38 protein-coding genes (2 of these 38 running past the window's edge) are annotated in these 57,671 nt (G+C 52.9%); 22 read left to right on the top strand and 16 right to left on the bottom strand.

Annotation, left to right across the window (positions count from 1 at the left end; translation table 11 throughout):
* Positions 1 to 623 carry the 5' portion of an ABC transporter ATP-binding protein gene (locus CGL_RS03635; RefSeq protein WP_011013851.1) on the bottom strand. Its footprint begins 376 nt before the window's first position, so the window shows 623 of its 999 coding nt (coding positions 1-623); the start codon lies at positions 621 to 623; its stop codon lies beyond the left edge, outside the window.
* Positions 624 to 709: 86 nt separating this feature from the next.
* Between CGL_RS03635 and CGL_RS03640 the strand changes: the two genes are divergently transcribed.
* Positions 710 to 1,042 (top strand): DUF2127 domain-containing protein, encoded by a 333-nt coding sequence (locus tag CGL_RS03640; protein WP_011265612.1) that lies wholly within the window; start codon positions 710 to 712, stop codon positions 1,040 to 1,042.
* A gap of 437 nt (positions 1,043 to 1,479) precedes the next feature.
* Here CGL_RS03640 and CGL_RS03645 read toward each other — a convergent pair whose 3' ends face one another.
* The 9 genes from CGL_RS03645 to lcpA all read right to left on the bottom strand — a co-directional run bounded on the left by CGL_RS03645 (position 1,480) and on the right by lcpA (position 31,308).
* The gene (locus CGL_RS03645) at positions 1,480 to 6,282 is read right to left on the bottom strand and encodes a DEAD/DEAH box helicase (protein WP_011013853.1); all 4,803 of its coding nucleotides are present in this window, start codon (positions 6,280 to 6,282) and stop codon (positions 1,480 to 1,482) included.
* Positions 6,283 to 6,290: 8 nt separating this feature from the next.
* Positions 6,291 to 9,992 (bottom strand): hypothetical protein, encoded by a 3,702-nt coding sequence (locus tag CGL_RS03650; RefSeq protein ID WP_011013854.1) that lies wholly within the window; start codon positions 9,990 to 9,992, stop codon positions 6,291 to 6,293.
* Positions 9,993 to 10,223: 231 nt separating this feature from the next.
* Positions 10,224 to 10,877: a TIGR03089 family protein gene (locus CGL_RS03655; protein WP_011013855.1), complete on the bottom strand. Its 654-nt coding sequence runs from the start codon at positions 10,875 to 10,877 to the stop codon at positions 10,224 to 10,226.
* Between the two features lie 80 nt (positions 10,878 to 10,957).
* Positions 10,958 to 13,393, bottom strand: coding sequence for a DUF262 domain-containing protein (locus tag CGL_RS03660; RefSeq protein ID WP_011013856.1), 2,436 nt, complete (start codon positions 13,391 to 13,393; stop codon positions 10,958 to 10,960).
* A gap of 106 nt (positions 13,394 to 13,499) precedes the next feature.
* Positions 13,500 to 15,800, bottom strand: a complete 2,301-nt coding sequence (locus tag CGL_RS03665; protein ID WP_011013857.1) for a 3'-5' exonuclease — start codon at positions 15,798 to 15,800, stop codon at positions 13,500 to 13,502.
* A 30-nt stretch (positions 15,801 to 15,830) separates the two neighbouring features.
* Positions 15,831 to 22,133, bottom strand: a complete 6,303-nt coding sequence (locus CGL_RS03670; protein ID WP_011013858.1) for a DEAD/DEAH box helicase — start codon at positions 22,131 to 22,133, stop codon at positions 15,831 to 15,833.
* 7 nt (positions 22,134 to 22,140) lie between these two features.
* A complete protein-coding gene (locus tag CGL_RS03675; RefSeq protein ID WP_011013859.1) occupies positions 22,141 to 26,739 on the bottom strand; it encodes an Eco57I restriction-modification methylase domain-containing protein in 4,599 nt (1,532 codons plus the stop codon).
* 4 nt (positions 26,740 to 26,743) lie between these two features.
* The gene (locus tag CGL_RS03680) at positions 26,744 to 29,632 is read right to left on the bottom strand and encodes a DEAD/DEAH box helicase (protein ID WP_011013860.1); all 2,889 of its coding nucleotides are present in this window, start codon (positions 29,630 to 29,632) and stop codon (positions 26,744 to 26,746) included.
* Between the two features lie 119 nt (positions 29,633 to 29,751).
* On the bottom strand, positions 29,752 to 31,308 hold the full coding sequence (lcpA, locus tag CGL_RS03685; RefSeq protein WP_011013861.1) for a cell wall biosynthesis protein LcpA: 1,557 nt from the start codon (positions 31,306 to 31,308) through the stop codon (positions 29,752 to 29,754).
* 302 nt (positions 31,309 to 31,610) lie between these two features.
* Here lcpA and CGL_RS03690 point away from each other — a divergent pair, with 302 nt between their 5' ends.
* The 3 genes from CGL_RS03690 (at position 31,611) to CGL_RS03700 (ending at position 34,475) form a co-directional block, all read left to right on the top strand.
* The gene (locus tag CGL_RS03690) at positions 31,611 to 32,510 is read left to right on the top strand and encodes a glycosyltransferase family 2 protein (protein WP_020948530.1); all 900 of its coding nucleotides are present in this window, start codon (positions 31,611 to 31,613) and stop codon (positions 32,508 to 32,510) included.
* A 172-nt stretch (positions 32,511 to 32,682) separates the two neighbouring features.
* Positions 32,683 to 33,771, top strand: a complete 1,089-nt coding sequence (locus CGL_RS03695) for a sugar phosphate nucleotidyltransferase (protein WP_011013863.1) — start codon at positions 32,683 to 32,685, stop codon at positions 33,769 to 33,771.
* A gap of 389 nt (positions 33,772 to 34,160) precedes the next feature.
* Positions 34,161 to 34,475, top strand: coding sequence for a WhiB family transcriptional regulator (locus tag CGL_RS03700; protein WP_003858209.1), 315 nt, complete (start codon positions 34,161 to 34,163; stop codon positions 34,473 to 34,475).
* A 280-nt stretch (positions 34,476 to 34,755) separates the two neighbouring features.
* Here the strand turns inward: CGL_RS03700 and CGL_RS03705 are convergent, their stop codons facing one another.
* Positions 34,756 to 35,214, bottom strand: a complete 459-nt coding sequence (locus CGL_RS03705; RefSeq protein ID WP_003863577.1) for a metallopeptidase family protein — start codon at positions 35,212 to 35,214, stop codon at positions 34,756 to 34,758.
* Between the two features lie 94 nt (positions 35,215 to 35,308).
* On the opposite strand from CGL_RS03705, the gene CGL_RS03710 reads away from it, so the two are divergent.
* From CGL_RS03710 to manA, 4 genes are all read left to right on the top strand, one after another.
* Positions 35,309 to 35,701: a DUF3499 domain-containing protein gene (locus CGL_RS03710; RefSeq protein WP_003863575.1), complete on the top strand. Its 393-nt coding sequence runs from the start codon at positions 35,309 to 35,311 to the stop codon at positions 35,699 to 35,701.
* 79 nt (positions 35,702 to 35,780) lie between these two features.
* Positions 35,781 to 37,157 carry a phosphomannomutase/phosphoglucomutase gene (locus CGL_RS03715; protein ID WP_003863574.1) on the top strand — a complete coding sequence of 459 codons (1,377 nt, stop codon included), beginning with the start codon at positions 35,781 to 35,783 and terminating at the stop codon, positions 37,155 to 37,157.
* Between the two features lie 74 nt (positions 37,158 to 37,231).
* Positions 37,232 to 38,239: a hypothetical protein gene (locus CGL_RS03720; RefSeq protein WP_003863573.1), complete on the top strand. Its 1,008-nt coding sequence runs from the start codon at positions 37,232 to 37,234 to the stop codon at positions 38,237 to 38,239.
* Complete coding sequence (gene manA / locus CGL_RS03725; RefSeq protein ID WP_011013865.1) at positions 38,240 to 39,424, top strand: mannose-6-phosphate isomerase, class I; 1,185 nt, start codon at positions 38,240 to 38,242, stop codon at positions 39,422 to 39,424. It abuts the gene before it with no gap.
* 339 nt (positions 39,425 to 39,763) lie between these two features.
* Here the strand turns inward: manA and CGL_RS03735 are convergent, their stop codons facing one another.
* On the bottom strand, positions 39,764 to 40,549 hold the full coding sequence (locus tag CGL_RS03735) for a hypothetical protein (RefSeq protein ID WP_011013866.1): 786 nt from the start codon (positions 40,547 to 40,549) through the stop codon (positions 39,764 to 39,766).
* A 243-nt stretch (positions 40,550 to 40,792) separates the two neighbouring features.
* Here CGL_RS03735 and CGL_RS03740 point away from each other — a divergent pair, with 243 nt between their 5' ends.
* The 9 genes from CGL_RS03740 (at position 40,793) to secA (ending at position 51,384) form a co-directional block, all read left to right on the top strand.
* Positions 40,793 to 41,146: a hypothetical protein gene (locus CGL_RS03740; RefSeq protein WP_003858196.1), complete on the top strand. Its 354-nt coding sequence runs from the start codon at positions 40,793 to 40,795 to the stop codon at positions 41,144 to 41,146.
* 110 nt (positions 41,147 to 41,256) lie between these two features.
* A complete protein-coding gene (ahcY, locus tag CGL_RS03745; protein ID WP_003858195.1) occupies positions 41,257 to 42,693 on the top strand; it encodes an adenosylhomocysteinase in 1,437 nt (478 codons plus the stop codon).
* Positions 42,693 to 43,304, top strand: coding sequence for a dTMP kinase (locus CGL_RS03750; RefSeq protein ID WP_003858194.1), 612 nt, complete (start codon positions 42,693 to 42,695; stop codon positions 43,302 to 43,304). Before ahcY ends, CGL_RS03750 begins: the two co-directional genes overlap by 1 nt.
* 24 nt (positions 43,305 to 43,328) lie before the next feature.
* The gene (gene mtrA, locus CGL_RS03755) at positions 43,329 to 44,009 is read left to right on the top strand and encodes a two-component system response regulator MtrA (RefSeq protein WP_011013867.1); all 681 of its coding nucleotides are present in this window, start codon (positions 43,329 to 43,331) and stop codon (positions 44,007 to 44,009) included.
* A gap of 63 nt (positions 44,010 to 44,072) precedes the next feature.
* Complete coding sequence (gene mtrB, locus CGL_RS03760) at positions 44,073 to 45,608, top strand: two-component system sensor histidine kinase MtrB (RefSeq protein ID WP_179300924.1); 1,536 nt, start codon at positions 44,073 to 44,075, stop codon at positions 45,606 to 45,608.
* Positions 45,605 to 47,311 carry an MtrAB system accessory lipoprotein LpqB gene (gene lpqB, locus CGL_RS03765; RefSeq protein WP_011013869.1) on the top strand — a complete coding sequence of 569 codons (1,707 nt, stop codon included), beginning with the start codon at positions 45,605 to 45,607 and terminating at the stop codon, positions 47,309 to 47,311. Before mtrB ends, lpqB begins: the two co-directional genes overlap by 4 nt.
* A gap of 95 nt (positions 47,312 to 47,406) precedes the next feature.
* Complete coding sequence (locus CGL_RS03770; protein WP_227747753.1) at positions 47,407 to 47,901, top strand: ComF family protein; 495 nt, start codon at positions 47,407 to 47,409, stop codon at positions 47,899 to 47,901.
* A gap of 143 nt (positions 47,902 to 48,044) precedes the next feature.
* Positions 48,045 to 48,710: a ribosome hibernation-promoting factor, HPF/YfiA family gene (gene hpf / locus CGL_RS03775; protein WP_003858182.1), complete on the top strand. Its 666-nt coding sequence runs from the start codon at positions 48,045 to 48,047 to the stop codon at positions 48,708 to 48,710.
* A 136-nt stretch (positions 48,711 to 48,846) separates the two neighbouring features.
* Entirely contained in the window at positions 48,847 to 51,384 is a 2,538-nt protein-coding gene (gene secA, locus CGL_RS03780; protein ID WP_011013871.1) for a preprotein translocase subunit SecA, read from the top strand.
* Here the strand turns inward: secA and CGL_RS03785 are convergent.
* Positions 51,381 to 51,764 (bottom strand): Rv3235 family protein, encoded by a 384-nt coding sequence (locus CGL_RS03785; protein WP_003858177.1) that lies wholly within the window; start codon positions 51,762 to 51,764, stop codon positions 51,381 to 51,383. The two genes, secA and CGL_RS03785, sit on opposite strands and share 4 nt — an antisense overlap.
* A gap of 116 nt (positions 51,765 to 51,880) precedes the next feature.
* Here CGL_RS03785 and CGL_RS03790 point away from each other — a divergent pair, with 116 nt between their 5' ends.
* The gene (locus CGL_RS03790) at positions 51,881 to 52,291 is read left to right on the top strand and encodes an HAD-IA family hydrolase (RefSeq protein WP_003863558.1); all 411 of its coding nucleotides are present in this window, start codon (positions 51,881 to 51,883) and stop codon (positions 52,289 to 52,291) included.
* A 2-nt stretch (positions 52,292 to 52,293) separates the two neighbouring features.
* Positions 52,294 to 52,800 (top strand): DUF6912 family protein, encoded by a 507-nt coding sequence (locus tag CGL_RS03795; protein ID WP_003858173.1) that lies wholly within the window; start codon positions 52,294 to 52,296, stop codon positions 52,798 to 52,800.
* 1 nt (position 52,801) lies between these two features.
* On the opposite strand, the gene rsgA is transcribed toward CGL_RS03795, so the two are convergent.
* Complete coding sequence (gene rsgA, locus CGL_RS03800) at positions 52,802 to 53,809, bottom strand: ribosome small subunit-dependent GTPase A (RefSeq protein ID WP_370684771.1); 1,008 nt, start codon at positions 53,807 to 53,809, stop codon at positions 52,802 to 52,804.
* Positions 53,784 to 55,076: a 3-phosphoshikimate 1-carboxyvinyltransferase gene (gene aroA / locus CGL_RS03805; RefSeq protein ID WP_011013873.1), complete on the bottom strand. Its 1,293-nt coding sequence runs from the start codon at positions 55,074 to 55,076 to the stop codon at positions 53,784 to 53,786. Before aroA ends, rsgA begins: the two co-directional genes overlap by 26 nt.
* Before the next feature lie 10 nt (positions 55,077 to 55,086).
* Between aroA and CGL_RS03810 the strand changes: the two genes are divergently transcribed.
* On the top strand, positions 55,087 to 55,728 hold the full coding sequence (locus CGL_RS03810) for an SOS response-associated peptidase (RefSeq protein WP_011265617.1): 642 nt from the start codon (positions 55,087 to 55,089) through the stop codon (positions 55,726 to 55,728).
* Here the strand turns inward: CGL_RS03810 and CGL_RS03815 are convergent.
* Positions 55,725 to 56,837: an HNH endonuclease signature motif containing protein gene (locus CGL_RS03815; RefSeq protein ID WP_006283678.1), complete on the bottom strand. Its 1,113-nt coding sequence runs from the start codon at positions 56,835 to 56,837 to the stop codon at positions 55,725 to 55,727. The genes CGL_RS03810 and CGL_RS03815 overlap by 4 nt on opposite strands.
* Positions 56,838 to 57,004: 167 nt before the next feature.
* On the opposite strand from CGL_RS03815, the gene CGL_RS03820 reads away from it, so the two are divergent.
* Together CGL_RS03820 and rsrA are read left to right on the top strand one after the other, a co-directional pair.
* Positions 57,005 to 57,625, top strand: coding sequence for a sigma-70 family RNA polymerase sigma factor (locus CGL_RS03820; RefSeq protein WP_003858163.1), 621 nt, complete (start codon positions 57,005 to 57,007; stop codon positions 57,623 to 57,625).
* Positions 57,626 to 57,627: 2 nt separating this feature from the next.
* Positions 57,628 to 57,671 carry the 5' portion of a mycothiol system anti-sigma-R factor gene (gene rsrA / locus CGL_RS03825; protein WP_003858161.1) on the top strand. 226 nt of this gene lie beyond the right edge of the window, so 44 of the gene's 270 nt are visible here — the first part of the coding sequence; its start codon is at positions 57,628 to 57,630; its stop codon lies beyond the right edge, outside the window.

Consider the following 57,671-nt stretch of genomic DNA (forward strand, 5'->3'; position numbering starts at 1 on the left):
ACCGCAACCCGATCGCCCATCGTCATTGCCTCAACCTGATCGTGGGTGACATACACCGTGGTGGTGCCCAGGCGACGCTGCAAAGCAGCGACCTCCGCGCGGGTTTGCACGCGCAATTTCGCATCCAGGTTGGACAGCGGCTCATCCATGAGGAACACCTTCGGATCACGCACCAACGCGCGACCCATCGCCACACGCTGACGCTGACCACCCGATAAATCCTTAGGCTTGCGATCCAAAAACTCCGTCAACCCAAGAATTTCCGCAGCCTCATTGACCTTCGCATCGATCTGCGCCTGCGGCAGCTTAGCCAACTTCAGCGCAAAACCCATATTCTTCGCCACCGTCATGTGAGGGTACAGAGCATAATTCTGGAACACCATCGCGATATCGCGATCCGCCGGCTCCTGACCAGTGACATCCTTGCCATCAATTTTGATCACACCCGACTCCACGCCCTCAAGCCCCGCCAAAGCACGCAGCGTAGTGGATTTACCACAACCCGAAGGGCCGACGAGCACCAAAAACTCGCCATCAGCGATATCTAAATCAAGCTCATGAACTGTTGCGCGCTCCGCGCCGGGGTACCGGATTGTGACCTTGTCGAATGTGACCGTTGCCATGTTCTACTAAATTACCAGCACCAGTACACATTGTGGGTTTAGCGGGTCTAAATTGGGACCGCTGTTCAAGGTCAGGAGCAGAACGCATGGCTACTGCCAAAGTTCGCGATCGGTGGCAACAACTCTTTTGGGGCGGCATCAAGCTCAAAGGACTCAACGGCTTATTTGAGCTCATCGGCGGAGTGCTCCTCCTTCTTGTCGATCCCGAAAGCCTTCACCACTGGACCGTTCTGCTCACCCAAAACGAACTGAATGAAGATCCCGACAATGGCATCGCCACGTTCCTTGGGCACAGCAGTGAATCACTCACCAGCCACGCTACGTTGTTCAGCGCTAGATATCTACTGACGCACGGCCTTGCGAAAGTGGTACTCCTGGTCGCAGTCCTGAAAACAAACTGTGGGCATACCCGTGGATGATTGCTGCTGGCTTTCATCGCGTATCAGCTGTACCAAATCGCACTTCACGCCAGCGCCGGAATGATCGCGCCGACAATTTTCCACAGTATCGGTGTAACTCGGGAAAAACTCCACCACGTATGGATCTGCAATGTCGACGGCGTAGTTGGTGTCTCCTGTTTGATTCGTATTGATATTGAGAATCTGATCCATCACCAGCTCAACGGGAGCACCAGAACGATCACGTTTTCTCGTGGTTGTTCATCTACGCTTTCACTGCTCCATGAGACAAGCGATGCGCCAAGGGCAAGAGTTGCTCCGATTAAGGCTAAAGTGCGTCGTGTATTTATGCGTCCAATTCGAATTTTATTGGGGTTGGGATCTTCGCGATGATACTGAAAGCACCCCAGCCTTAGTCGGTCCCACAGCTGCTTTTAGCTGTGGGTAGCTGGTGTTATCTACTCAGATTTTGGCATCGCAACCGCCATATGGTGAAGCAAGTCCAATGCAATATCGCGCCTTAAATCGAGATGGAAACGCTGGTTAGAAAATGATCGCAAACAGGCATAACACGAAGTATCGATGCCACAAGAACAGGTTTCGACCCTTCTAATTGCCGCTTCGAGTACTTGAGGGAAGTTTTCTCGAACTTTTCGGGTAATACCAGCTCCACCAGGAACAGTATCGAACAACACCATCGTTGGCCTGTTGTCGTGTTTCGCCATGGTGCCGTTTAGATCATCACGATTGATTTCTAAACATTCAGCAGCTGCCTCGATGATGGCGTACATTCCAGAGCGCCACCCTTCGAAGTCAAGATTTGTATAAGAAGGAACGGCAACTGTCGCGATGTCAGTTTGGTAGGTGTGACCCAAAGAGTGGGGTTCTAAGTAGTAGGTGCCACACTGCTGCTTAGTTCTGGGGTTTCGATGGCTTTTAGGGATTTCGGCGCCATTGGGAGTGCCGAATCCGCATGTTTGGCAATACCAAAATCCATTCTTGTTAGGACCTGTTTCAAGCGCTCCCATCTCCGTCCGACTCCAAGAAGAAGTAAGTACTTGCGCAGTTGCTGTCCCATCTGAATTTGAGAACTCTTCACTGTCATCTTTGACACCGAACTGCTTTACAAATTCAAGTCGATTAGAGGATCGGACCGGGGGAGCAGTGCCCACTTCAGTTGGATTTGGGTCTGCAACGAAACCAAAACGAGGGATAAGGAACTTGTTCTCTTTACCCAGCGATATTGGTGCAGAGCACTGAGAACAGACATCTTCAGATGTAAATCCAAAACGAGAGGTTTCAGTATGTTTACACTCAGTACACGTTGTCCAATAAAAAGTTTCCACCTTTTTACCGGCTAGGTGTCGAATGCCAGCGGATTTCCACAATTTTCCGCCTGCTACTAACTCCGCACCAGGAGCATAGTCGGTAATCGCTAGCTGAAGATCTCGTGACAAGCTCACCTTATTTCCAGCTTCACTGAAGTTTGTTTGAAGATCTACTGTATCGACAGGGAAGCTGTACTTGGGCAGCATGTTCTTCTTGGCCAAGTATCCCAAAAGATCTTGGTCCATCAGAGTTGTGATTGTGCGTTTGAAGGCATCTGCCTTTTTGCCTTGTTCACTGCCCAGCGCTCGCCCTTGCATCTTTTTAAGCGTTTGGAAATCTTCGGAGATCTCCTGACGAGTTGTATCGAAAATTTCAAGGAATTGTTTAACCCAACCTTGATTTTCAATATCCAGATCCTCATGCAGGGACTCAGGGAATACGCGACGGAGGGCTTCAGTGATGTAATTAGGAACAGGGGAGAGAAACTCTTCGAGGATCTCCGTTGCCTCTTGCTCTGCGACAGCAGGCCTAAGGTATGGAGCTGCATCAGTGCCAAGGAAGAACTCTCCGGCCTTTTTCCAGAACCGATTTTGGGCAGCCTGCTCTCGGAAAAATGCGGCGAGAGCGATTGAATAGGTGTGACGACGGGCGATTCGGGCATTGTTAATGTGCAAAAATGGCACTGTCATTTCGCCATCAATCATCTGGGTTGGGTTCTTAAATACAGCCAAGTCATGAGAAGATCGCTTAGCAAAGGTAAGCACAAAAGCTGCTGAACCTGATCGGCGTCCCGCACGTCCCGCACGTTGCACATAGTTAGCCGTACGTGGCGGTACGTTGCGCATCATTACTGACTGCAGATCACCAACGTCAACTCCAAGCTCAAACGTAGTAGAACAGCTTAGGACATTGATTTTTCCTTCGATGAATTCTTTCTGAACCTCTGCAGCCTCCGTTGGCGTCCATTGAGCAGTGTGCTCTTTGGCTGAAAGCGGAAGAATTTCAAGCGATGTTGCCAACTTCCGATAATGATTGTTGGCATACTCCGGTAAAGAAGTATCGATTTCTTTTAGCTTGCCTTTACAGAACCCATGTGGACACAGCCCGAGAACATTAAATGGCGTTGTATTTCTACAAGTGTCACATTCATACCAGGAATGTTGTTTTCCAGGGCTTACTTGCAGTGAGTTGTAGTTAAGTGTGTAGCCTTCGGCCTTTTCGCCTGGGACCTTCAAAATTTCGGAATTAGTGTAGTCATTCCATAGGTGATGGAGAAGCGTCGTAATATTTTCACCTTCGTCACCTGCTTGTCCGATGCGGTTCAAGACTTTTGTAATGAAGTCCTTGCGATTGTTGGTTCCTCGTTGCGGAATCCATGAGTAGAGGCGTCGTGTTGATTTTCTTCCACCATCTTTGGTGAAAAAGTGCTGCCCACGACGAGGGCCAAAGCGTTCATCCTCAAGATTGACGTAGTCAGGGCAATTGATTGCGCCCTTGTGACGGAATTCTTGAGCGAAGAGATTAAAAAAGGCGTCGGCGGCATCCGGATCCCCAAACATCTCGCCAAGTGGTTTTCTGAAACTGAGTTGCGACAAAGCCTCAGGGGTCAGTTCAATTTTGGCTAGTCCAAGCCCTTCAGTCGAACTACGTCGGACTGTCGAAGCAAGATCTGCGAATACCCAGTTACCTGTCTGTTCTAGTGTTTCGCGTGGGTTCAAGTTGTTAGCGAGGACTCGATTGTTTTTCGCCACTTCACTTGCGCGGGAAATCCATCGTTCAATGGATGCGCCTTCAGTAAATTCTTCATCCCGCAGGGTCTCAATGAGGATTCTTCGCTCTAGCAACCTGGTGTAACTTGCTTGCAAATATGGTGCTGCGTAAGCGGCAGCCTGGCGGGAGTCAGAAAACGTGAGTAGTTTGCGTCCAGCACCGATCTTGCGTGATGTATCTTGATCAGCTGATTCTGGCAACAGTTGGAACAATGATGTGGTGAGGACAGAAGGTGCAGCATTTGAATCGGTTCGGAGTCGTCGAATCAGGTTCTTTTCTCGGCCACCGCATCGAGTGCATGTTAATTGGCTACCATTCCGGGGTTCCAAGATCTTTACATCAATAAACTGGTCATGATGTGATGAGCATCCGGAGCAGAGAAGAGAGTTCTTTCCGTTTAGTTTTCCGCAGGCCGTACATAATTTTTGTAGCTCAAGGACTTTGACGTTCTCGTCAGCATCAGTTTCTAGGTCATCTTCGTCGATGTCTGCTGTTTCGAAATCATCGGTGAGGACTACCCATTTGAGCTGTTGTTCGTCGAAATTTGAGGAATTCTCTGGAGGCACAAGGAAACCAGAATCATTATGGGCGCTGATATGAACGGTTCCACATTTGATGCAAGCACCCATTTCATACATTGGTCGAGCTGTGTCGCCTAATGTCACTTGCCGGTCCAAGGACACGATTGGCTTTCCTTGCTCTGTATACCCAAGAAAAGCGCCTTCAACTGCGCGGACAAACATGTGATAACGCGCGGACAGAGCTGGTACTCCATCATGGGATAGAACGCCACTGCCTAAATTCACCAGCATATGTGTGCGGTGCATTGATGCTTTATCAGTAACATTTGGCCAAAGACCCTTGCCGATGTCTTCAACTCGAGTGCTTGATTGCTGGGATAGTTCGCGGAGTTTTACGATGTGTTCTTCTTTGGAGAGCTCTTCGTATTGATCTCCACCGCGCTCTTGTAGTGCTTGGAAAAGACCATCACTTTCTAAAGGCTGGTCAAAGAGCTCATCTGGTAGGGACCACGTAAAGGTTTTTGGTAGTTTTCTCCGATGCGCGGATACCAAATCCTGGCGCGAGGGATCTTCGTTGACAAACTCAAAAGGTTCACCAAAGAGGTCTTGTCCAAAGGTCATGATGGCTTCTTTAGTTCCTTCCAAAGAAGCACTTGTAGCGATGCACTGGAGGGGATTTCCTCGTTGGACACGATCTTTCAGGCGCCTCATCAGCATGCCGACTTCAGTGCCTTGTGCTCCGGCGTAGACATGAGCTTCATCAAGAACAAGGAACTTCCAATTATTGGAATATGCATCATCGAAGAATGCGTTGTCTGCAGGACGAAGCAGGAGGTATTCCAACATTGCGTAGTTGGTGAGCAAGATATGAGGTGGATTTTCCTGCATCTCATCACGGCTAATTAGCTCATTAGGTAGAGGGGTCGCATTTCGCCCATTAATCAGTTTGAAGTATTTCTCGGCTTCTTCACGGGTCTGTTTGGTATCTCCGGTGTATCGACCAAAAGTAATTTCCGGGGTGTCTGCCAATAATTCGCGGAGACGTTTCTCCTGATCATTTGCAAGAGCATTCATAGGGTAAAGAAGCAATGCTCTGACACCAGGATTTAACTCACCGGCTTGTTGTTGGCGGAGCAGTTGGTCAAAGATCGGGATGAGGAAAGACTCTGTTTTTCCAGATCCTGTACCGGTTGAAACGATTAAGTTTCGGCCACTAGCGATTTTTCGCAGAGCGTCTTCCTGATGCTGATAAAGCGGGCGATCTTTGGGTAGTGCGGCATCGAGACGTGAGAAGTTTGGAGAAAGGACTCCCTCATCAATTAATTGAGCAGGGGACTTACCTGGTGCATAAGGCGGAGTCAGCTGCAAAATTGGTCCGTAGACAAGGTTTTCGGACTCATCAATCTCTCGGTTGAATTCTGCCGCAATTGTCTTATTACTGGGGCTAATAAGTGTTTTCAGGTAGCGGCGGTAGTCGCGGCTGATTTGTTCTGCTGCTTCGACTGGATCAATATTTCGAGTGACTTCAGTCTTGGCATTGACTTTCTCTACCTCAATTGCCGAGAGCGTAATAGTTGTTTCAGTTTCGGTTGCTAGTGGGGAAAAGAAGTCTGAAAAGCTCTTTTTAGGTGCGTTGGACATAGTGATCCTTAAATTGCAGTTGGGATTATATTGTTGTTGTTTATTGCGCTGAGCACTTTCGCTTCGGCACTCACCAGGTCAAATCCTGTGAGACGAGGAATCAGCCGAGCAGCGTTTGCCCAATCGTGCCGTGAGTAATTGATCTGAGCGATCGGACGTATTACTTCATGAGCGATCATTCGGTTAAGCAAGCTGTAAATGAATGACACATATGGTGCATAAAGCCAGTTTTCAGCGTTGCCGCGACGGTGTTCCGACGCAAGAGTAGACAGCTCACGTGCAGTGACCTTGATGCGATCATCACCTAAGTGATCGATGAGGTACTCGTATTTCTCGGCGAAATCGAAGAGCGTTGGGAGCTGGCCGAGATCATTGAGCTCTCGGCGGTTTTCCAACCATTCAAGCTGAGCTCGTAGGCGTGAGTCTGCTGAAATAAACTCGGCGCTGAACTGATCGGCGCCCAGCCCATTGCGCATAGCTTCCAAGCCTGAATTACGAATCACATTAATCTCAGTGGCTTGTGGTGCGCATTTTTGAGCAAGAGACAATCCCTCTGAATTTCCTTTTAGGATATTCCACAATTCACTGCCTCCTATCTCACGGATGTAGCTCTGCGAATTTCGGCGTTCGATGGCTCGTTCTTCTGTTTCATAGCCTTGTATCTGCAGAATTCTGAGGTCGTTCATTTCCTGGATCAGGCCGATCCAGGGAACGCGATGGATATCTCCGGCTGTGTCGTCAACTTCGAAAGAAAGCTCAGCTAATCCGGATCGGATGAATGATTCAAAGTGGGAATTAGACGGAATTGAGCTCTTATCCAATTCATCTAATGCCACCCGAGGATCACTGGTGAGATAGGTACTGGTGGCATCGTCAAAATCTTGAATCGATTTCACATGAAGGTTTTCACGCTGCGCTAAGACATGGCGCATATTGAATCGGGCGTCCCACACTGTGCGGATTTCTTGTGGGAGTAAGACCTTCCCACTTCGTGGAGCGAACATCCATCGGTGTGTGAGGAAAGGATCAAATTGAGGGTCCAATTCAAATGAGGGATCATTTGCAACCACGGCTTTAACTGAGGGAACTTTTGGCTGCCATTGGGAGAGAAACTCTTTTTCTCTCACTTCCACGATTAAAGGGCCAACGACGAAGTGGGTGTCTGGAAGTGAGCCTGAGGTTCCTTGGAAATCGACTTTGATTGGTGGATCAAGCGGGTTGAGCGCAGACCATGCCCAGCCTTCCAGTCTCTTAGAAGTGTGCCGACCAAGTTCCAACTCCACGGTAGAAAGCTTAATTTCAGCCGCAGCTAGTAGGGGCTTTTTCTCAATTGTTGCAATGTGGGAACTTGCTTGAGGTTGAGGACGAGCACTCTTAAGCGCTGCATTGGAGATTTTTCCAGTTCGCTTAGCTTCGCTAATGATCTTCTCTCGGTGCTGGTCTTTACTTTCAGCGAACCACTCCGCGATCAAAAGGAATTGGGCATCATCATCCATGAGTTCCTTGATGCGATCCATAGGGATAGACCACACTTTGCTTGAACCAATTTTGCTTAAGTATTTAGGCTCACTGGACTCAGGTTTCTTGTATGCCACCATTTTAATGATTTTCAAGTTTGGATCATAGACTTCATTAGGGAATCTGATCTGGAGGTTTCCATCGGCAAAGTCATTGAAATCTAGTGTCGTCTTTGTGCTTTCCCACTTTGTTTGGCTGTGTGTGACAGGTACTTGGTAGTGAAGTTGCGGAGGCGTGATGAAAACGTCGAGGTTGTAGTCCTCAGGGAAATCACCGCTTGCGATGTTAAACGCTTTTTGAGAGGTGAATGCATCAAGCCCGATGATCTCATCTGGGAACCTGATGTGCTTTTCAGAATTGGAACTAAAACGGGCGAAAGTCTTTGTTAAGCCAGTTTGTCCCTGATTGATGCTGGGGTACCTAAATCGATTTTCAGGTCCGCCTCCGCTGAATGTTAGGGAAAGATCGAGGCCTTCCGCGAGATTGAATTTGCGGGTTTCATAGACTTTTTCATCCTTGAGCAGAGTTACTAAAAATTGCCCGACCCAAGGGTCGTCGGATTCTTCGAAGAGGTCTAGTTCGTATCCGAAGTTTTCAGGTTCGACTGGGTAATCTTCCATTTCGATGAGGCTGCCATCTGGAAGAATCTGTGAATACTGAATTACCCAGTTTGATCCAGAGGTGGGGAATTCGATGCGGGGACTCGTGTGGAAAACGGGCTCATGATCGAGACCTTGAAGATTCTCGATCGTGAGATCCTCAGTAATCCATTGAACATCAACTTTGCGTCGAACTGGGAGTTCTTTTCTGAAGCCACCGTGGGAGACTGTGATCGATTCAGCTCGTTTGAGTGGGATCGAACGAATGACCCACTTGTTCCATCCGGACAAGGGACCCAAGTCTTGATAGTTGAAAGTCTTGGAAGCTCGCATACGTGCACGAATGATTGCTGCAGCTGGGACTATAGCTGTGACAGCGTTGCCACTGAGCATTTCTTGGTTTGCATATGGCTGACCGTTGTTCTTAAAGAACATAATGGGATTCTTGTGGCCAAATCCTTCAATCAGAATTAGGGATTTCTCTGTTGGAGTGATGACTCTCAAGCTGGAGAGCGGTTTGTCTAAAGGCAAACGGTATTCGGCGAAACCTCCGTAGGACCAGTCCTGTTCGGGACGAACTTTAATGGAGTTTCCGTCATAAATCACTGTCCATTCTGGTGCTGGAATCTGAAGTGCTGCAGTTTTAGAGATCGCTGGGAAAACAAGACTGAGTTCAAAACTCTGTGGATCCAGATAGAGATGCGGAGGTTCCAGGTTTTCCAGGCTTGCTGGTGCTGCTTTCGTCTTTTCGGCAATTTGTTCAGCTTCGCCGCTCAGACACTCCAGAAGAAATTTGAAAGACAATTCCGGCAGCCCATGAGTACCTACGAAGGCTTCTACTTCATTGAGGTCTTTGAGGTCGCGGTACCAATTGGTTAGTTCATAGACTCTGGCGATGAAGTCGACGGAACGCGCAGGGATGTGGGTGACTAATTGCTTGAGCGACTCCGTGGTTAATAGGTTGTCCCCGGAGGAGAAGACACTCTTCGCATATGATGCAAAGTCCTCACCAGAATCCCATCCTTGGTTTTCTGCTCGAGTGTGATCGATAAATTTGACCAAGGCGAGCATGTCTTTTGCAGAAAGGCCACTGTGAAGTTGGATGAGTCCGACATATTCGCGTCGATTGAGGTCAGCGAGAGAAAAAGTTTCTAGGCCATTTTTGCGGATGCTATTAACTAGTTCTTTACGGATCGCGTCGTATACATGCTCTGGAACTGACACCTGAGTGCGTTTCCAGAACGCAGGCCAGAAACCTTCTTGAGCATCGAGCATGGCGGTTCCAGAAAGCGCTGCCAGGAAGACGAGTGGATATTCTATAAACAGATCTTTAAGAATCGCTGGCTTGGATTGATTTCCGCCAACTGCTTCCACCAAGATTGCAATGATCGTTTCGTATTCTTCAACGGTCAGCTGAAAATCCAGCGCAAGGAGTGGGGTAGGGCGCGTGATTTTCTTTCCATCATTGCCAATACCACTGATGCGAGCTTGCAATTTGGCGTTTGTAAACCGCAGTTGATCATTGAGAGTTTTGAGATCTTGAAGATCGTCAGCGAAACTGCGCTCTTGTTTGAGTCGGCGAGAGATAGTCACGGAATGAGGCCTTTGAACGGAAGAATCGGATCAAATAATTAAGTTTCTCGTTACTGTAGCGACTCTGGTGGACACGAGATATGCGAATGGGAACAATTGTGTGACATATCGCTTAGAAATTCTTCATTGCGCCAAGACAGGCGGGCGCATCCATCGCATCCAGGTTCGATTGCTTTTCGACGTTTACCTCCGTCAGGTTGCACATCCTAATTAGTAGTAACCGAAATTTGCCTAGATACGGTGGGTTGTCTTCTCATTGGTTGCAATCTGGTTTAAACGCTCAATATCAGCCAGTCCGGTCACAATTACTGCAGAGCCACCCACTGCGAGTGGTTCTAAAACCTGGTGATTGAAGGACTCGATATCTGACCAACCAGTTGCAAGAACTCTGGCGCCAACCGGAACATCAGAATGCTGGATGATTTCCGGCAATGTGCGGGTAGGCTGGAAGAATTGATCGCCATAAAAACGCACTGTGGGGCCAAAATCGATGGCACCATTAGGCAGTTCACCGCCACCTTCAACAACTCCACGACCAAAAGGATCCTCGCTGACAATCAGCACATCACTATGGCCCTTGTAGTGGGAAAATCTATCGAGGGAGGTAAAGATGGCATCTGCCTCGGGATCATCAAAAGAGACCTCAACACTAGTTGCTAAAGCGCCGAGCATAATCATTGCGGCCTGCCAGCTCACCGGCAAATCAATAGTGATGAGCGAGCCTTCCTCCAGATCCAATTCCTCAAGGAGCATATTGCCAACCTTGGACGCCCAGTTATCAAGAGTGATGGCGGAGAAATCCAAACGCGCACCCGTGGACTCGTTATAAACAGTCAAACGAGGGGAGGCAGGATCAAGAGCAAGCAAGTGGGAGAGAAGTTCCATAACTCCAAGCCTAAATAAAAGCTAGAGATTGTGCTTAAAGGGGAGTCCGGTGGTCAAAGTTTGACCACCGACTACGGCTATTAGCTATCCAATTCCTCTAAACGCTGCAGTAATTCCCTTAAGCGGCCTGACCTGAGCTCTTCGAGCAAATAGTCATCACCCATCATGGATGCGATATTAAAGTGTTGAGTGAGTACAGCAAGGATGTGCTCTGCGCTTAGTTGTTCAATCACATTTTGTTTGAGGAATTCTGGAACAGGTAGGCCCCCTAGGGCTGCTTGAGGATTCTCCGGGCTAAAGGCTGTCAGTTGTTCCTTGAGCTTTGAGAGGAGAGGAATAACCTCTGTATCCGCCCCCTCGAGATTCTCAGCTTCTTCTAACTGTGGGATGAATTTAGTCAAATCGGAATATTTCTTTTCTACCTCTACCTCGAGTTCATCATCTCGGGGTTCTACATCATTTGCCAGTGGTCGAAGGGTGAAAACCAATGCTTCCTGCTCTAGCCCCAGTTGAGTAAAAACTCTGCGGAGGAAGCCAATCTTTACACTCGTACTAGAGCCAGTGTCTACAAAAAGCCCGTGGTCAATTTCACGGAGACTGCTGTTACTGTTGTTTGAAGTTGCCAGGCAGATTTCTTCATTGGTCAAAGCTATGAGTTCCTGGCGGAAGGATTGGTTCAAGACTTTTAGAACGCTCTGGAGCATGTCTGCCCAGGACGTTACCGTTTCCTTGTAGTCCTCATATTCAAAGGCGACAATTTCGCGTCCGCGGAAAGAAAGATCACTATCTAAGGATTCTGTAGGAAGCACAGCTTGTGGTGGCTGGAAGGTTTCTTTTGGAAGGGGCCAGTAGTCCAGCGCTGCTTGAGTGAGCAGCTCGGTTCGCTCAATTAGCTGTTCTTCAGACCAATGCTTCTGCTTTTTGATGAAATTATTGATGCGATAGGGGGATACCAAAAATCCATTTTCCATCGTCCGCTTGCGCTCATAGGAAGAATTTGAATAGGCGGAGTTGTAGCCGGTGATGGTGAGGTTACCAATTCTATTAATCCAAGTCTCATGAATTCGAGCATATTCAGGGCCGAGTTCAGCTCTCCACTGATCGTTTAGGCTACGTGGCATGATGTGTTCAATGGAGAGAGATCCTTCATCCAGACTTGTTTGGATGTCACGAACATCATTGGAATCGGCATTTTCTAGACAATCAAATAAGTAACGCCTGTTTTCGTTATGAATATTCCAGAAATTTTTGGTTGCGAAGTTCTCACGGAATTCACTGTCGGAGGGAAAACGCCCGGAACCATCGCGACGTTTCAGAATGTAGGCCAGCAGTGAGCTATAACTTTGCCCTGGAGTCCAGAATTTCTTGATGTCGCTATAAGCAGTGGAGAAGATCTTGCTTAAGGCGTTACTAGCAACCCCGACTGCAAAACGGCGGAATAAATAGGATTCCAGAACTTTTAGAACTCCGAGGAAGTCTGATTCGGTGATGATGCCGTCTTTAGCATCTTTGAGAACAGGCAGCAGAAAAGGCAAAACCACATCGCCCATGACAGGGACAAAACGCTTAAGACACCTATCGGCAGCTATAAACCCAGTAGTGGCACCTAAGAGATCTCGGTACAGCTTCGCGTACTCGTACATATCGTCGAGGATGAATTCGACCGGGAGCTTGGAGTTACGGATGAATTTCTTGAATTCCTCATAAACATCTTGCTTTCTTGGGGTGCGCGCGGTTTTGAGAGTTAAGTACCAGCGAATGAAATTGTCGGTATCAAATTTCACGCAGACTTCAATGGGATTCCAACGCTGCTCATAGAGCTTTTCTTGGGTTTTGAGCTCCTGATCCATAAGAACCAAGTTGCGTACCTTATCAGCTTCACTGAGCTCTAATCCCGTGGAGTTGAGACTTTCAAAGATTCGCTGCGGATCATCAAATTCCTCAAGGTCAAGATACATGACCCTGAGTTTCTCGATAGCTTCCCATAGTTGAGCTGCGGTGAGATCGGTTGCCTTAAGGACATTGCGGAAGTAGCGATAATTAGCAGTGAGGTTTGAGGACTCTATGAATTCAGATTCTGGGCCGAAGAGCTTTTGATAAGCCTCATTATCGTTTTTAACTGGCTTGAGCTTGAACTTGAGGTTTCCCTCATTGCCGGATCGGAGGTAGTCATCCTCAATCAATGTGGCTAGATCAATGTTGTAGCCAGCATTAAACTCACCTTCTTCAACTTCAGATGCGCGCAAGGAATGTACCAGCGCAAGCATGAACAAGCTGATTGTTGTAAGACGCTGCTGTCCATCGATGACAACCCAGGTCCAGCTGCCTTGAGGCTTACCAACCACAGCTCCAAAAAAATGTTGACGGTGGTTTTCTTTGACCACTTCGCTGAGGTCATCAAAGAGGCGTGAACATTGCTTTTCAGTCCAGTCGTAATTGCGTTGATAAACCGGGATTTCCAAGGTTCGGTGCTTGCCGTCATAAACCTTGGTTATTTTTTGAACGTCACCACGCATTGGATATTCACCCTTAGAATTGAGAAGAATTTTCTTTAAAAATACAGTGTATGCGCAGAGGCCGACACCGTTCGGAAATACTTTCGAACTTTAGTTACTTGGTGCTCTAAACCCGCGGCAGCAACTCCGAAGGCTCAGTATGCGTGGTGAGAACAAGGGCATCACGTGCACGAGAAGCTGCAACGTAGAGCAAGGAGCGTTCGCGCTGTTGGGCGTCGTTACGCTCGGCCTCGCCTAAACCTTGCATGGTGTATTGCAAAGGAATGAGGTCACGGCCCATTCCGATCAAGATGACATGGGTAAACTCCATGCCTTTAGCTCCGTGCATTGTCATTACACTGACAGTTTCGTGGGCTGCAAGTTCGGCATTTTGCGTCTTGACGGCATCGATGCCCTGCTCAGAGAGCGCATTAACCACGCGGTTGATCAAAGGACGGGTGCGTGCCAAAATGCCGATGCGTACATCGGTGGTCCTGTCCTGCCACACCTTGATGAGCTCAGCGATTGCTTCGAACTCGTCGGTCTCAGATTCAAATTGGTAGAGGTGTGGCTTGGGGCCCTTACGCGCTGAGCGATAGTGCTCAATTGTGTCCGTTTCGCCTTCGGCGTCGGTCCATTCACCGGTGAGCATGCCAAGTGCGTAACTGAGGTTTTCGGCGGTGGTGCGGTAGTTAAGGGTGAGTCGCTTAGACGCCCGACCGCGGGTGGAAATACCAAAACGGCTTAGCACATGATGTTGGCCGTAGATGCGCTGGTGTGAATCCTCAGCCAAGAAGATGTCATTGGGACCTTCGGCTACCGCAGCCCTGAGTAAGAGCCAATGTCCGGCGTGGAAGTCCTGGGCCTCGTCGATAAGCACATGGTCAAATAGCCGGCCCTGGCCGGCGGCGGCGCGCTGCTCCAGGATGTTTGCGGCGATGGAGGAAAGCGCTGGCCAGGACATCTTTCCTTCGCGCGCACAGGAAGTCATGAATTGCTGAATAATCGCCCACACTTTTTTGCGTTGTACGCGGTTTAGTGGGGTACCACGGCCGGGACGAGGTGCACGCAGATAGTCCTTTTCTTGGGTGATTCCGCGGGCTAGGATTACGGTTTCAAACTCTTGGGCGAGGAATTCAGTATTGCTGATTTCTTCTGATAGATCGCCGGGATCTGCGGAAATGATCGCGTCGATCCAAAATTCTTGTTCGCCGTTGCCGATGAATGGGGTGATTCTGCCGGCTGCACGCCCCAAGATAGCAGTGGTTGCTGCCTCACGTTCGGCGGTGTTTGCTAGCGCAACCACCTTATTTGCCAAGGCATCAATTCCGCTGATCCACAAGCCAGGACTACCGGGTTTTTCTGCCTCGGGGAAAGTGGGATTAAGCGCGTTCATGGAGGATTTCAACGCATCGGCCAAACCGCGGGTATAGGTGGTGAGCAGGACTCGAGGCGTCTTATCGTCGGTCTCAAGGTGTCCATCAGAAGTGACCAGGCGGTTGGCACGGTGGACTACCACCACGGTTTTGCCGGTGCCAGCTCCACCAAAAACGCGACCCGATCCGCTGAAGTTGCGGGTGACTAAGGAGCGCTGGCTGGGGTCGATATACACGCGCCAGCTATCAAAACCTTCAGTTTCAATAACGCGGCGCAGGTCATTGCTATTTGGGGTATCCAAATAGGCAAAGTCCATTTGCGCTGCTGGGGTTTTAAGCCCAGCAATGAGCCTGGTATCTTCGCTGCGGGTATCCGGCTCTGTGGAAGGTGCGGGGATAGCGAGCGATTCGCGGATATCTTCAATGCTCAAACCGGCGACAAGGCCGATAAGTGCGTCTTTTTCCCACGTCGGGCTGCTAGGAAGCGCTGCTGCGATGTCATCCTCTGAGGCAAGTTCCAACACAATACGGGTGGCAGCCGGGTCAATGCCGAGCTCGGCTTCCAGGACTTCTGGGGTGTGCCCTGCATGTGCGAGCGCCTCACCAGGGCTGGGCAGCTCCACTGGGGTGGGTACTTCGACGGCGTCCCGGAGTTGCTCCTCCGCCCGCTTTGCGGCCTCTTCCGCTTTGCGACGAGATTCCTGATCGTCTTTTTGCGCAGGAACGGTAGTTTCCTCGATGAGTCGAGTAATGCCGTTAACAGAGTTGACTTCAAGGCGGATTTTTCCTGCCTTGGTGATGGCATCATCATGGGGATAAACACCAACCACTACAAAGTGATGATCAAATTCGTCGTGAAGCTCAAAAAGCACTGCGCGGAATTGATCATTGACCCGACCTGTGCGGACGCGGGAGTCGATGCTGTTTTTGATGGGCTCAATATGAAGCCCCGGGGAAGCTGGATTGGTGGCTAGTTTATTGAGGAAATCGAGGGTGAGTTTTTTGAGGCTGCCGTCGATATCTAGTGCGCCGTGCACGCTATAAGAAACCATGATTTTTATCTTTCATAAACTTTGGGTGTACTAGGGACGAAGGGCAGCGGGAATATCGGAGGTCTCGAGGTCATTTGCAAAAAGCAGCGTCCAACCTTCAGCTTTGAGATCATCCTCCAAAGGCTCATCGGGATCAGATTCATAGAGCAAAGCGATCTTGACACTCGGCCACGTAGCAATCGTAGGAATACTCGAGAGCTCATCACCGGTGGTCTCTGGAACCAGGGCATGTTCCTTAGCCAAGATCTGCAAAGCGCCTTCGGCTTCTTCATCTTCATCGGCGGTAAAGCCATCCAAGATGGGAGCCCACAATTCAGGAACTTCAACAGCAAGCGGAGCTGCTGGAGCAGGCACAATATCAATTTTATGCGGTGAACCATTAGTGCTTACGTCTACGGATTCCGGTGCCAGCCACATGAGGTTGGCCAAATTGAGGAAGGCAGTCCAGGTATCCACTTCCAGCTCTTCTGGAGTGGTGGGAGCAAGCCACAATTGGCGGGCGCGCAGTTCCCGATTAACCATGGTGGCCCGCAAGGAAATCTTATTGCGGAAGGTACCAACAATTCCGTCGCCATTTTTTTGTGGATTATGCCCAAGCATGTGAGCAGCAGCGATATGAGCAAACTCCTTCCACGAGGATGCCGCGGGATTATCTAAAAATGCCAAGAGTTGATCCATAGGCGTTGCTGCCAGGAGTGCAGTTGATTGTGGATCAAGAATCAAATTTGCTTTGCTGAGCTGCCTGCCGATGGGGCTAAACCATGCTGGTTCCTCACCTTGTGCAGCGGGATTACTAAAGCGGTCGAGGTCTAAGCTAGTGATATTCCACGGCAAAATATTGTCTGGATCGAGCGCTAGTTTCATCCGTTTCTGAATATCGCCATCAAGACGGTAGTTAGCTGAAGAGATATGGAACGCAGCGCCATCGGTAAAAACAGCCACGGTGGGATAGTTGCCGTTGAGCGGTTCAAACCAGAAATCAGGGCGTGTATATCCACGATCAACTTGTTCGCTCATCCGCCAGCGCACACCGGAGCTCATCTCAATATCCACATAAGAGTTTGAGCCGTTGACGCGGTCCACAAGTTTGGCATGGCGATTTTTTAAGGCGCGTCGCAGCATCACGCGGAAACGCAGTTCCAACTGAGAGCCAAGAGTGTTCTCTGGGCGCTTTTCCAAGAAAGTCCAGTCCGGTACTGCAGAAAGGTCAGTGATTTCTTCGGGGCGCGAGCTATTGAGCAAAATTGCGCGCAAGGCTTTTTCTGCAGCTGCGCGGGAAGTCTGGAGGAGCGTGGCAGTGCGGGTATAAGGCAACAAACATTCTGGGCAGGCCAGCCTTTCATCATACTGGCATTGGCACCTAGACACCCGCTCCCAAGCTCGGGAAATAAGTTCACGAACCTTTGTAGGATCGGCAAATTGGTTAAGATAACCCGTGCCTCCTGGAACCTGATCGTGCAGCAAAAGGGCATCAAGTGCACCATCGCCAGAAGTACGGGGGACCTGCACACTGGTGACATCCAGGTGGTCAGGATCGCCACCCAACACCTCACGAAATCCTAATTTGATAGCAGCAATGAGGCTGGTTACCACCATAGAATCGGCTTCACTGCCAAAATATTCGGGCAGCAGCATGAGCACGCCTTGGGTTTTAAGAGTACGACCCAAAGCGAAAGATACGGTATCTTCTTTTTGCTCATAACGGTGTGGGCACCAGGGTCGGTGATCCCAGCGTGAGTTAGCTCCTGCCTCGGAATCTAAATGTCCACAGTGGCGGCACACATTAAATAGTGGGCTGGTGACTTCAAAGCCACCGAGCCGACGCTTTTGGCCATTGCCAATTCCTAAGTTCAGCCAGCGTAATTCCACCTTGGGCAGATGCTCAATGCCAAAACCATCATTCAAATACCAGGATTTTCCATGGCCATCTGGTGGAACGACAAAGCTGACGTGCTGGTTAAAGCGGGTGCTAAAGCGATCTTCACGGTCATCGCTAATGGCAGCGCGAGTTTTCTCCACTGCGGAGGAAACCTTACGCATTTGCACTACCTCTAGGATTTGTCCCTTATCGGCAAAGGCGGGGGAGCCACAGGTAGGACACGATCCCGGTGTAGAGACACCCGGCTGGAGGATTTCGGAGTGCGAGCACACGGGGCACAACCGCCATTGCTCAATGGCAGAGCCATGTTCACCAATCTCAATGGAATCAACTTTGGCAGCAATTCCTTGGGCATAAAAGGTCGCACCGGGAGCGAGCTCAAAAAGCGCTGCAGAGATCCCACGCGAGTAGGCATGATTCTTGGTATCAAATTCCACTTCCTGGGGGTTGAACGAAGTAACCGCCACATTAAGTTCTACGGAATCATCAACCAGGGTGAAGTTGGGCAGGAGACCATAACGCTCCAAAGCAGCGATCCAGAATTCACCAAGTAGATCACGGATTTGAAGTTTGACGGCTTTAAGGGAAGCTGCGGTTTTACGTTTTTCTTCCTTTAGCTCTTCATCATGTGCATCATTGCGCGCATCTAGTTTGTCAAAGATTTTTTCGAGTTCTCCCCGCCGCGCGGTAAGGCTGCGGCGTTCTTCCATCCACTCTTTTTGGGAGGTTTCCAGCAGCGCGAGGAGGGAGTCTGTGCTATTTCCAGATGCCCAAGTGCGCAGTTCGAAAATATTATCAATGCTGATTTGCATGTTGAGGGTGCGTACAAATTCCTCCAGCAAAGGATCTAGGCCTGCGTGAATCTGCGCTTTGAGTAATGCAACCAAAGGTGTTTTTCCGGCGGCATTATCAAAAACATCAATTGCTGTTTCGAGTTTTGGCAGTTCGGCGCGAGTATCTAAGCAGTCGATCACATATGCCAAGAATTGGCGGTGCAAGATTTCACTGGCGGAAAGATACGCAACTGGTGGGGTAATAGCTCCCTTGATCATGGAGAGCGGTTGGTTAAGACGAGGCAATGTGACACCGCGGCCACGCACCACGGCGAGTACCAACGAGTTTCCGCTGAGGCGCCCGGCACGACCAACACGCTGTACATAACTGGCCACTGATGTTGGCAAAGACGCAAGCATCACGGTGGAGAGATCGCCGATGTCAATACCCATTTCCAGCGTTGGCGTAGCTACCAACACATTGGGCGCATCGGGGGATTGTTTGGCCGAGCCTTCTCCACCTCTAAAGGATTGTTCGAGTGCGAGGCGGTCTTTTTTCTTGAGCATGCTGGTGTGCTCGCGGGCAATGACAGTGCGCGGTTCAATTGCGGAATAAAGCCTGCGGTAGTAGTTGTCTTCTACTTCCTCGGTATGGAGAACGCCCCCACAACTAGGGCTAAAACACGGAGCGCCATCAAGAAGTTCACGCACATGATCAGTTACACCAGTTTGGGCATGGCACACGCTGCATTCCAGAACTTCGGGATGGTCTTCGCTAAAAATACGGATGCGTTCGGCCTCGAGGCAGTAGATTTTTCCGCCGCTGTCGGTAGATATTGAGGAGAGAATGCTGCGGTTGCTTAAAGCGTCGAAAAGCTTTGTGATGGCGGTGGCGGCATCGTGGGTGCTGATGCCAAGCACCTGCGAGGTCCAGGACGCATAACGTCCGCGCGGGCTACCAAGCGGGGTGGTGCCGGTGCTGGAACGCAGGGATCCGGAAAGTGCGGAACCTACACGTGGGAATTCAGGTGCACCACCGCGGACAAAACCGGGAATGCCCTCAGCGCGGGCTTGGCGGCGGTTAAGCATATAGGGGTTGCCATCGGTGCGCAGGTAGGCGCCAAACCACTCATGGTTGATGCCCCCGCGGGCGCGCAAAAGTTCCAGGGCACCTTGCACCCAGCGCAGTCGCAGGTTCTCATCCTCAATATCTAAGGTGGGAACTTCGATGGCATAAAGTGCTTCGGCAGCCGCGGACAATGCAACACCTTTGGGCAAATCCACAAAAGCACTCAAAGCGCCGGTCAGCGCAAGGGAACGGGGTAGATCAGCGCGTTGTCCAAACTCGAGGGCGAGATCAAAACTTAAACGTTTATGCACATTGCGGGAGGCCTCACGGCGCTCAGCCTTGCTGGCATCGGGGTGCCAATAAGGTTTGTAAATATCAAGATCGGTCAGGTCAGGGGGTAGGAGCTCATAACGGGTGCGCCCAGAGGTGGCGTTATCCATCAGCGCCCGGGAGATTGATGGCAAGGTGACTTCATTATCACCCACTGCGCGCCGGGTATAGGTACGAAGGGCAAAAGCGCGGGAACGTGCTTGGACGTACCCGGCGCGGTGCGCGGCATCTTGCACGGAATCGGCAAAGACCAGCGTCTTTTTCTCAGCGCTATCCAAATCGGCCATACCAAAAAGATTGGAGAGTGAGACAGAGAGCAGGGTAGAGATTCCCGATCCGATATAACGGATGGAATCAACATCACCACAGGAAGGGCAGGTCTGTTTGGCGGAGAGATCGTCTGCCTCAGGGCCAAAGTGGGTGAGCACTGCGATAGAAGAACCTGATTGTTCTTCTTCTGGGCTGGGTTGGCGCGTGCTGAGTTCATTGCTGGCGCTATGGAACCACAGCACTGCTGAGGTGCCATCAACTCCTCGCGGCCCAGCAACGCTGCGCCCCTGCTCAATGGCTGCGCGCTGCTCAGAGGTGGCGTCGAGAAGCGCTCTTTGTTTATGGGGTTGTTCAAAGGAGTTGAGGCGAATTTTTTGTTCTTCCAACACCGGGATATTGGTGCCTTGTTCCAGGCTGACCATCCAGCCGGAACGGCCACAACTGCGGCAATAACACGCCGGCAACCATTGTTGGGTATTGGCATCTTCTGCCGGGCCATCATCGGACCAGCGAAACATGGATTGTTCATCCCCAACCCCCAGGGCGCGGTCAATGCGGGAGACCTCGCGCACCCAAAGATGCGTTTCGACGCCAGGTAGGCGCTTGGCACCCCAGGCGGCAACTTTGCCGTATTCCGCGCGCACAAATGCCATGGCAGCCAGTGCATGGCTGATAAATTCCGCAGCTTTAACCTCACCTAAGATGCGGGCGGTAGCCCCCAATACCAGCTCCGGAAGGGCAGTGACCTCATCTTGATCACGCCTGCTAAGCGGGGTGGAATCAGCAGCATGCTGCAAAATCGCAGCAGTTAAATCATGAGCCGCATAAGCACTGATCGCTGCGTGCAGATCAGCCTCACACAGCCACACTTTCTCACAAAAAACGCGGAAGCAGAGCTGTGCATAATCGTCCTCATGTTGAGCTGTGGCGATGGTATCTAAAACCACCTCAATATCTTCCACAGTGGGTAGCTCACGGGGCTCGCTAACTGCTGGGGCACCAAAATTCTGGGCAATTTCTGCGCGCCATTGATCCAGCTCCAGGCGAGTTTCCCCGACGATGGCATCAGCTGGAAAACGCTCACCAAAAATGGTGTAAGCAAAATCCAACATGGGGGAGCCGGAATCACCAGAACCCAAGGTTGCTGAGGTAGCCACTGGCGTAATAATGCCCAATGGCCGGTGCATGGCACTATCATCCAAAAAATTAGCAGGCTGCTGGGATTTCAGCATGAGCCCCAAACGCCGCAACAACAACGCCACATCTGTACCTTGAGCACCGTCATAAGTGTGGAACTCATCAAGTACTAAATACTGCAAAGAGGTGGCGGATTTTTGCCACATTTCGCGGTCGACGCTGCGCAGCAAGAGCTGATCCAACATTTTGTAGTTGGTGAGCAAAATATCTGGGGGACTAACCCGCATGGCTTGGGGATCATTAATAAGCTCCCTTTCGCCCATCTGCGTGCGATTGCCCTTGGCTTCACCGGTATAAATACCGGCGGTAACACCTTTAAGTGCTGGGTTATTGTGAATGAGCCGCGCCAAACGATCTGCCTGGTCATTGGCCAAGGCGTTCATGGGATAAAGCAACAGCGCCTTGATGCCTTGTTGGCCACGTTTCCGCAGGCGCAGGGCATGATCCAGAATCGGGTAGAGGAAAGATTCCGTCTTACCGGAACCCGTTCCAGTTACCACCAAGGTGGGATCGGGGCGGCGATCTTTACCTCGGTTATCGAGGGAACTCAGCCGCTGAAACGCCGCTTTTTGATGGTGATAGGGCACAAAGTTCTCAGGTAACCAACTCAGCACATTTTCCCATTCCTGTGCCTGAGCATAGGGCAAACGTGCACGCACATAAGGCCCGTGGAACATGCCGGAATCACCGTGGCCCAAGAACCGCTTGAGCTCGGTGGCCACTTGCTTATCCGCAAGGGAAAAACTGGTGGTCAAATATTCGGTGATGCCTTCTTGAATGCTGCCAGCCGCATGGACAGGAATGAGTGAGGACATAAGCGCTCTATGGCTCCTTTAGCTGGTTTTCAAATTTTGCATATGCAGCACGCAGATCAGCTTCACGATCCAACACCCGGAAAGGATATTCAAAGGTATAGGACACTTCTGATTGGGGATGCACCCAGGTGCGCTTTTCCACGCTGAGCTCTTGGCCATCTTTAAGTTTCTGCTGCAGCTTGATGATCTCTTTAGGAACTTTACGGCCATTGGCATCAAAATGATCTTCTTGATCATATCTACGCATCACTGGGAATTGAGTGCGATAAATCATGCACAGCTCATCAGCACTAATACCCAAAGACAATGCCACCATGGCATCAATATCGTTTTGCGCTGCTCGACGTTGCTCGGCATTGCGCAAAGGCACCTGAACATCCCACGGCTCACCGGTGATCTCTTCCCACAATGGGGCATAAGCTGAGGTCAGGCAGTTGAGGCGGAGGTATGTGCGGGCGAACTGCTTTTCCAAGGATGTGAAATTTGGAAGTGGAATCTTGCGAACAATGTCGTTAAATATGTGGCTTGAACCCGAGGACCGAGCAAAATAGTCACTTAGAATTGCACCAAGCTGTGCTCCAACGAGAATGGTTTTTAAGTTTGAACGTGATGCAGCGCTATTAACTGTGTGCACATGGTTGGCTCCCGGTGGAATTACTGATGGGTAGACAGTCCTAAATCCCGTGGTGGCAGCCATCTCCCTCCATGCAATTCGGAAAGTGTCTGCAACTGGTACCTGCTTGTCCCCGAAAGTCCAGGTGCCGTAGTCAGCATCATAAGTGGGCTTTGTTTGGCGATCGGGCTGGTACGCCGTTGCAGGTATGAAGTTTGCAGGAATGGCCTCGAAATCAATTTCAGACCAATCTTGATTATGCTTCATTGTCGGATTGGGCTGCTTGATCATTGGTGTAGCAACACCCAGGTGCGGCCCCTGCAAAATGGCATCAGACCAGGAAGCTGGGTAGCCCCAACCAACGTCAAAGTATCCCTTTTTCTTATCGGTGGTTTCATTCCAGCCACTGGAGAACTGCAGCCCGAGTTCTTTGATACGAGGTGCAGAAGCCAACTTTTCCAACACTGCTGCTGCTTCCGTGTTGACGGTATAAACCATGCGGGTATCCAAGTATGGCGTTTGTTCATCCTCCAGGATGGACTTCCACACCGTCAAAGTATCGGCATTGACCAGTTGGATACGGTCCTTGTGTGGGCGACGGTCCCAGTTGCCATTGTCGTCTTTAAGACCAGGGAGATTACCTGAACCGTCATGATCAAGTGAATCAAGCACTGTTTGTGGGTGATAAAGCGACGCAGCACTTAAAAAGTTAATAGATTCCTGCGGAGCGCCATAGACATGTACGCCATATTTAACCAAGTCGTGGACGTCAAAAAGAATCAACTCATTAATGAACTGCCAGTGGCGGCGCAGACGCTCATATGCTCCCCGACGTAGCGGGGCAGCTTTTTTCTCAGTGAAGTGGGATTCGGGGTGGATCAGTGAGATCGCACCTGCCGGGGAGGCATTAGACCAAGTCTTTTCCATAAAGCCCCGGTAGAGGTCCGGGCGTTGATCTTTAAGATGCGGATAGAGAGTAACCGAACCGAGGATCGCAGAAGTAGCCACGGTTTCACCTGCACCACTGACCACATGTTCGAGGCTCTTAGGATTGTTGTGAAAATTCTTCTGGCGTTCTTTTTTGGATGCCTGGGTTGGTTTACTCATTACAGCCCACCACGGATCATGTTCAGCAAGCAGATCCTCAAAGTTCACATCTGGTCGCACCCATGGTGGATTACCAACCTGCAGATCAAATCCACCCTTGGCAAAAACGTGGGCGAAGTCTAGATCCCAGTGGAAGAAGCTCTGTTGTTTAGCCACTTGGCGGGCAACATTGATCCACGGGTGATTCGCGCTAACACGCTCAAAGCTCAATGCCCCAGAAAAACCAAGATCAGTAGCCTCGGCATCATTAATGGCTAGCCAATTGGTATCTGGACCTAAGACAATCTGATTTTCGTTTTTGGACTTCAGAGGGAGATCAATACCCAGAATCTCCGTCAGGGTGGCTAGCCACTCATCAAGATCTGGAAGGGCTGGACGCTCCGGATGCTCAGCGGTAGCAACAGCATCCAAAGGCCAGAACCACAGCGCACACCAAGCATCCATCACCAAGCGTAGACGGTTATATGCACCATCAATATTGCCAAAGAGGTCTTGTTCAATTTGCTCACGTGTGACAACCTCCGAAACCTCAGCTGGCTCTTGACCCCAGAGAGTAGTGCTACGTGAGATCTGGGATTCTGCAATGCGAATACGCATCAGCACAAATCGCCATAGTGTTTCCACGCGTAGGGCAAGGTTATTGAGCTGCTTAATCTGAGTTTTACTCAAAGACGCACGGATGGAAGTACGCCAAGATTTAAGCTCCTTGATTTCAGTAGCCATAAGATCTTTAAGATCTTTGGCATCTGCAGTGGCTCCCCAGCCAGTAGAGGGCAAGAGGAAGTGGTGGATGCCGTGGTTGAAGAGGGGTTCTGCTTTGTTTTCATCAATAGCCTGCGCGATATCATCAAGCCGATAGCGGGTTGGAGTAGCAGTTAACCAGGCTTTTTTATTAAGCAGACTAGGTGCATACAGCGAACGGGTGGCACCAACGAGGGAGTTACCATTACGCAGGTGCAGGCCATACCAAGGTGCGTCCATTTCTGCATTCATGGTGTCTAGCCACAGCGAGATTTCCGCCAACTCCACAGCAGTGCTGTTAAGGTCCACACCATAAACCTGGTGCAGCGCAATGTGCGCTTTGACCTTTTGGAGTTCCTTGGCACGGTCTTCCGCTGGAATCTGCTGCTCTAGTTCTTCTTGGCGCAATTCCAAATAAAGCTCTGCTAATTGGCGTACTGCTTCCACAGCGAAGGCGCCGGAACCCATGGCAGGTTCACAGATGGTGAGGCTGAGAACATCATTGGCTGTGGTGATGCGCTTTGATGCCTGGAGTTCTTCAATAGCCTGGGTGACAGTAAAGCTGGTGAGTACTTGTGGGGTGTAGAAGGACGCTGAGCGTTCGCGGTCACGAGAGGACTGACGGAACACAAATGATCCGCGCGGGTGGCGTTTACGCACCTTGATTACGCCGCCACCAGGGGCTTCTTGATCAACTTCGATAAAGCTATCGGCAGGGACTTCATCAGCCTTTGAGACCGGGAGCATCCAGGAACCTTTATCGGCTTTGCCATGTGGTGCAACCTCAAAAAGATCTTCCTGGGCGATAAAGCCGGTATAGGACATCAGACCCTCATAAACTTGGCCAAGCTCGGTAACACCCAAGGTGGCATAGGAGATAAAGCCGCGGTCTTTACCGGATTGCACCCGGGAGAGCAGGAGGTTTTCCAAGACCTTGTTTAGGGCTTCATTGGAAAGACCAACTCGATCAATAAGTTCTGTGGCTGCAGGGAGGAAGAGATCCGCTGAAAGGTTGCGGAAGTGCAGGCCTTCTTCTCCAGCCTCGGCATCAAAAGCTACAGCCTTAGCATCTGTTGGGTGGTGGCCTTTATCCACCAGAGTGAACAGCAGCTGCAGGGAATCATAAAGGTGGGTGCCCGTGCGAGCATGCTGGGTAACTGGGGGATTAAGAATAAGCTCGCGCAGGCGTGCCAAGCCATAACCCTCGTCATATTCCGGGGTGCCGGTTGGCAGGATTTCAAGCTCTGGTGAAGCCTCGGCAAAAAGCAGGAACAAAATGCGGTAGAGATAGCGCAAAGATTGCTTAGCTAGCTCGCCACCGTCGATCTCAGCGGTGGAGAGCTCTTTAGCTTCATAGCGTGTGAGCACGTCATTGCCCAGGATTTCAATGGATTCACGCACCGCACTGCGTAGCTCGCCAGAAACCTTGACAGCATGTTCGCGGGATTGCTCAATGGTTTCTTCCCACCAGGTGGTGCCATCGGCGGCACGCTCGGTATTTTCGCGGGCTAGTGCTACGACCGTCTGCTGCATCTCACCCTGGGCTTTGGTGTCATTACGTTCCACCACCAGGGAAATATCAATAGCTAGGTGGCGGCCTAGAGGCCAGGTTTCACGCTCGGCTAAAACCACCCATTTACCAGCGGTGATAACAACAAAAGCAGGGGGAGTATCACTAAGGAAAATCTGGCCCACCAATTTGGCTGCGGTGATATCCTGGGGCTTGTCATTGACCGCTACTGGCTCAAGGGGAAGGGATCGGAAGTTCTCTTCAAAGCTTTCAGCGGGAGTCGCTGCAAGAAATTCCACACTGCCGGCATTTCCCACCCAAGAGGAATAGGATATTGTGTCGGAGCCGCGCTGCGCGTGGCGCGCGCTGGGGACACCATACCCCAGTGCAGAGGCCACTAAACTGGCGGCGGTGGTGGCGTCGTCAAGCTCAGAAAGAGCATGCTGCAACTGCAGGCGGTTGCTGGAAAAACGAGTTAAAGGGCCACTCTGCTGGGTTGCGTCCTCGGTGGTTTTCCATTCTTTAATGCGCTCGCGCACCCGCTTGGAAAATGAGGCACCTTTGGCATCGTCATTGGTGAGGTAGTGGTCACTGATCCACTCTTCAACATTTAGGATCGAATCAAATGCACTCATTGTGTTAAACCTCGGTGTTCAAAGTTGCGGGCTGCGGAAGAATGACGGCCAAAGGCCTAATAAGTTCACGGTCTGGCTCGAGAGCATTACTCAATTTCTGCTGCTCCTCAATCAATTTTGCAGTTCGCGCGGTACGGGACGTGGACGCTGCGCCACTTCGTTTGTTATTCCAGGCTTCGGCTCGCTTAGCCCAATGCTCAACGCGAGTTTGAGCCTGAGCGCGGGCGGCGATCATTAATGGACGGATCTCGCCGCGGGCGGCCTGAACAGCAAGGGAAATAAGCTGCTCAATATCGTCGGGGAGTGCAGCGGTACCTGGGTTAATGGCGGTTTCATCGAGGCCTATGGAATGTAACCATTGGATGGGATCGGACAGCACCTCAGTATCAAAGGGGCCAGAAGAAGCCACAAAAGAACGAGACACAATTTGGCCACGCCGATTGCTCAATGTGGACATAAGCAGCACCGTTGGCTCTGTGACTTTGCCACTAGCCGCCGGAATTTCCGAACGTGGCATGGTTGCCAGCGCGCGGTCAGCTGCCCACGAAGTGACTGGGTGCAGGGGGCCTAGATAGTGGGCACTTGGCCAGGTACTGCCATCTTCACCAGTGCGCGCAGCGTTGAGGCGTTCTTGGCCACGCATCAGTGTGGAAGCTAGTAGGAGATCTTCCTTAACTTTCCGGGCAGCCACATAATCCTGCGGGAGGAAATCTAGACGACGGCGCAGATCATCGGTGGGGGTGAGCTCCACGATGTCATTATCGTGTTTTTTGAACCCCACGCCACCGCGGTTGATGGAATCCTCCGGTACGTTATTGAAACCTTCGAGGAGGCAGTCATAGAGGAAAGAGCTTTCCTGTGCATACAACCGGCGTTGTGCATGCTGCGTGCTATTGGAAGCTGCATCTGGTGCTGTTTGGTTTTCTGTTTCTGCTTCTGCTTCTGTTTCTGCCTTGGCATCGGCTTGGGCGATTTGGGCTAGCAACCAATCAATATCATCTAGGCCTGCTGGGTTTTCTAGGACTTCCGCTGGATCAGCCACTGCATCATTAAAGTTTTGGGCACCGCGCAGGACTTCGCGGATGGTTTCTTCTTCCAAACGCTCAGAGTGCTTGCCCATGAGAGATGCGGCATCACCGAGCAAAGAGTGCGCCTCATGTTCGCGCTCCATGAGCCTCTCCAGCACATGGACTTCACCTACTTTGGAATCCTCGGCGGGATCGAGCAAGAAGGTAACGATGGAAGGGTTGTGGGTTTGACCATAACGATCAATACGGCCATTGCGCTGCTGAATGCGGATCAGTGACCACGGGATGTCATAGTGCACCAAGTTGTGGCAGAGAGTATGCAGGTTCACACCTTCTGAGGCAACATCGCCGGTGATCATGATGCGGATGGGAGAATCCGTCTTTTTAAACTCATCCACCAGGCGCATTTGCTCCTGGTCGGGGAGACCGCCGTGCATAACAGCAATAGAGTTGGGTGGCATCTTGAGATCACGGATGAGGTTTTCCTGCAGCCAGTGCAAAGTAGCGACACGCTCAGAGAAAATCACCACGCGGGTATCGGAGTTCTTCTTCACTCCGATGTCACCGAGGTAGCTCAGTAGAGATTGGTACTTCTGTGAGGTCTGCGGGGTGATCGCAGAATTAAGTTGTGAAAGGGTTTCTAGGGCGCGTTTTTCTTCTGGTGCAGAGGCCTTTTTGAGGCGATTGGACACTGTTTCGCCCAAGGCTGCAGGGGAGGAGAGAAAAGCCTTCACCAATGTCCAGGGGAAGAGGCGATCCTTGATCGGATTGCTCGCACCTGGTGAAATCCACACATGGTTGAGTTCTGCAGCAACGCCGTTTTCTTCTTTTGACGCAGCGACCAGGAAGTTCTGAGGCTCATTGCGTGGAGCCCATTTTTCGCCCACAAAACCTGAAACCTCAGGGCTATTGCGATGGCGACGAATGATCAGACGCTGTGCAGCTTCGGCATCAATGGTGCCATCAGGCATCACAGCGGTGGGATCAAGCAAACGCAAGATCTCCTTAAAGGATTCTGGATCACCATTGTGCGGGGTGGCAGAGGCCAAAATAAGAGCCTCGGCAGTAGGCGCAAGTGTGCGGGCTAGCTCATTATTTTGGGTGCCAGCATTGGTTGCATTGTGGATTTCATCTATAACCACCGCATCCCAGTGCACCTTTTCTAGTTGCGCGCGGTACTTCGGAGATTTCAAAGTATCCATAGAGACAATCACGCGCGGGAAATAAGTAAAAGGGTTGCGTGATGCTGGCAATTTTTGGCGCACTTGCTGGATGCCCACGGAATCTAGACGAACGAGCGGGATGGCAAAACGGGTCCACATTTCCTGCTGGAACTGCTCCATAATGTGGCGCGGGGTGACTACCAAAATGCGCTCACCACGGCCACGGCGGATAAGTTCCGCCAAGATCATGCCCATTTCTAGGGTTTTGCCAAGTCCCACGGCATCAGCAATAAGCACGCGGGGGCGCAAGTTAGCACTAGAGAGGGTTTTGCGCACGGCTGCTAATTGGTACTCCAGTGGATCGGCGAGCATTTGATCTGCCACGGAAAGTGACTCTTGATAGAGCGGTACCGGAGTTTTACGCATGGTGGCCTCCAACCACAGGCGGGTGCGACGGTAATTGGAGGAATCATCAAGACTGACGGTGACCTGGGTAGGGTCAATGACCTTCAAATCTTTATCAAGTGCGGTGAAGAACGTAGCTTCGTGGTCCCGCACATAATCAGAGAGACCACGAGCTTTAACCCTAAAACCATCTGTGGAGCGAGTAACGTGAGTAACCAGCCAAATTTCATCTCGGACTTCAATGGTGACACCCGGGGATAGAGAGTCAGTAGAACTTAGCGCACCTGATTCAGACATAGGTTAAAGATTAACGCGTCTTAACAAAGTATTTGCGAATACGGTCCACTTTGTGGCAAAAACGCCACACCCCGCAGCCCACGGTGGTGGGCTGCGGGGAGGCGTCGAAAAGCGGGGTTTTAGTTAACGCAACGGGGACCGTCGCCACCAGCATCGAACTCGGGGCTTTCAATCGGTTCACCGACGTCCGCACCGGGCTGGCCGACGGTGCTGGATGTCACGGCGTTTGCTTCCGCGGTAGGGCCAGCGTAATCGCCGGCGGATACGACGATGACGGTGTTGTCGTCGAGGGAAGAGTTGGCCACGATGGGGAGGCCGCCGAGGGCTTCGGAAATCGCGAGGGCCTTGGCGCTGTCTTCTTCGGCGGCGAGGATCTGGGACTCGTAGTAGAGGCCTTCCGCTGCGTTGCCGGTCTCTGCGATGGAGTAACCCAATTCCTGCAGTTGCGCGGCGATACCGTTGGCGAGGCCTTCGACGTAGGAAGCGTTGAGGACGTGGACCTCGACTTCGCTTAGGTCAGGGGCCTGATCAGCAGATTGATCGTCGGAGCCGTCTTCTGGAGCTGGCTCTGCTTCGCCGAGTGCTTCTTGGAAGAATGCATGCACCTGGTTGACATCGATGGTGACAACGGACTCGCCGTAATCGCCGGTGCCGTCGATAGAGGTAACCGGGATGGTGGCAAATGTGACGTTGCCGCCCGCGAGGTTCTGCAGCTGAGTGGCAAAGCTCATGATCTCCCAGCCTTCGTCGATGACGACGGAGCGGGTGACGGCATCAGCAAGTGCGGAAAGCTTTGCAGGGTTGGTGAGTGTTCCAGAAGACAGCACCTGATTAACAAGCGATGCCATATACGACTGCTGGCGGACGATGCGGTCGAGGTCGCCGCGGGGGAGATCGTGGCGCTGGCGCACATAAGACAACGCATCGGAGCCACCGAGGGTTTGACGGCCTGCAGGGAAGTTGGCGCCGGATAAAGGCTCATCGACGGCGTTGTTGAGGCAGACTTCGACACCACCGACAGCATCGGTGAGCAGGACGAATCCCAAAAGGCCAACTTCGGCGTAGTGATCGACGGTGATGCCGGTGAGATCTGACACAGCATCGATCAAACCTTCTCGGCCAGCATCCTTCGCCCGGGTTTCCAGCTCTGACTCATTGGTGAAACCCTGTTCCATGAGCTCAGCGCGACGGGCATCCTTGTACGCACCGTAAACGCCGTTGATCTTCATGTTGCCGTAATCGTCATCATGAATATAGGTATCGCGAGGAATCGACACAGCGGTGGCAGAGGAACCATCGTTAGGAACACGAATCACCATGATCGTATCGGTGTTGTCGTTCTCCTCGTCGCCTGCGCGGAGCATCGCCAGCTCCTCCTCAGTCAGCGTGTTGCCCTGAGCATCGGAACGGGAATCAGAACCCACCAACAAAATATCGGTAGCACCGTCAGCAGCATTGCCGTCCTGGATGCCGCGACCGCCACCAAGGTTCAAGTTGCCAGAAGCGACACCATCCACTTTTCCGACAGCAAGATACCCCAAACCCGATACCAACAACACCAGCACTGAAACAAAAGCGACAACGCTTCGGAACACAGGATGGCCCGCTTGTTTAGTTGATTGCATTGCTGCCGGAGCAGGCTTAATGTCACGGACGGGACGATACTTTTCAGTCACGTGCTGCTAACCCTTCGCGGTAATTAGATTGTCGGTCAAGTTCTGTATGTGTTCTGTATTTATGGAGCGGGGGTTTTCATACGCGGCCATTGGCTGCTTGGGGCGGCCTTGGCGACTTTAGGCTGCTGAACTGTGCTCAAAAGCTTGTGTGCCGGTGTCCTCTCGGCAAGCGAGAAGCCCCGATGAAATTATGAAAAACCATAGGTTCTGGACAATTCTAAGCCATATGAGGGTGTTTTCCTCATCGGTTATCGGGAGTGGCGGATACTTCTTGCAAACTTAAACCACTATGCTTTCGCTTCGTGAGTACTTTGAAATCCCCCATCGCTGTGATCACAGTGACCTATTCACCAGGTAAATACTTGGCGTCGTTCCTGGATTCTTTGCCTGGTGCGACTTCACGAGACACCCACGTTGTGATGGCAGACAATGGTTCTGTGGACGGTGTTCCTGAGCAGGCAGCAGCCTCACGCAGCAACGTGGAGTTCCTCTCAACTGGCGGCAACTTAGGCTACGGAACGGCTATTAATATTGCCGCCCGATCGTTGCGTGCGCGCCGGGAGGCAGGAGAGATCGATGGGGAGTTCTTCCTCGTCTCAAACCCTGATGTTGTTTTTGACGAAGACTCTATTGATCAATTGCTTGAATGTGCGAAACGTCACCCTGAAGCAGGAGCGGTTGGCCCGTTGATCCGTGAGGCGGACGGTTCGGCGTATCCGTCGGCTCGGGCGGTACCCACTTTGGCGAATGGCATTGGTCACGCTTTGTTGGGTGCTGTGTGGAAATCCAATCCGTGGTCGGCGGCTTACCGTGACGATGAAGATATGGACACTGAGCGCACTGCTGGCTGGCTGTCGGGATCGTGCCTGTTATTAAGGTGGGATGCGTTTGATCGAGTTGGTGGTTTTGATGAGCGCTACTTCATGTACATGGAAGACGTTGACCTGGGAGATCGGCTGGTTCGCGCCGGTTTCACCAACGTCTTTTGCCCAAGTGCGCAGATCATCCACGCGAAAGGTCATGTTGCGGGTAAAAACCCAGAGAACATGTTGCCCGCACACCACGAGAGCGCGTATCGCTTCCAGGCTGATCGCCTCGCGAAGCCGTGGCAAGCCCCAATTCGGTTGGCTCTGCGAATTGGTTTGAAATTACGAGCCGGAGTCGCGGTTGGTGTCTCTAAGATGAGAACGAAAGCCTCTTAGACCGTCGACGACCACCGGACGGTGAATTCAACTCATTTCAGGCAAATGTAAAGTGAATCTACATTAATTTTCTGAAATGGATTTGCTGCGGCCCCGGAATTACCCTTTTCGCGGCCGTCATCAAATTTGTACCCCCTTAAAGACACCCTAAACACGAGTGAAATAGGAACACATGACTTTAACTGACAACAGCAAAAACGTTGATGCTGTCATCTTGGTCGGTGGCAAAGGTACCCGACTGCGCCCCCTGACCGTCAATACTCCAAAGCCAATGCTGCCAACTGCTGGCCACCCATTCTTGACCCACCTTTTGGCCCGCATCAAGGCCGCAGGCATCACACACGTCGTGCTGGGAACGTCATTCAAAGCTGAAGTCTTCGAGGAATACTTCGGAGATGGCTCCGAAATGGGCTTGGAAATTGAATATGTCGTCGAGGATCAGCCTTTGGGCACTGGTGGTGGCATCCGAAACGTCTACGACAAGCTGCGTCACGATACTGCGATTGTGTTCAACGGCGATGTGCTCTCCGGTGCGGATCTCAACAGCATTCTGGACACCCACCGCGAAAAGGACGCAGATCTGACCATGCATCTCGTGCGCGTAGCTAACCCTCGTGCGTTTGGTTGCGTCCCCACCGATGAGGATGGTCGCGTCAGCGAATTCCTTGAAAAGACCGAAGATCCACCAACCGATCAGATCAACGCCGGCTGCTACGTGTTCAAGAAGGAACTCATCGAGCAGATCCCGGCAGGCCGAGCAGTTTCCGTCGAGCGCGAAACCTTCCCTCAGCTGTTGGAAGAAGGCAAGCGAGTCTTCGGCCACGTCGACGCTTCCTACTGGCGCGACATGGGCACCCCAAGCGACTTCGTCCGCGGCTCGGCTGACCTGGTCCGCGGCATTGCGTACTCCCCATTGCTCGAAGGCAAAACAGGAGAGTCGCTTGTCGACGCCTCCGCCGGCGTTCGCGACGGCGTCCTGCTGCTCGGCGGAACCGTAGTCGGCCGCGGCACTGAGATCGGTGCCGGCTGCCGCGTTGACAACACTGTTATTTTCGACGGCGTCACCATTGAACCAGGTGCGGTCATTGAAAATTCCATCATTTCCTCGGGAGCACGCATCGGTGCTAATGCGCACATCTCCGGTTGCATCATTGGCGAGGGCGCACAGGTTGGTGCTCGGTGTGAACTCAACGCAGGGATGCGCGTCTTCCCAGGCGTTGTGATCCCAGACAGCGGAATTCGTTTTTCGTCTGATCAGTAGGCATTTTTAGCCCTTTTGGACGGGCGTTTTCACAGCGACCGTTCGGGGGCGAAAATGTTTTTGGTTGAGCGGTTTTTGGAGATTATGCAGCACTGCTTATACTTGTAGGGAGTGCTGATCTTGTGGCAGAATCTGTCTAATTAAGATTAATGACACAATATGTAGTACCCCCGGAAAATGCCCCCGCGAGAGGGCTTTTGTGACTGGTGTGAATATTGTGAATTAACCGGCGGAAGTTTGGCTGATTTTTTCTGTAACGGTTGACGGCGATGTACCAGCACGTGTGTAATCGCTTGGGAGAAGGAAAAATTTTCCAAACCTGCTCGGGGACCAACATCCCCGATGAGAACAGACTTAAAGTAGCTTTGAAAGTGAGAGGGGGGCGAGTAATGGAAGATTCAGCTGGGGACGTATCTGCAAAGTTGAAAGCAGGCCAGACTCGCACCGCACTGGAGATGACTTTGGATGATCTGTTCGGAGCGGTTGAGCAAGAATGGCAGGAGCAGGCGCTGTGTGCGCAAACTGATCCTGAAGCATTCTTTCCAGAAAAAGGTGGCTCAACTCGCGAAGCCAAGCGGATCTGCCAGGGCTGCCCGGTTCGGGATGAATGCCTAGAGTTTGCTCTTGAGCATGATGAACGCTTTGGAATTTGGGGTGGTCTCTCTGAACGTGAGCGCCGCCGCCTGAAACGCGAAATTTCGTAAAACTTCAAGACCAGTAAGCGAACCTTTAATTAATTGAGGGTTCGCTTTTGTTCTTGGCTGCACCGGCTTCTAAAAGACCAAAACCGGCGTGTTTTTAGAGCTACTTTGGTCTCGATCGCTACTCTGCAGGCCTGAATGGGGTGGAACTGGACCAAAAGTGGCAATGGCTGGAATCGTTCTTGGTCTCGATTGTTAACCTCCGGTGGAGTGCCATTGAAACTGGCCTGGCGTCGGAGAAGCCCAGAATCGTCTCCCAATTGCCCATGGTGCACCGGCCACGCTAGAGATCCTGGAATCCCGGATCGATGTCTCGTGGATCAATATTCAGATAGTTCGCCACCAAAGAGGTGAGAACATGAGTCAATAGCTCGTGGCGTTCCACAGCGTTGGTGACTCGTTGCTCGATCGGCATTCTGAAAATAACGATGCGCGCTCTCGTGGGGTTTCCCTTGGTATCGATCGCCGGTGGGATGACGCGACCAAGTGGAACGGGGCCGTCGGCGGTGATTTCATCGGGGAGAATGGCAAGGTCGGCGCTGAGTCGCATGCGAGGAACGGTATCGACAGCGATGTCTAGATTGCTGAGCTCTTTTTGGTAAATCCCGTAAAGAGGGGAGTAGGCCTCTAAGACTGCGCGGTCGAAGGCTTGGCGTCTAGAGGCGTGGCGGGGAACTTCGACGGGCATGAGTGGGCCGCGGAGACCGCGTCCGTGCCGATTGCGGAAAGTTCTCGTATGCATGAAAACAAATTCTATGTGTGTTGAGCTGCCAAAAGGGGTTGGCGCGCCGATGATGACTGTCCAAACCTAAACCAAAGGTCTAAACTTTGGCTTCGTGAGTCAGTTTCGTCGTTGTTCCCGCCCTGGTTGTGGCAAGCCTGCCGTCGCAACCCTCACCTACGCATATTCGGATTCCACTGCGGTGGTTGGTCCTTTGGCGCCTGCAGCAGAGCCCCATAGTTGGGATCTGTGTGAGCATCATGCCGAGCGTATTACTGCGCCCCTTGGTTGGGAGATGCTGCGGGTGAACGACATCAAAGTCGATGACGATGAGGATCTGACGGCTCTTGCTCAGGCTGTTCGTGAGGCTGGACGCACTGTGAGTGGTCTGGTTCCTGAAGACGAAGTGGGCGGCAACCATCCGGTGAACCGGAGTGCGCGGATCGCGGAACAGAAGGTTCACCGCAGGGGTCATCTCTATGTTGTGCCTGATCAGGACGAATCATAAGGTTTGCTATTCGGATTGGATCCTTTGGCAGGGGTAGGATTGCAAGCGTTATTTTGTTCCCTAACCCCTTCGAGGATTTATGCGTACCCGTGAATCTGTCACAGCTGTAATTAAGGCGTATGACGTCCGTGGTGTTGTTGGTGTCGATATTGATGCTGATTTCATTTCTGAGACTGGCGCTGCCTTTGGTCGGCTCATGCGTAGTGAGGGTGAAACCACCGTTGCTATTGGCCATGACATGCGTGATTCCTCCCCTGAATTGGCCAAGGCGTTTGCCGATGGCGTGACTGCACAGGGTTTGGATGTTGTTCATTTGGGACTGACTTCTACTGATGAGCTGTACTTTGCGTCCGGAACCTTGAAGTGTGCTGGTGCGATGTTTACTGCGTCGCATAACCCCGCTGAGTACAACGGCATCAAGTTGTGTCGTGCGGGTGCTCGTCCGGTCGGTCAGGATTCTGGTTTGGCCAACATCATTGATGATCTGGTTGAGGGTGTTCCAGCGTTTGATGGTGAGTCAGGTTCGGTTTCTGAGCAGGATTTGCTGAGCGCATATGCCGAGTACCTCAATGAGCTTGTTGATCTGAAGAACATCCGCCCGTTGAAGGTTGCTGTGGATGCGGCAAACGGCATGGGTGGGTTCACTGTCCCTGAGGTATTCAAGGGTCTGCCACTTGATGTTGCGCCACTGTATTTTGAGCTTGACGGCAATTTCCCCAACCATGAGGCCAATCCTCTGGAGCCTGCCAACCTGGTTGATTTGCAGAAGTTTACCGTAGAGACCGGATCTGATATCGGTTTGGCGTTCGACGGCGATGCGGATCGTTGCTTCGTGGTCGATGAGAAGGGCCAGCCAGTCAGCCCTTCGGCGATCTGTGCGATCGTAGCGGAGCGTTACTTGGAGAAGCTTCCGGGTTCCACCATCATCCACAACCTGATTACCTCTAAGGCTGTGCCTGAGGTGATTGCTGAAAACGGTGGCACTGCGGTGCGTACTCGCGTGGGTCACTCCTTCATCAAGGCGAAGATGGCAGAGACCGGTGCGGCCTTTGGTGGCGAGCACTCTGCGCACTACTACTTCACTGAGTTCTTCAATGCGGACTCCGGCATTTTGGCTGCGATGCACGTGCTGGCTGCGCTGGGAAGCCAGGACCAGCCACTCAGTGAGATGATGGCTAGGTATAACCGGTACGTTGCTTCAGGCGAGTTGAACTCCCGTTTGGCTAATGCAGAGGCGCAGCAAGAGCGCACCCAGGCTGTGCTCGATGCGTTCGCTGATCGCACCGAGTCCGTGGACACCCTTGACGGCGTGACTGTGGAACTCAAGGACACCTCCGCGTGGTTCAACGTGCGTGCGTCCAACACCGAGCCGCTGCTTCGCCTCAATGTTGAAGCTGCATCGAAGGAAGAAGTCGATGCGTTGGTAGCGGAGATTCTAGGGATTATCCGCGCATAATCCCATTTTCCGGCGGGCATCACGGGAATTCCTTATCCTTGGTAGTCAAAGTCAAGGAAAGGACTTCAATCCCCGTGGTGCAAGTGGACAATACCTTTTATGACGGTTCTGCTTATGATCCTGAAACCGTCCGATTTTTTGATGTGGCGCAGGAGGGGGCCCAGGTTCGCCAGATCGGTGGCCTCGTGGCGCAGGGCGCGTTGAGTGCGTTCGAGGGGTTGCGGCCACGTAGCGTGGTGGTGATGCTCGACGGCCAGATTCACCGCAGTTGTGTGCGATTGGTGGAAACCTTGCATTCCCCGATGCGCCAGCCGCTGGTTATTACCTCCACGCTGCCACATTACATCGGTGCGCTCGACGTGCTGATTGTCATCACCGACAACGGTGCAGATGAAAAAGCGCTCAAGGCACTCATCACGGCGTCGCAGCGGGGCGTGGCCACGCTGCTCATTGGCCCTAGTTCGGGCCCGCTTATCGACGAATCCCCCCAGGACACCTTCGTCCTTCCCACCTTGCCCACGGCCGCAGGCTTGTCGCCTGCCCGCATCGTGGCGTCGATAAGCACTCTTTTAGATCTTTTAGAAGCAGACCCCAGCATTATTTCCGACCGCTTGGAACACCTCGCCGACTGCATTGATGAGGAAGTGGAATCGCTATCGCCGGAACGTGACGAACTAGTCAATCCCGGCCGAAAACTGCGCGCATACGTAGATCACGCACGGATCGTGCATACCGGCCGAACTGATGTGGGACTCGCGATTGCCAACGTTATCGCCCCAATCTGGACCCGACGAGGCCTGGTATCAGCCGTGCTGGATTTTCCCGAGCTCATGGAATCATTGCCGGAACTCCGCGGACCCGAGCCAATTACCGACGATATATTCCATGACCCATTCATAGATGACGAACCCGGGGTGGTACCGTTTAGGGCTGTTGTCTGGGCCGAAGAGGAACCCGGAATCCCCGATGCCATGGCGCAAAGCTGCGACGGACCTAGCAAAGGGGCGCTGACACAAGCACTGCGTTTGCTGGTGCGCGGACAGTCAGCCACGACCTATTCCATTGAAGAAAAGGACTTGTAAATGGAGCTATTGGAAGGCTCACTGCGCACCTACCCATGGGGTTCAAGAACACTGATCGCTGATCTCAAAGGCGAAGAATCACCATCGTCTCGCCCAGAGGCCGAAGTCTGGTTCGGTGCCCACCCAGGATCACCATCAACCATCGGTGGAAACGCACTCAACGAAGTCATCGCAGCGAACCCCGAAGAAGCATTGGGCACGCGTGTTGCCGAAGCGTTTGAAAATGAGCTTCCATTCCTCCTCAAAATCCTCGCAGCGGGAGCACCCCTATCACTGCAGGCCCACCCATCGCTGGAACAGGCCCGTGAAGGATTCGCCCGCGAAAACTCAGCAGGAATTGACCTCGGCGCACCGAACCGCAACTACCGCGACCCAAACCACAAGCCAGAGCTGATCGTTGCTCTCACGGAATTCATCGCGATGGCAGGCTTCCGCCCACTGCGGAACACCCTCACCATTTTCGACGCCCTCGCCTGCGAACCCCTCGACCGCTACCGCAGCATGCTCACCGTCGACAACGAGGAAGAATCCCTCCGCGCACTGTTTACCACCTGGATCACCATCCCCATCGGTAAACGACACGAACTCATCGATGCCCTCATCAGCAACGCCCACACCTACCTTGAGGCAAGCGATCGTGACGAGGACATCGCATTCGTGCTCTCACACATCATCGAGCTCAACGAACAGTACCCCGGCGATGTCGGCGTTCTGGGTGCTCTGCTGTTGAACTTCTACAAACTTGCCCCAGGCGAAGCCCTCTACCTCGACGCCGCAAACCTTCACGCATACATCAGCGGCCTCGGCGTAGAGATCATGGCGAACTCCGACAACGTGCTCCGCGGTGGACTGACATCCAAATACGTCGACGTCCCGGAGCTTGTGCGCGTGTTGGATTTCAACTCTTTGGAAAACGCTCGCGTGGACGTTGAAGAAGACGGTGCAACGACCCACTACCCAGTTCCAATCAACGAATTCCAACTCGATCGCGTTGCAGTTCAGGGCGAAGCAGAAGCCAACCACGATGGTCCCATGATTGTTCTGTGCACCTCCGGAACTGTTTCCTTGGAAGCAGGGGAGAAGACCCTCGAAGTAGCAGCAGGTCACGCCGCATGGGTTCCAGCAAACGACCCAACCATTGCGATGCGTTCTGAGGACGCAGAAGTATTCCTCGCTAGGGTTTAGATCTTTTTAGATTAAAATCATGCGCCCCGCCAGAACTTGGCGGGGCGTAAATCTATTTTCTGCTCGGATTGGCTGACGGGGCGTGTCTGCTGCCGTCAAAATCTGGATTCGGTTGGGGAGCCTCTGCACAACCGTCCTATATGGCCAAAACTAAAAAGCTCGAGGCTTTTGGTCACCTAGTTTGGTCTGGCTCAAAACTTGCATCTGTACCCAAATATTAGTGCCTCTCAGAATCGCCTGTAAGAGCTTAGAAACCTTGTGGTGGCACTTACACGCATTGCCACTTTTCGACCTCTTGAACGCCCTTCTAAATGCACGTGAAATTCAGGTCGAAGTGGTTTAGCTCGTGGCAGTTGGTTCCACAGAGTTAGCTACAGAATTGGATGTTGTGTCAGCTGGTGCGCTTGGTGTTGCGTTTGGCGTCGCATCAGTAGTTGAACCGGCTGGCTGATCCGGATTGAGAGGAGCAGTAGGTTCCTCTACGAAATCGGTAGGTGGCGTATCAGACTCATCTGGTTGGGGAGTGCTTGTTGAATCATCGCTCGTTGGCGGGGTGGACGGAGCTACCGGATCGGTTGTCTCAATCGGATCGGTTGTCTCAATCGGATCGGTGGGTTCCGTAGGTTCAGAAGGTCCAGTTGGGTCTACCGGATTTGTAGGTTCGGTTGGCCTGTCTGGGCTCGACGGTTGTGTAGCAGCAGTTGACTCATCACCAGGTTCACTAGGCTCGTTTGACCTGGAGGTGATTTGAGTCGGGCTTGCCGATCCTGCTGAGGAGGGAGAACTCACCCGAGAGGTGGTAGTTGGAGAACTGCCAGAAGGGGTTAAACCGGAGCTTCGGCCATTGTCTGGACGCACAAAAGCATTCGGTGGAAGATATGGATCTTCGGTGTTGATGGGCGCCAAAGTTTGGTTTTCTAGGTCAGGTTCCGCCTCTTTGGTCTCTGTATTACCTGGGGAATCGTACCTAGCCTGGGTTTGGGTGGTAGACGTAGTAGTAGACGTGGCAATATCAGAGGTGGGTCGGCTTGGGCTGGACATCTGCCAGACCATAAAACCCAGGGCGGTGGCGGCTAAACAGCCGGCGACGATGAAGACGAGGGCTCGTCGAGTTTCTGTTTTCATCGTGGTTCACCTCCGAAGTGCAGTAGTTGTCTGAAAACTGGAAAATAACAAGTCAATAACAAACGCTATCATGTCTTGGCTTTCTTGAATAGGTCGCCAAGTAAATATGCAGGTAATTAGCGATTTTAAAGTTCGTTGATGTGCTGTCTGAATCGTGTGGGCGTTAGATGAATTGTTATAAACCGGATGTTTAACGGAATTTAATACGTGTCTTATTACGCGGACTAGAAAGGTTTTAGGGACATGGGTGCATGGGACGATGCAATCTTGACTGAGGAAGTCAACGTTGATTTTCTCGACGAGATCTCAGAATTAGATACTCAAGACATTCTTGAGGCGTTGGAAGACGCATGTTTGCTGGTGGTTAACCAGGACAACGCCACTGAAGACGAACACCTCAACGGTCAGGCGGCTGCGACGATCGCGGCCATCATGTTTGGCGCTCCATATTCTGCGGGCCAGGTGCTGGAGAATTACCCATTTATCCGCGAACTCGTCGGTGAGGGCTCTGAAGCTCTTCGCGGTGCTGCAGCGCAGGTTTTGGAAGAGGCAGATGTGGAATATGACCTCGAAGCTTATTTAGAGGCCCTCAACTAGCCCTCCACTAAACAGCTTCAATCAATTCGGTGTCCACTCCAACATGTAGAGTGGTGCGCGTTAAAAAAGTTTTCCTAATTTTCATTTTCTTAAAAGGAGCTCGCCAGGACATGGCACAGGTTATGGACTTCAAGGTTGCCGATCTTTCACTAGCAGAGGCAGGACGTCACCAGATTCGTCTTGCAGAGTATGAGATGCCAGGTCTCATGCAGTTGCGCAAGGAATTCGCAGACGAGCAGCCTTTGAAGGGCGCCCGAATTGCTGGTTCTATCCACATGACGGTCCAGACCGCCGTGCTTATTGAGACCCTCACTGCTTTGGGCGCTGAGGTTCGTTGGGCTTCCTGCAACATTTTCTCCACCCAGGATGAGGCTGCAGCGGCTATCGTTGTCGGCTCCGGCACCGTCGAAGAGCCAGCTGGTGTTCCAGTATTCGCGTGGAAGGGTGAGTCACTGGAGGAGTACTGGTGGTGCATCAACCAGATCTTCAGCTGGGGCGATGAGCTGCCAAACATGATCCTCGACGACGGCGGTGACGCCACCATGGCTGTTATTCGCGGTCGCGAATACGAGCAGGCTGGTCTGGTTCCACCAGCAGAGGCCAACGATTCCGATGAGTACATCGCATTCTTGGGCATGCTGCGTGAGGTTCTTGCTGCAGAGCCTGGCAAGTGGGGCAAGATCGCTGAGGCCGTTAAGGGTGTCACCGAGGAAACCACCACCGGTGTGCACCGCCTGTACCACTTCGCTGAAGAAGGCGTGCTGCCTTTCCCAGCGATGAACGTCAACGACGCTGTCACCAAGTCCAAGTTTGATAACAAGTACGGCACCCGCCACTCCCTGATCGACGGCATCAACCGCGCCACTGACATGCTCATGGGCGGCAAGAACGTGCTTGTCTGCGGTTACGGCGATGTCGGCAAGGGCTGCGCTGAGGCTTTCGACGGCCAGGGCGCTCGCGTCAAGGTCACCGAAGCTGACCCAATCAACGCTCTTCAGGCTCTGATGGATGGCTACTCTGTGGTCACCGTTGATGAGGCCATCGAGGACGCCGACATCGTGATCACCGCGACCGGCAACAAGGACATCATTTCCTTCGAGCAGATGCTCAAGATGAAGGATCACGCTCTGCTGGGCAACATCGGTCACTTTGATAATGAGATCGATATGCATTCCCTGTTGCACCGCGACGACGTCACCCGCACCACGATCAAGCCACAGGTCGACGAGTTCACCTTCTCCACCGGTCGCTCCATCATCGTCCTGTCCGAAGGTCGCCTGTTGAACCTTGGCAACGCCACCGGACACCCATCATTTGTCATGTCCAACTCTTTCGCCGATCAGACCATTGCGCAGATCGAACTGTTCCAAAACGAAGGACAGTACGAGAACGAGGTCTACCGTCTGCCTAAGGTTCTCGACGAAAAGGTGGCACGCATCCACGTTGAGGCTCTCGGCGGTCAGCTCACCGAACTGACCAAGGAGCAGGCTGAGTACATCGGCGTTGACGTTGCAGGCCCATTCAAGCCGGAGCACTACCGCTACTAATGATTGTCAGCATTGAGGGAATCGACGGCGCCGGCAAAAACACCCTGGTTTCGGCATTAACGCAGGTTATTGATGCAAAAGTCCTTGCATTCCCACGTTATGAAACCTCGATTCACGCCCAATTGGCCGCGGAAGCACTCCACGGCCGCATGGGCGACCTCACCGACAGCGCCTACGCCATGGCCACGCTTTTCGCCCTCGACCGCCACTTCGCGATTGATGACTTAAATGCGCCCGGCGTGGTGCTGCTCGACCGATACGTCGCCTCCAACGCGGCTTATACCGCCGCCAGATTGCTTGACGACGACGCCCCCCGCTGGGTTGCCGACCTGGAATTCGGGCGGCTTGGGCTCCCACGTCCGACGCTTCAAGTGTTGTTGGATACCCCCGCGGAGGTAGCGCAAGATAGGGCTAGACGTCGAGAAGCGCTTGACTCCGCGCGTGCGCGGGACCGCTATGAATCGGATTCGGCGCTGCAGCAACGCACCGCCGAGCACTATCGCCGCCTCGCGGCGGACAACTGGGAATCACCGTGGATCGTGGTTGCCCCTGATGAAGACCCCGGCCACGTTGCGCAGAGAATCGTGGAATTCCTGGGTACTATAAACTAATCCCAATTAGCAGGAAGGATTCTCATGTCACAGAAAATTCTCGTGGTTGATGATGATCCCGCCATCTCCGAGATGCTCACCATCGTGCTCAGCGCAGAAGGCTTTGACACCGTAGCTGTCACCGACGGCGCACTCGCCGTGGAAACCGCCTCCCGGGAACAACCGGATCTGATTTTGCTCGACTTGATGCTTCCAGGCATGAACGGCATCGACATTTGTCGCCTCATCCGCCAAGAATCCTCCGTACCCATCATCATGCTCACCGCCAAAACCGACACCGTTGATGTGGTGCTCGGTTTGGAATCCGGTGCAGACGATTACGTGAACAAGCCTTTCAAAGCGAAAGAACTTGTCGCCCGCATCCGTGCCCGCCTCCGCGCAACCGTGGACGAGCCCAGCGAAATCATCGAAGTCGGCGATCTGTCCATCGACGTCCCAGCACACACCGTCAAACGAAACGGCGCTGAGATTTCCTTGACCCCACTCGAATTCGACCTCCTGCTGGAACTCGCCCGCAAACCACAGCAAGTATTCACCCGTGAAGAATTGCTGGGCAAAGTGTGGGGCTACCGCCACGCATCCGACACTCGACTGGTCAACGTTCACGTTCAGCGTCTGCGCGCCAAGATTGAAAAAGATCCAGAAAATCCGCAGATCGTCCTCACCGTCCGCGGTGTTGGCTACAAAACTGGCCACAACGATTAAGTTTTTCATTTAAAAAAGGGGCAGTTTCTCATTCTTGCCTGGCTCACGCGACTTCGACATCGCATTGTAGATAAATGGCGAACCTCACTGCAGGTTCGCGTGCTCGGCTCCATCTTCACCGCATCAGCTGTCGTGATGATCCTTTTGGGGCTGGGCATGCTGACTGTATTCACCCAACGGTTGGTGGATCAGAAAATCGATATTGCGAGCTCCGAAATCGACCGCGCCCGCGTCATCGTCGAAGAGCAAATCACCGCATCCGGCGCCTCAACATCGGTGCAGGCGCGAGTGAACTCTGCCCGCGCTGCGCTCTCCAGCTTGGGTACCAGCGGCGGTACAGAAACCAACGCCGCCTACGATCCAGTCGTGTTGGTGAACAACGATGACCTGGTGGTCTCTCCCGAGGGTTACCAAATCCCAGAACGTCTGCGATACTTCGTCTCTGAGAACCAAGTCTCGTATCAGTTCTCCAGCATCGACCAAGGCGACGGATCGTCCTACCAAGCGCTCATCATCGGAACGCCCACGGAAAGCGACATCCCGAACCTCCAGGTGTATCTGGTGTTCTCCATGGAAAGCGACGAATCCTCTCTTGCTCTCATGCGAGGACTCCTCTCAGCTGCACTGCTGATCGTGGTGGTGCTGCTGGTCGGTATCGCATGGCTAGCCACCCAACAGGTCACCGCGCCGGTGCGTTCGGCGAGCCGGATTGCGGAGCGTTTCGCTCAAGGCAAACTGCGTGAACGCATGGTGGTGGAAGGCGAAGACGAGATGGCCCGCCTGGCGGTGTCCTTCAACGCGATGGCCGAATCGCTGTCCGCGCAGATCACCAAATTGGAGGAATACGGCAATCTGCAACGACAATTCACATCGGATGTCTCACACGAATTGCGCACACCGCTGACAACGGTGCGCATGGCTGCTGATCTAATTGCCGATAGTGAAGATGAACTTTCACCCGGTGCGCGCCGCGCCAGCCAACTGATGAACAGGGAGTTGGACCGATTCGAGTCGCTGCTGAGCGATCTGTTGGAAATTTCCCGACACGACGCCGGCGTTGCCGAACTGTCCACCGCGCTTCACGATGTCCGCATCCCAGTGCGATCGGCATTGGAACAAGTACAACACTTGGCCACCGAGCTCGATGTGGAATTGCTTGTTAATTTGCCCGAAGAAGCGATCAACATTCAAGGCGATTCCAGGCGCATCGAAAGAATCATTCGCAACCTTCTAGCCAATGCGATCGACCACTCCAAGGGCTTGCCTGTTGAGTTGAAAGTTGCCGACAACGTGGACGCAGTAGCGATCGTTGTTATTGATCACGGCGTCGGCCTGAAACCTGGACAAGACGAATTGGTGTTCAACAGATTCTGGCGAGCCGACCCTTCGCGCGTCCGCCATTCTGGTGGCACCGGCCTGGGTCTTGCGATTTCTCGCGAAGATGCGATGCTTCATGGAGGAAACCTTGATGCGGCGGGAACGATCGGTGTTGGTTCCATTTTCCGTTTGGTCTTGCCTAAAGAACCGCATGGAAATTATCGTGAAGCACCGATCCCGTTGATCGCTCCAGAGACACCGTGGGAAGGGGAGCAGCAGTGAGTAAAATTTCGACGAAACTGAAGGCCCTCACCGCGGTGCTGTCTGTGACCACTCTGGTGGCTGGGTGTTCCACGCTTCCGCAGAACACGGATCCGCAAGTGCTGCGCTCATTTTCCGGGTCCCAAAGCACACAAGAGATAGCAGGGCCGACCCCGAATCAAGATCCGGATTTGTTGATCCGCGGCTTCTTCAGCGCAGGTGCGTATCCGACTCAGCAGTATGAAGCGGCGAAGGCGTATCTGACGGAAGGGACGCGCAGCACGTGGAATCCGGCTGCGTCGACTCGTATTTTGGATCGCATTGATCTGAACACTCTGCCAGGTTCGACGAATGCGGAACGAACGATTGCGATCCGTGGAACGCAGGTCGGAACGTTGCTCAGCGGTGGCGTGTATCAGCCGGAGAATGCGGAGTTTGAAGCTGAGATCACGATGCGTCGGGAAGATGGGGAGTGGCGTATCGATGCTTTGCCGGACGGGATTTTATTAGAGAGAAACGATCTGCGGAACCATTACACTCCGCACGATGTGTATTTCTTTGATCCTTCTGGCCAGGTGTTGGTGGGGGATCGGCGTTGGTTGTTCAATGAGTCGCAGTCGATGTCCACGGTGCTGATGGCCCTTCTGGTTAATGGTCCTTCGCCGGCAATTTCTCCTGGTGTGGTCAATCAGCTGTCCACGGATGCGTCGTTCGTGGGGTTCAATGATGGGGAGTATCAGTTCACTGGTTTGGGAAATTTGGATGATGATGCGCGTTTGCGTTTCGCCGCCCAGGCCGTGTGGACGTTGGCGCATGCTGATGTCGCAGGCCCCTACACTTTGGTCGCTGACGGCGCGCCGTTGCTGTCGGAGTTCCCAACGCTCACCACCGATGACCTCGCCGAATACAACCCAGAGGCTTACACCAACACGGTGTCCACGTTGTTTGCGTTGCAGGATGGATCGTTGTCGAGGGTCAGTTCCGGCAATGTGAGTCCACTACAGGGCATTTGGAGCGGTGGAGATATCGATTCTGCAGCGATTTCCTCCTCCGCCAATGTGGTGGCAGCGGTACGCCACGAAAACAACGAGGCAGTGCTTACTGTTGGCTCCATGGAAGGCGTGACTTCAGATGCGTTGAGGAGTGAAACGATCACTCGTCCCACCTTTGAATACGCGTCGAGTGGGTTGTGGGCTGTGGTGGATGGGGAGACGCCTGTCCGAGTCGCACGATCGGCAACAACCGGTGAGCTCGTCCAGACGGAGGCGGAGATTGTGCTGCCAAGGGATGTGACGGGTCCGATCTCTGAATTCCAACTGTCACGAACTGGGGTCCGGGCCGCCATGATCATTGAAGGCAAGGTGTACGTGGGCGTCGTAACGCGTCCTGGTCCGGGCGAGCGGCGCGTGACAAATATCACGGAGGTGGCGCCGAGCTTGGGCGAGGCGGCGCTGTCGATCAACTGGCGCCCAGACGGCATTTTGCTTGTGGGCACGTCAATTCCAGAGACGCCGCTGTGGCGCGTCGAGCAGGACGGATCGGCGATTTCGTCGATGCCGAGCGGGAATCTCAGCGCGCCGGTGGTGGCGGTGGCAAGTTCCGCGACGACGGTCTACGTCACTGATTCGCATGCGATGCTTCAGCTGCCGACTGCCGATAATGATATTTGGCGCGAGGTGCCCGGTTTGCTGGGCACGCGTGCGGCGCCGGTGGTTGCGTACTGATGGAGCTGTTCTTCCCGCGCGCATGTGGTGGTTGTGGGGCGCCGGGGGCGTCGTTATGCAGTGACTGCCAGCGTGTGTGGAGGAAGCCGCCAACATTGGCGCGGCTTGATTTAGATTTACCGGTGTGGACGTTGTCGCCGTATGACGGCCCGCATCGCAACGTGCTCATTGCGCTGAAGGAGCACGGCCGTGCAGACCTTGTGGCGTTTGTGGGCGCGGTGGTGGGGGCGTCGATAAGCTATCTGGCGGCTCAGGGGGAAATTGAGCACGACATCACGCTGGTTCCGGCGCCCACCCGCGCCACCTCGCGACGCCGGCGGGGCGGCGATCCGGTTGAGCGGGTGTGCAATGCATCACGCTTATCGACGTTTCCCTGCCTTCAAATCTCATCCCGCACACCAGACTCCGTCGGTCAAACTGCGCAACAGCGAAGACTCAATATGCGAGTGGAGTTAGTCCGACAACCTCGGGGTTCTGTCTTGATCATCGACGATGTGGTAACAACGGGGGCAACTATTTCCGCATCTGCAAACGTTCTTCGCGCAGCGGGTGTGCAGGTCAGAGGAGCTTTAACTTATTGCCAAGCGTGATCTTGGATATAAAAGGGGCCCCTATTGGCAATGTGGTTATGACCAGAAGTAGTATAAGAAGTGAAGTTGATCGCGTCATCGTAGTACGAGTAATTCCACTCACACATCAATGCGGTGACCACAATTGGGAGGAGAAGTAGCACGTGACTACACCTGCTGAGAACAACACCCTTAGCCCCGAGACCAAAGTAAGCATCACTGGTCGAAACGTTGAGGTTCCTGATCACTTTGCAGAACGAGTAAATACCAAACTCGCAAAGATTGAGCGCCTCGACCCAACGCTGACCTTCTTCCACGTTGAGCTACAGCACGAGCCAAACCCACGTCGTGCTGACGAAAGTGATCGCATTCAGATCACCGCCACCGGCAAGGGACACATCGCCCGAGCAGAAGCAAAGGAAGACAGCTTCTACGCGGCACTGGAAACTGCACTAGCCAAGATGGAGCGCTCCCTGCGCAAAGTGAAGGCACGTCGCAGCATTTCCCGCTCCGGTCACCGCGCACCACTAGGCACTGGTGAGGTCGGTGCACAGTTGGTAGCCGAGTCCCAAGAGGCACGCGGTGCCGATGAACTGGGCAAATACGATGTTGATCCTTATGCAGATAAGGTCGATGACGTCATGCCAGGCCAGGTTGTTCGTACCAAGGAACACCCAGCAACCCCAATGAGTGTGGATGACGCACTATCCGAGATGGAATTGGTTGGACACGATTTCTACCTCTTCGTCAACGAAGAGACCAACCAGCCATCGGTGGTGTACCGCCGACACGCATTCGACTATGGATTAATTTCCCTGTCCGATGCATAGCAATTAGTTGCTAAGTACCCGCTACCGTAACGGTAGCGGGTACTGTGTTTTAGGAACCGTGCGTAGTTTTAGGAACAGTGCGTACAATATAGGTTCGTTATCATTTCCGTATCGCTATTTATAAGGACGACTGCTCGTGTTTGGATTGTCCAAGGTGCTCCGCGTCGGCGAAGGCCGTGCCGTGAAGCGACTTCACAAGATCGCTGACCAGGTTATCGCGCTTGAAGATAAGTTCGCCAACCTAACCGATGAGGAGCTCAAGGCAAAAACAGCCGAGTTCAAAGAACGCATCGCTGGCGGTGAAGGACTCGACGAAATCTTCCTCGAAGCGTTCGCAACAGCCCGTGAAGCAGCTTGGCGTGTGCTCGGCCAGAAGCACTACCATGTACAAATCATGGGTGGCGCAGCGCTGCACTTTGGCAACGTCGCCGAAATGCGCACCGGCGAAGGCAAAACCCTCACCTGCGTGCTTCCAGCATATTTGAACGCACTTGAAGGAAAAGGCGTCCACGTTGTCACCGTCAATGATTACCTAGCAAAACGTGACGCAGAAATGATGGGCCGTGTGCACCGCTACTTAGGCCTCGAAGTGGGAGTAATCCTCTCTGACATGCGCCCAGACGAGCGCCGCGAAGCCTACGCTGCCGACATTACCTACGGCACCAACAACGAACTCGGCTTCGACTACCTGCGCGACAACATGGCACGCTCCCTAAGCGACCTCGTGCAGCGTGGACACAACTACGCCATTGTCGACGAAGTAGACTCCATCCTCATCGACGAAGCCCGCACCCCACTGATTATCTCCGGACCAGTAGACGGCACATCGCAGTTCTACAACGTCTTCGCACAGATCGTCCCACGCATGACCAAGGACGTTCACTACGAAGTCGACGAACGTAAAAAGACCGTCGGTGTGAAAGAAGAAGGCGTCGAATACGTCGAAGACCAACTCGGCATCGACAACCTCTACGCACCTGAGCACTCACAGCTGGTCAGCTACCTGAACAACGCCATCAAGGCACAGGAACTGTTCACCCGCGACAAGGACTACATCGTCCGCAACGGCGAAGTTATGATCGTCGACGGCTTCACCGGCCGTGTCCTTGCCGGCCGCCGATACAACGAAGGCATGCACCAGGCGATCGAAGCCAAAGAGCGCGTAGAGATCAAAAACGAGAACCAGACCCTGGCGACCGTTACCCTCCAGAACTACTTCCGCCTCTACACCAAACTCGCCGGCATGACCGGTACCGCAGAGACCGAAGCAGCAGAGCTCAACCAGATCTACAAGCTCGACGTCATCGCGATCCCAACCAACCGACCAAACCAGCGCGAAGACTTGACCGACTTGGTGTACAAAACCCAAGAGGCTAAGTTCGCAGCAGTCGTCGACGACATCGCAGAACGCACCGAAAAGGGCCAACCAGTCCTCGTCGGTACCGTCTCCGTCGAGCGCTCCGAATACCTCTCCCAGCTGTTGACCAAACGAGGCATCAAGCACAACGTCCTCAATGCGAAGCACCACGAGCAGGAAGCACAGATCGTTGCTCAGGCAGGTCTTCCAGGCGCCGTCACCGTTGCCACCAACATGGCGGGCCGTGGAACCGACATCGTGCTCGGCGGAAACCCAGAAATCCTCCTCGACATCAAACTCCGCGAACGTGGACTTGATCCTTTCGAAGACGAAGAAAGCTACCAGGAAGCCTGGGACGCTGAACTTCCAGCAATGAAGCAGCGATGCGAAGAACGTGGCGACAAAGTCCGCGAAGCCGGAGGACTCTACGTCCTTGGCACCGAACGCCACGAATCCCGACGCATCGACAACCAGCTGCGCGGTCGTTCTGCACGTCAGGGCGACCCAGGATCCACCCGCTTCTATCTCTCTATGCGCGACGACCTGATGGTTCGCTTCGTCGGCCCAACCATGGAAAACATGATGAACAGGCTCAACGTCCCAGACGATGTGCCCATCGAATCCAAAACCGTCACCAACTCCATCAAGGGCGCCCAAGCTCAGGTGGAGAACCAGAACTTCGAAATGCGTAAGAACGTTCTGAAGTACGACGAAGTCATGAACGAACAGCGCAAGGTTATCTACAGCGAGCGACGCGAAATCCTCGAATCCGCAGACATCTCCCGCTACATCCAAAACATGATCGAAGAAACAGTCAGCGCATACGTCGACGGCGCCACCGCCAACGGCTACGTCGAAGACTGGGACCTCGACAAACTCTGGAACGCCCTCGAAGCCCTCTACGACCCATCGATCAACTGGACCGACCTCGTCGAAGGCAGCGAATACGGCAAACCAGGGGAGCTGTCCGCCGAAGATCTACGCACCGCACTCGTCAACGACGCCCACGCCGAATACGCAAAACTCGAAGAAGCCGTATCCGCAATCGGCGGCGAAGCACAGATCCGCAACATCGAACGAATGGTGCTCATGCCAGTCATCGACACCAAATGGCGCGAACACCTCTACGAAATGGACTACCTGAAAGAAGGCATCGGCCTGCGCGCAATGGCACAGCGCGACCCACTGGTCGAATACCAAAAGGAAGGCGGCGACATGTTCAACGGCATGAAAGACGGCATCAAGGAAGAAACCGTCCGCCAGCTCTTCCTCCTCCGCAAGCAGTTCATCAAGCAAGACGCGGAAGTCGCTGACTAACTCAGAACCCTGAAATTCAGCATCCGCCACATGCCGCCCGATTCGGCCAATCGGGCGGCATATGCCGTTCTCCGAACACCCATAGAAATACTCCCGCACACTTCCGCAGACTTCTCTCCGAGTTGGACATGGCAAGATAACAGATCCGCCGACTCGGTAAACCCCAGCCTGCGGCGAGCGGAAACGTGGGCGCGGACGGGGGCGTCGAAAAGCTTCGGGGTTAAGTGAGCGATTGGCCGAAGGCCGAACGCGGAATCCAAAGCGACCCTCACCAGCACTGACACCTCGCGCGGCACTTCGGTGCGTGCGTGGATTGCCTGAGGCAACGGATCGGGCACAAGATATAACAAATGTGCGAAACCTGGAATTGGAACAAGCACAACAAATCTCCTTGAGAGAAAATCTCAAGGCAAAAAACAAGCCACCCCAATCTGTGCGACAATCAAACCACAGACTACGACTATTATGTCACGAAGAAACCAAAGAAAGGGAAATAATGCGCGGACTAATTGTTGACTACGCTGGAGTACTAGACGGAACCGATGAGGACCAGCGTCGCTGGCGCAACCTGCTCGCCGCAGCAAAGAAAAATGGCGTCGGAACCGTGATCCTCAGCAACGATCCAGGTGGGCTCGGCGCAGCGCCGATCCGGGAACTCGAAACAAACGGGGTAGTCGATAAGGTGCTGCTGTCGGGAGAACTTGGCGTCGAAAAGCCAGAGGAAGCAGCTTTCCAGGCCGCCGCAGACGCCATCGACCTGCCCATGCGTGACTGCGTGCTTGTCGACGACTCGATCCTCAACGTGCGCGGCGCCGTCGAAGCCGGACTCGTAGGCGTCTACTACCAGCAATTTGACCGTGCAGTCGTCGAAATCGTCGGACTGTTCGGGCTAGAAGGAGAATTCTAATCTTGCGCGTCTACATCCCAGCAACGTTTTCCACACTCCGCGGACTCAATGAATCCCGCGTCATCACAGCACGCTCCGGATACGGTTTCGCAGTCACCCCAGCACTCCTTGACTTCTACACCGACGGTGACGAAGAAGAAATCGCACATGCAGCCTTCCAAGACGCCGCAGAAGCCTCCATCCGACTCCTCGCAATCGGCGACGAAGAAACATTTCCCTACCGCAGAGTCGTCGTCTCAGTAGATGTTGACGACTCCGTGGTGACCTACCAGCCTGAAAACGGCGAATCCGTAGTCAAACTCAGCCCAGCGCACATCAACCTCGACGACGTGGCAGCAATCCACATCGACGTTGAAGCCTCCGAAGCAGACACCAAAAAAGCTATCGAAGTCATCGACGAATCCGACCTCGGCGAAGAAGACGCCGAACTCACCGTCGGAGACGCCCAAGACAACTTCATGGCCTGGTACGACCCAGAAGAGCTCCCCTTCCTAGTCGAGCTCCTCTAGATCACATATCCCACGCGTCGTTGCTCCTCAACGCAACGAGCAACGCACGCACCGCCTCAACACGACGCGCACTCGCACCCTCCAGGCGATCCAACGCACAACCAGGATCCGCCGGAGGACCCAAATGCGAACACCCACGAGGACAATCCTCCGCCGCTAAAGCCAAATCGTCGAACACACCAACCACAGTGTCCGCATCAACATGCGCCAAACCAAACGAACGAATACCCGGCGTATCGATAATCCAACCATTATCAATGGCAAGAGCGACCGACTGCGTCGACGTATGCCGACCCTTGCCAACCCCCGACACGACACCAGTCTCACGATCGGCATCCGGCACCAAACGATTCACCAACGTCGACTTACCCACACCAGAATGCCCAATAAGCGCCGTAATATGGCCCTCCACGACCTCCAAAACAGGATCAAGAGGATCATCAACACCACAAACAACAACCGGCACTTCCAAAGCCTCAAACTCCGCAGCGAACTCCGCAGGATCCGCCAAATCAGACTTCGTCAAACACAACACCGGCTGCAAATTACCAACAAACGCAGCAATTAGAGCACGCTCCACAAAACCCGCCCGAGGCGGCGGATCGGCGACAGCAGAAACAATCAACAACTGATCCGCATTAGCCACCACAATCCGCTCAAACGGGTCCGTGTCATCAGCCGTACGACGCAACACACTCGTGCGCTCCTCAAGGCGGACAATTCGAGCCAACGAGCCCGGACGGCCAGACGTATCGCCGACAACTCCGACACGATCACCCACTTCGATAGCCGTACGCCCCAACTCACGGGCACGCATCGTCACAATGGCATCTTGACGACCATCGAGAACAACACCCCAACGACCACGATCCTTCGTCACAACCATGCCCACTAGAGCATTCTCATGCGATGGCCGATCCTTCGTACGAGGGCGGGTACCTTTACCTGGGCGAACACGAACATCGGATTCGTCATAGCTGCGTCTAGCCAACCATCTCCTCCCAAACATTTTCAAAACCAGGGAAAGTTTTGGAAGTGGTCTTAATGTCTTCAACCTGAACGCCATCAACCGCGAGGCCAATGATCGCACCAGCAGTAGCCATACGGTGATCAGCATATGAATGCCACACACCACCGTGCAGCGACGCAGGCTCAATCAACAGACCATCCTTAAGCTCAGTGCACTTTCCACCAAGTTTGTTGATCTCCGCAGTCAACGCAGCCAAACGATCCGTCTCATGGCCACGAAGATGAGCAATACCGGTCAAACGAGACTCTGTCGACGCCAACGCAGCCAACGCCGCCACGGTAGGGGTCAACTCACCGATATCGGACATATCGATCTCAATGCCCTTGAGAGCAACCGGACCAGTCACCGACAGATCGTAACCTTCACCCTGAGCAACCAGCTCAACTTCGCAGCCCATGCGCTCAAGAATCGAACGAATAGCATCGCCAGGCTGAGTAGTTTTGATTGGCCAGTGGTTAATCTTGATGGTTCCACCAGTGACCGCAGCGGCAGCTAGGAACGGAGTCGCATTAGAAAGATCCGGCTCAATGCGCCAGGTCCGACCCAAGATCTCACCAGGATGAACAACCCACTGATTTTCTGACTCTTCGATCTCAATGCCTGCGGAACGAAGCATATCGACGGTCATCTCAATATGCGGCATGCTCGGCAGACGACCACCGACGTGCTTAACGGTGACGCCATTTTTAAAACGAGGCGCTGAAAGCAAAAGACCAGAAACAAACTGAGATGAGCCGGAAGCATCAATCTCAACCACGCCACCCTCAGGGACCTCACCAGCATTAACAGTGAAAGGCAGATTGTTGTTGTCTACCTCCACACCAAGCGAACGCAGCGCATCCAAAATGCTGGTCATCGGACGAACACGAGCTTGAGGATCGCCATCAAAATGAACAGGACCATCAGCGAAAGCAGCAACAGGAGGCAAAAAGCGCATGACCGTACCAGCAAGACCACACTCAACGGAGCCAGCAGACAACTGTCCGGGCTCAACGCGGTAGCGATCGACTGCCTCTTCAGTAATGGTGATTCCGAGGCTGCGTAGACCATCAGTCATGAGATCGGTATCACGACTACGAAGGACATCAATGATGGTGGATGGAGTTGATGCGAGCGCAGCCAAGATGAGGGCGCGGTTGGTGATCGACTTGGAACCAGGGATAGCCAGGTCCGAGACTATGGGGCCGCGAGCGCGCGGAGCATCCCAAATGGGCAAAGAGATAGACGAATCAGACACAAAGACCATAATAGATGTTATGTGTGGAAGATTTGTTTTGTTCACCACCGGTGATTCGCTTATTGATGCAACCGAGATAGCACTTGACCGATCAGTCGTGGCTCCGCAAGGAACTCCGGGACCGCGATACAACCTTGCTCCGACTCAGATAATTCCGATCGTTCGCCCCGGGGAAGAGATGCTTTTGGAACCGGCGCGTTGGGGATTGTTTCCGCATTGGAAGAAGGATGATTCAGGTCCTCCGCTTTTTAATGCACGTGGCGAGACGGTGGCGGAGAAGCCGTCGTTTCGTGATGCATTTAAACAGCAGCGTTGTTTAATTCCGATGGATGGTTATTACGAATGGCACGATAAGAAGCCTCATTTTGTTTCTTTAGGTGATGAGCTGATGTGGGCTGCGGGTTTGTGGTCGACTGGTTTAGATCAGATGTCGGCGACGATGGTGACGACCGAATCTGTGGAGCCGATTGCATGGTTGCATAATCGTTTGCCACGGTTTTTGGAGCATGACGAGTTGGAGCAATGGCTGTTTGGTACAGCTGAGGAAGCTAAAGAGATGTTGCATCCGGTTTCTCAAGAGTGGGTGAAGCGCTTGAGTGTCCGAGAGGTGTCGTCTGATGTGGGGAACGTGCGTAACGATCACGCTGGCTTGCTGGATTAGGCGGCGATTCGACGCTCCATGTATTTGCCGAACTTTGTCCCCCAGGTTTTATTCGATTTAGATAAAGGCCCGTCGGGGATGGAGAACACCGGTATTCCATCCACTAGGAATAGGACGGTGCCGTCCGGTAGTGGATAGCACTGGAGCCTCCCTTCAGTCTTCTGGATGTGGTGGAAGACACACAGGGGATGAATATTCCACGGTGTTGTCGGCCCTCCTTCACCCCAGGGGATGATGTGGTCCAGTTGGCAGTTTTCGACCGCTACACTGCAGCCAGGGACGCTACAGGTGGTGCGTAGACCTTTGATGTAGACGCGCATTTCTCGGGTTGGAGCGTAGGCGGTGGTGTAAGAGAAGTGGGCGGCGTCCATATCCCGACTGGACGTGGTTCGGGTTTTCCAGAACTCAGACTGTTCCTTTGACAGCCAGGTTCCTCCTTCTAAGTATTCAGGGCTGTCTTTGGTGCCGTAGGTGTTGAGTACGACTTTTGTCGGCAGGCCACGAATGATGTGGAGTAGGGAAGTGCCTGGTGTGCAGTCCTTATCTTTGGACATTTGTTCCAGGGCAGCTTTGATTTCTGTTACTTCGCTGGCGGTGGCATCGACGGTGATACTGATCCCGCCTTTGTTGTTTCTGCGGTAGCGGATGGAGCCATCATTGGTGGCTGAGGAGGCCTTGTCGTCGGGGCAGTGTTGTGCGATAAATTTCCGCATCATTGCGGAAATTGAGCTTGCCTGGGGCAAGCACTGAGCCTCCGCTCGAGGCGTCAGGTAATCGACGAGGTAGGCGTCGAAAAGCTCTCTCTTCTCGCTTGGCACTTTTTCGCCAGCTTTAGTGATCGCGTTGATGCGCGCCATGTCGAGATGACCAAGCTTTTCGACGAGTTTGTGGAAGTTGGGTAAGTACGGCAGGAAGCAGATGCTAAATAAACAAGCGGCGATCAGTTTGCGGGATAAGCCTGTGCGCACGCATATTTTGTTGATGGCTGTGGCTAAATCATCGTCATCTTTGGGGCGTAATCGATGCCAAAATGCGAGGTCACGGCGATTAGTCTCAACAATTTCGGTGCTTAAAGGATCCTGCGGATTATTGACGGTGAAGTAGAACATTGTTTCCCCCTAGATTTGAAGTGGTACATATGTTCTAACTGATGTGGTGGACACGCGGGGGTAGAGTAAAGTCTAAGCAACAGCTCACGTGGCTTTACAGCTACCCCCGAAAGGTCTGTTTTTTATCGGAAGTAGAATAGTCAACACGCATTTTCGAAAGGGGCCACATGGCTGAAAACCGAACCGGCACAGTCGATGGAGACGCGTTGGCTGCCCGCTTTGAAGAGGAGGCACTGCCACTCCTTGACCAGCTCTATGGCGGTGCTCTGCGCATGACTAGAAATCCCGCAGATGCGGAAGATCTCGTGCAAGACACCTATATCAAGGCGTACCAGGCGTTCGCGAGCTTCAAACCAGGCACCAACCTGAAGGCTTGGCTCTATCGGATCATGACGAATACCTACATCAACATGTACCGAAAGAAACAGAGGCAGCCATCGCAAACCTCTGCCGATGAGATCACTGACTACCAGCTCGTTGAATCTCAATCGCATACCTCAACAGGGCTGGAATCCGCCGAGGTTGAGGCTCTGAAAAATCTGCCAGACGGAAAAATTGGCGATGCAATGAATCAACTCAGCCCGGAATACCGGATGGTGGTTTATTATGCCGATGTAGAAGATCTCGCATACAAAGAAATCGCCGAGATCATGGACGTTCCACTCGGAACTGTGATGTCCCGACTCCATCGTGGAAGAAAACAGCTCCGAGGAATGTTAAAGGAAGTAGCGAAGGAACAAGGCATTGGTCTTGAACATCCCGACATGAAGAAAAATTCGGAGGCATAACGATGACGAATCTCAACCGCAGCGACTCGCAAGGTGATTGTGGCTG

The organism is Corynebacterium glutamicum ATCC 13032, assembly GCF_000011325.1.
GTDB classification, from domain to species: Bacteria; Actinomycetota; Actinomycetes; order Mycobacteriales; family Mycobacteriaceae; genus Corynebacterium; species Corynebacterium glutamicum.

What these genes read in the sequence shown, in the direction of transcription:
- ahcY (WP_003858195.1), top strand. Translation starts at nt 41,257, where the DNA reads ATGGCACAGGTTATGGACTTCAAGGTTGCCGATCTTTCACTAGCAGAG.
- CGL_RS03740 (WP_003858196.1), top strand. Translation starts at nt 40,793, where the DNA reads ATGGGTGCATGGGACGATGCAATCTTGACTGAGGAAGTCAACGTTGAT.
- CGL_RS03695 (WP_011013863.1), top strand. Translation starts at nt 32,683, where the DNA reads ATGACTTTAACTGACAACAGCAAAAACGTTGATGCTGTCATCTTGGTC.
- CGL_RS03705 (WP_003863577.1), bottom strand. Translation starts at nt 35,214, where the DNA reads ATGCATACGAGAACTTTCCGCAATCGGCACGGACGCGGTCTCCGCGGC.
- mtrA (WP_011013867.1), top strand. Translation starts at nt 43,329, where the DNA reads ATGTCACAGAAAATTCTCGTGGTTGATGATGATCCCGCCATCTCCGAG.
- CGL_RS03640 (WP_011265612.1), top strand. Translation starts at nt 710, where the DNA reads ATGGCTACTGCCAAAGTTCGCGATCGGTGGCAACAACTCTTTTGGGGC.
- CGL_RS03815 (WP_006283678.1), bottom strand. Translation starts at nt 56,837, where the DNA reads ATGTTCTACTTCACCGTCAATAATCCGCAGGATCCTTTAAGCACCGAA.
- CGL_RS03820 (WP_003858163.1), top strand. Translation starts at nt 57,005, where the DNA reads ATGGCTGAAAACCGAACCGGCACAGTCGATGGAGACGCGTTGGCTGCC.
- CGL_RS03735 (WP_011013866.1), bottom strand. Translation starts at nt 40,549, where the DNA reads ATGAAAACAGAAACTCGACGAGCCCTCGTCTTCATCGTCGCCGGCTGT.
- CGL_RS03675 (WP_011013859.1), bottom strand. Translation starts at nt 26,739, where the DNA reads ATGAGTGCATTTGATTCGATCCTAAATGTTGAAGAGTGGATCAGTGAC.
- CGL_RS03645 (WP_011013853.1), bottom strand. Translation starts at nt 6,282, where the DNA reads ATGTCCAACGCACCTAAAAAGAGCTTTTCAGACTTCTTTTCCCCACTA.
- CGL_RS03655 (WP_011013855.1), bottom strand. Translation starts at nt 10,877, where the DNA reads ATGGAACTTCTCTCCCACTTGCTTGCTCTTGATCCTGCCTCCCCTCGT.
- manA (WP_011013865.1), top strand. Translation starts at nt 38,240, where the DNA reads ATGGAGCTATTGGAAGGCTCACTGCGCACCTACCCATGGGGTTCAAGA.
- aroA (WP_011013873.1), bottom strand. Translation starts at nt 55,076, where the DNA reads ATGGTCTTTGTGTCTGATTCGTCTATCTCTTTGCCCATTTGGGATGCT.
- rsgA (WP_370684771.1), bottom strand. Translation starts at nt 53,809, where the DNA reads ATGTTTGGGAGGAGATGGTTGGCTAGACGCAGCTATGACGAATCCGAT.
- CGL_RS03670 (WP_011013858.1), bottom strand. Translation starts at nt 22,133, where the DNA reads ATGTCCTCACTCATTCCTGTCCATGCGGCTGGCAGCATTCAAGAAGGC.
- CGL_RS03660 (WP_011013856.1), bottom strand. Translation starts at nt 13,393, where the DNA reads ATGCGTGGTGACGTTCAAAAAATAACCAAGGTTTATGACGGCAAGCAC.
- CGL_RS03810 (WP_011265617.1), top strand. Translation starts at nt 55,087, where the DNA reads ATGTGTGGAAGATTTGTTTTGTTCACCACCGGTGATTCGCTTATTGAT.
- CGL_RS03790 (WP_003863558.1), top strand. Translation starts at nt 51,881, where the DNA reads ATGCGCGGACTAATTGTTGACTACGCTGGAGTACTAGACGGAACCGAT.
- CGL_RS03750 (WP_003858194.1), top strand. Translation starts at nt 42,693, where the DNA reads ATGATTGTCAGCATTGAGGGAATCGACGGCGCCGGCAAAAACACCCTG.
- CGL_RS03700 (WP_003858209.1), top strand. Translation starts at nt 34,161, where the DNA reads ATGGAAGATTCAGCTGGGGACGTATCTGCAAAGTTGAAAGCAGGCCAG.
- CGL_RS03715 (WP_003863574.1), top strand. Translation starts at nt 35,781, where the DNA reads ATGCGTACCCGTGAATCTGTCACAGCTGTAATTAAGGCGTATGACGTC.
- CGL_RS03680 (WP_011013860.1), bottom strand. Translation starts at nt 29,632, where the DNA reads ATGTCTGAATCAGGTGCGCTAAGTTCTACTGACTCTCTATCCCCGGGT.
- CGL_RS03665 (WP_011013857.1), bottom strand. Translation starts at nt 15,800, where the DNA reads ATGGTTTCTTATAGCGTGCACGGCGCACTAGATATCGACGGCAGCCTC.